General features: G+C 70.1%; 56 protein-coding genes and 2 tRNA genes (1 of these 58 cut by a window edge). 29 read left to right on the forward strand and 29 right to left on the reverse strand.

Features of this window, described 5'->3' with window-relative positions:
* Nucleotides 1-268 precede the first annotated feature (268 nt).
* The 5 genes from BI335_RS00005 (at nt 269) to BI335_RS00025 (ending at nt 5,095) form a co-directional block, all read left to right on the forward strand.
* Entirely contained in the window at nt 269-1,045 is a 777-nt protein-coding gene (locus BI335_RS00005) for an IclR family transcriptional regulator (RefSeq protein WP_094429329.1), read from the forward strand.
* A gap of 76 nt (nt 1,046-1,121) precedes the next feature.
* The gene (locus BI335_RS00010; RefSeq protein WP_094429330.1) at nt 1,122-1,928 is read left to right on the forward strand and encodes a 2-keto-4-pentenoate hydratase; all 807 of its coding nucleotides are present in this window, start codon (nt 1,122-1,124) and stop codon (nt 1,926-1,928) included.
* A complete protein-coding gene (locus tag BI335_RS00015) occupies nt 1,928-2,176 on the forward strand; it encodes a tautomerase family protein (RefSeq protein ID WP_094429331.1) in 249 nt (82 codons plus the stop codon). Before BI335_RS00010 ends, BI335_RS00015 begins: the two co-directional genes overlap by 1 nt.
* A gap of 1 nt (nt 2,177) precedes the next feature.
* Nucleotides 2,178-3,650: a 2-hydroxymuconic semialdehyde dehydrogenase gene (locus BI335_RS00020; RefSeq protein ID WP_094429332.1), complete on the forward strand. Its 1,473-nt coding sequence runs from the start codon at nt 2,178-2,180 to the stop codon at nt 3,648-3,650.
* 95 nt (nt 3,651-3,745) lie between these two features.
* The gene (locus BI335_RS00025) at nt 3,746-5,095 is read left to right on the forward strand and encodes a phosphatidylserine decarboxylase (protein WP_094429333.1); all 1,350 of its coding nucleotides are present in this window, start codon (nt 3,746-3,748) and stop codon (nt 5,093-5,095) included.
* Nucleotides 5,096-5,334: 239 nt separating this feature from the next.
* Here BI335_RS00025 and BI335_RS00030 read toward each other — a convergent pair whose 3' ends face one another.
* The 4 genes from BI335_RS00030 to BI335_RS00045 form a co-directional block, all read right to left on the reverse strand.
* The gene (locus BI335_RS00030) at nt 5,335-6,654 is read right to left on the reverse strand and encodes a PQQ-binding-like beta-propeller repeat protein (RefSeq protein ID WP_094429334.1); all 1,320 of its coding nucleotides are present in this window, start codon (nt 6,652-6,654) and stop codon (nt 5,335-5,337) included.
* Between the two features lie 25 nt (nt 6,655-6,679).
* Nucleotides 6,680-8,038, reverse strand: a complete 1,359-nt coding sequence (locus tag BI335_RS00035; protein ID WP_094429335.1) for a hypothetical protein — start codon at nt 8,036-8,038, stop codon at nt 6,680-6,682.
* Nucleotides 8,039-8,055: 17 nt separating this feature from the next.
* Nucleotides 8,056-8,415 carry a DUF2809 domain-containing protein gene (locus BI335_RS00040; RefSeq protein ID WP_094407250.1) on the reverse strand — a complete coding sequence of 120 codons (360 nt, stop codon included), beginning with the start codon at nt 8,413-8,415 and terminating at the stop codon, nt 8,056-8,058.
* 181 nt (nt 8,416-8,596) lie between these two features.
* On the reverse strand, nt 8,597-9,409 hold the full coding sequence (locus tag BI335_RS00045) for a CDP-alcohol phosphatidyltransferase family protein (protein ID WP_094429336.1): 813 nt from the start codon (nt 9,407-9,409) through the stop codon (nt 8,597-8,599).
* Between the two features lie 216 nt (nt 9,410-9,625).
* On the opposite strand from BI335_RS00045, the gene BI335_RS00050 reads away from it, so the two are divergent.
* Both BI335_RS00050 and BI335_RS00055 read left to right on the forward strand, forming a co-directional pair.
* Nucleotides 9,626-10,762, forward strand: a complete 1,137-nt coding sequence (locus tag BI335_RS00050; RefSeq protein ID WP_094429337.1) for an HD domain-containing protein — start codon at nt 9,626-9,628, stop codon at nt 10,760-10,762.
* The gene (locus BI335_RS00055) at nt 10,755-12,887 is read left to right on the forward strand and encodes an alpha-galactosidase (RefSeq protein ID WP_094429338.1); all 2,133 of its coding nucleotides are present in this window, start codon (nt 10,755-10,757) and stop codon (nt 12,885-12,887) included. Before BI335_RS00050 ends, BI335_RS00055 begins: the two co-directional genes overlap by 8 nt.
* A 17-nt stretch (nt 12,888-12,904) precedes the next feature.
* Here the strand turns inward: BI335_RS00055 and BI335_RS00060 are convergent, their stop codons facing one another.
* From BI335_RS00060 to BI335_RS00070, 3 genes are all read right to left on the reverse strand, one after another.
* Nucleotides 12,905-13,627, reverse strand: a complete 723-nt coding sequence (locus BI335_RS00060) for an ABC transporter permease (RefSeq protein WP_094360676.1) — start codon at nt 13,625-13,627, stop codon at nt 12,905-12,907.
* A 100-nt stretch (nt 13,628-13,727) separates the two neighbouring features.
* Nucleotides 13,728-14,840 (reverse strand): peptidoglycan recognition protein family protein, encoded by a 1,113-nt coding sequence (locus tag BI335_RS00065; protein WP_229118929.1) that lies wholly within the window; start codon nt 14,838-14,840, stop codon nt 13,728-13,730.
* Between the two features lie 120 nt (nt 14,841-14,960).
* Complete coding sequence (locus BI335_RS00070) at nt 14,961-15,662, reverse strand: peptidoglycan recognition protein family protein (RefSeq protein ID WP_094429339.1); 702 nt, start codon at nt 15,660-15,662, stop codon at nt 14,961-14,963.
* A 222-nt stretch (nt 15,663-15,884) separates the two neighbouring features.
* Here BI335_RS00070 and BI335_RS00075 point away from each other — a divergent pair, with 222 nt between their 5' ends.
* From BI335_RS00075 to BI335_RS00100, 6 genes are all read left to right on the forward strand, one after another.
* Nucleotides 15,885-16,385, forward strand: coding sequence for a GNAT family N-acetyltransferase (locus BI335_RS00075; RefSeq protein ID WP_094429340.1), 501 nt, complete (start codon nt 15,885-15,887; stop codon nt 16,383-16,385).
* A 60-nt stretch (nt 16,386-16,445) separates the two neighbouring features.
* Nucleotides 16,446-18,311, forward strand: coding sequence for a DNA primase (dnaG, locus tag BI335_RS00080; protein WP_094429341.1), 1,866 nt, complete (start codon nt 16,446-16,448; stop codon nt 18,309-18,311).
* Nucleotides 18,312-18,415: 104 nt separating this feature from the next.
* Nucleotides 18,416-19,252 (forward strand): sigma factor-like helix-turn-helix DNA-binding protein, encoded by an 837-nt coding sequence (locus BI335_RS00085; protein ID WP_094429342.1) that lies wholly within the window; start codon nt 18,416-18,418, stop codon nt 19,250-19,252.
* A 74-nt stretch (nt 19,253-19,326) separates the two neighbouring features.
* Nucleotides 19,327-19,854 carry a hypothetical protein gene (locus BI335_RS00090; RefSeq protein ID WP_094429343.1) on the forward strand — a complete coding sequence of 176 codons (528 nt, stop codon included), beginning with the start codon at nt 19,327-19,329 and terminating at the stop codon, nt 19,852-19,854.
* Between the two features lie 37 nt (nt 19,855-19,891).
* A tRNA-Asn gene (locus BI335_RS00095) sits at nt 19,892-19,967 on the forward strand.
* A 61-nt stretch (nt 19,968-20,028) separates the two neighbouring features.
* Nucleotides 20,029-20,370 (forward strand): non-heme iron oxygenase ferredoxin subunit, encoded by a 342-nt coding sequence (locus tag BI335_RS00100; protein ID WP_094429344.1) that lies wholly within the window; start codon nt 20,029-20,031, stop codon nt 20,368-20,370.
* A gap of 240 nt (nt 20,371-20,610) precedes the next feature.
* On the opposite strand, the gene BI335_RS00105 is transcribed toward BI335_RS00100, so the two are convergent.
* The 5 genes from BI335_RS00105 to BI335_RS00125 form a co-directional block, all read right to left on the reverse strand.
* Complete coding sequence (locus tag BI335_RS00105; RefSeq protein WP_094424707.1) at nt 20,611-21,399, reverse strand: IclR family transcriptional regulator; 789 nt, start codon at nt 21,397-21,399, stop codon at nt 20,611-20,613.
* A 78-nt stretch (nt 21,400-21,477) separates the two neighbouring features.
* Nucleotides 21,478-22,554, reverse strand: a complete 1,077-nt coding sequence (gene dmpG, locus BI335_RS00110; RefSeq protein ID WP_094360457.1) for a 4-hydroxy-2-oxovalerate aldolase — start codon at nt 22,552-22,554, stop codon at nt 21,478-21,480.
* The gene (locus BI335_RS00115; protein WP_267489853.1) at nt 22,551-23,522 is read right to left on the reverse strand and encodes an acetaldehyde dehydrogenase (acetylating); all 972 of its coding nucleotides are present in this window, start codon (nt 23,520-23,522) and stop codon (nt 22,551-22,553) included. Before BI335_RS00115 ends, dmpG begins: the two co-directional genes overlap by 4 nt.
* A gap of 27 nt (nt 23,523-23,549) precedes the next feature.
* A complete protein-coding gene (locus BI335_RS00120) occupies nt 23,550-24,359 on the reverse strand; it encodes a 2-keto-4-pentenoate hydratase (RefSeq protein ID WP_094429345.1) in 810 nt (269 codons plus the stop codon).
* Between the two features lie 131 nt (nt 24,360-24,490).
* Nucleotides 24,491-25,909, reverse strand: a complete 1,419-nt coding sequence (locus BI335_RS00125) for an alpha,alpha-trehalose-phosphate synthase (UDP-forming) (RefSeq protein ID WP_094429346.1) — start codon at nt 25,907-25,909, stop codon at nt 24,491-24,493.
* A gap of 94 nt (nt 25,910-26,003) precedes the next feature.
* Here BI335_RS00125 and otsB point away from each other — a divergent pair, with 94 nt between their 5' ends.
* The 3 genes from otsB (at nt 26,004) to BI335_RS00140 (ending at nt 29,539) form a co-directional block, all read left to right on the forward strand.
* On the forward strand, nt 26,004-26,846 hold the full coding sequence (gene otsB / locus BI335_RS00130; protein ID WP_094429347.1) for a trehalose-phosphatase: 843 nt from the start codon (nt 26,004-26,006) through the stop codon (nt 26,844-26,846).
* Nucleotides 26,847-26,937: 91 nt separating this feature from the next.
* A complete protein-coding gene (locus BI335_RS00135) occupies nt 26,938-28,455 on the forward strand; it encodes a polysaccharide deacetylase family protein (protein WP_172421656.1) in 1,518 nt (505 codons plus the stop codon).
* A gap of 1 nt (nt 28,456) precedes the next feature.
* Nucleotides 28,457-29,539 carry a hypothetical protein gene (locus tag BI335_RS00140; RefSeq protein WP_094429349.1) on the forward strand — a complete coding sequence of 361 codons (1,083 nt, stop codon included), beginning with the start codon at nt 28,457-28,459 and terminating at the stop codon, nt 29,537-29,539.
* 18 nt (nt 29,540-29,557) lie between these two features.
* Here the strand turns inward: BI335_RS00140 and BI335_RS00145 are convergent.
* The 5 genes from BI335_RS00145 to BI335_RS00165 form a co-directional block, all read right to left on the reverse strand.
* A tRNA-Ile gene (locus BI335_RS00145) sits at nt 29,558-29,634 on the reverse strand.
* Between the two features lie 109 nt (nt 29,635-29,743).
* Nucleotides 29,744-31,066, reverse strand: a complete 1,323-nt coding sequence (locus BI335_RS00150) for a glycosyltransferase family 87 protein (RefSeq protein WP_172421657.1) — start codon at nt 31,064-31,066, stop codon at nt 29,744-29,746.
* 114 nt (nt 31,067-31,180) lie between these two features.
* The gene (locus tag BI335_RS00155; protein WP_172421658.1) at nt 31,181-32,587 is read right to left on the reverse strand and encodes a glycosyltransferase family 87 protein; all 1,407 of its coding nucleotides are present in this window, start codon (nt 32,585-32,587) and stop codon (nt 31,181-31,183) included.
* Nucleotides 32,578-33,393, reverse strand: coding sequence for an HAD family hydrolase (locus BI335_RS00160; protein WP_094360473.1), 816 nt, complete (start codon nt 33,391-33,393; stop codon nt 32,578-32,580). The genes BI335_RS00155 and BI335_RS00160 overlap by 10 nt, the downstream gene beginning before the upstream one ends.
* Entirely contained in the window at nt 33,390-34,373 is a 984-nt protein-coding gene (locus tag BI335_RS00165; RefSeq protein WP_094360475.1) for a hypothetical protein, read from the reverse strand. The genes BI335_RS00160 and BI335_RS00165 overlap by 4 nt, the downstream gene beginning before the upstream one ends.
* A gap of 192 nt (nt 34,374-34,565) precedes the next feature.
* Between BI335_RS00165 and BI335_RS00170 the strand changes: the two genes are divergently transcribed.
* The 6 genes from BI335_RS00170 (at nt 34,566) to BI335_RS00195 (ending at nt 40,086) form a co-directional block, all read left to right on the forward strand.
* Nucleotides 34,566-35,675 carry an AAA family ATPase gene (locus BI335_RS00170; RefSeq protein WP_094360477.1) on the forward strand — a complete coding sequence of 370 codons (1,110 nt, stop codon included), beginning with the start codon at nt 34,566-34,568 and terminating at the stop codon, nt 35,673-35,675.
* Nucleotides 35,676-35,698: 23 nt separating this feature from the next.
* Nucleotides 35,699-36,739, forward strand: a complete 1,041-nt coding sequence (locus tag BI335_RS00175; RefSeq protein WP_094360479.1) for a DUF58 domain-containing protein — start codon at nt 35,699-35,701, stop codon at nt 36,737-36,739.
* On the forward strand, nt 36,736-37,713 hold the full coding sequence (locus BI335_RS00180) for a VWA domain-containing protein (RefSeq protein ID WP_094360481.1): 978 nt from the start codon (nt 36,736-36,738) through the stop codon (nt 37,711-37,713). Before BI335_RS00175 ends, BI335_RS00180 begins: the two co-directional genes overlap by 4 nt.
* Complete coding sequence (locus BI335_RS00185; RefSeq protein ID WP_229118172.1) at nt 37,713-38,672, forward strand: VWA domain-containing protein; 960 nt, start codon at nt 37,713-37,715, stop codon at nt 38,670-38,672. Before BI335_RS00180 ends, BI335_RS00185 begins: the two co-directional genes overlap by 1 nt.
* 24 nt (nt 38,673-38,696) lie before the next feature.
* Nucleotides 38,697-39,416 (forward strand): YggS family pyridoxal phosphate-dependent enzyme, encoded by a 720-nt coding sequence (locus BI335_RS00190; RefSeq protein ID WP_094429352.1) that lies wholly within the window; start codon nt 38,697-38,699, stop codon nt 39,414-39,416.
* Nucleotides 39,417-39,588: 172 nt separating this feature from the next.
* Nucleotides 39,589-40,086: a DUF3145 domain-containing protein gene (locus tag BI335_RS00195; RefSeq protein WP_094360486.1), complete on the forward strand. Its 498-nt coding sequence runs from the start codon at nt 39,589-39,591 to the stop codon at nt 40,084-40,086.
* Between the two features lie 295 nt (nt 40,087-40,381).
* Here the strand turns inward: BI335_RS00195 and BI335_RS00200 are convergent, their stop codons facing one another.
* From BI335_RS00200 to BI335_RS00220, 5 genes are all read right to left on the reverse strand, one after another.
* Nucleotides 40,382-41,101 carry an aminoglycoside 3'-phosphotransferase gene (locus BI335_RS00200; protein ID WP_094429353.1) on the reverse strand — a complete coding sequence of 240 codons (720 nt, stop codon included), beginning with the start codon at nt 41,099-41,101 and terminating at the stop codon, nt 40,382-40,384.
* A gap of 9 nt (nt 41,102-41,110) precedes the next feature.
* A complete protein-coding gene (locus BI335_RS00205) occupies nt 41,111-42,370 on the reverse strand; it encodes a beta-ketoacyl-[acyl-carrier-protein] synthase family protein (protein ID WP_094429354.1) in 1,260 nt (419 codons plus the stop codon).
* A gap of 100 nt (nt 42,371-42,470) precedes the next feature.
* Entirely contained in the window at nt 42,471-42,716 is a 246-nt protein-coding gene (locus BI335_RS00210; protein ID WP_094360492.1) for an acyl carrier protein, read from the reverse strand.
* Between the two features lie 55 nt (nt 42,717-42,771).
* Nucleotides 42,772-43,782, reverse strand: coding sequence for a beta-ketoacyl-ACP synthase III (locus BI335_RS00215; RefSeq protein ID WP_094360494.1), 1,011 nt, complete (start codon nt 43,780-43,782; stop codon nt 42,772-42,774).
* A complete protein-coding gene (locus tag BI335_RS00220) occupies nt 43,783-44,727 on the reverse strand; it encodes an ACP S-malonyltransferase (protein WP_094429697.1) in 945 nt (314 codons plus the stop codon).
* Between the two features lie 236 nt (nt 44,728-44,963).
* Between BI335_RS00220 and BI335_RS00225 the strand changes: the two genes are divergently transcribed.
* Entirely contained in the window at nt 44,964-45,530 is a 567-nt protein-coding gene (locus tag BI335_RS00225) for a hypothetical protein (RefSeq protein WP_094429355.1), read from the forward strand.
* Here the strand turns inward: BI335_RS00225 and BI335_RS00230 are convergent.
* Genes BI335_RS00230 through BI335_RS00260 form a run of 7 tightly spaced genes read right to left on the reverse strand, consistent with a single transcriptional unit; the run spans nt 45,520 to nt 51,091 of the window.
* Nucleotides 45,520-46,041, reverse strand: coding sequence for a hypothetical protein (locus tag BI335_RS00230; protein WP_094429356.1), 522 nt, complete (start codon nt 46,039-46,041; stop codon nt 45,520-45,522). The two genes, BI335_RS00225 and BI335_RS00230, sit on opposite strands and share 11 nt — an antisense overlap.
* Nucleotides 46,038-46,616: a hypothetical protein gene (locus tag BI335_RS00235; protein ID WP_094429357.1), complete on the reverse strand. Its 579-nt coding sequence runs from the start codon at nt 46,614-46,616 to the stop codon at nt 46,038-46,040. Before BI335_RS00235 ends, BI335_RS00230 begins: the two co-directional genes overlap by 4 nt.
* Nucleotides 46,613-47,932 (reverse strand): hypothetical protein, encoded by a 1,320-nt coding sequence (locus BI335_RS00240; protein ID WP_144009045.1) that lies wholly within the window; start codon nt 47,930-47,932, stop codon nt 46,613-46,615. The genes BI335_RS00235 and BI335_RS00240 overlap by 4 nt, the downstream gene beginning before the upstream one ends.
* A gap of 25 nt (nt 47,933-47,957) precedes the next feature.
* Entirely contained in the window at nt 47,958-48,497 is a 540-nt protein-coding gene (locus BI335_RS00245) for a hypothetical protein (protein ID WP_094429359.1), read from the reverse strand.
* A 17-nt stretch (nt 48,498-48,514) separates the two neighbouring features.
* Complete coding sequence (locus tag BI335_RS00250) at nt 48,515-48,988, reverse strand: GNAT family N-acetyltransferase (protein ID WP_094429360.1); 474 nt, start codon at nt 48,986-48,988, stop codon at nt 48,515-48,517.
* Nucleotides 48,985-50,211 carry a PucR family transcriptional regulator gene (locus tag BI335_RS00255; protein ID WP_094429361.1) on the reverse strand — a complete coding sequence of 409 codons (1,227 nt, stop codon included), beginning with the start codon at nt 50,209-50,211 and terminating at the stop codon, nt 48,985-48,987. Before BI335_RS00255 ends, BI335_RS00250 begins: the two co-directional genes overlap by 4 nt.
* A gap of 10 nt (nt 50,212-50,221) precedes the next feature.
* Nucleotides 50,222-51,091 (reverse strand): DMT family transporter, encoded by an 870-nt coding sequence (locus tag BI335_RS00260; protein WP_094429362.1) that lies wholly within the window; start codon nt 51,089-51,091, stop codon nt 50,222-50,224.
* Between the two features lie 64 nt (nt 51,092-51,155).
* Between BI335_RS00260 and BI335_RS00265 the strand changes: the two genes are divergently transcribed.
* From BI335_RS00265 to ssuE, 6 genes are all read left to right on the forward strand, one after another.
* The gene (locus tag BI335_RS00265; protein WP_229118171.1) at nt 51,156-51,731 is read left to right on the forward strand and encodes a TetR/AcrR family transcriptional regulator; all 576 of its coding nucleotides are present in this window, start codon (nt 51,156-51,158) and stop codon (nt 51,729-51,731) included.
* A 23-nt stretch (nt 51,732-51,754) separates the two neighbouring features.
* Nucleotides 51,755-52,780: a PHP domain-containing protein gene (locus tag BI335_RS00270; protein WP_094429363.1), complete on the forward strand. Its 1,026-nt coding sequence runs from the start codon at nt 51,755-51,757 to the stop codon at nt 52,778-52,780.
* 400 nt (nt 52,781-53,180) lie between these two features.
* Entirely contained in the window at nt 53,181-54,197 is a 1,017-nt protein-coding gene (locus BI335_RS00275; RefSeq protein ID WP_094360514.1) for an amino acid ABC transporter permease, read from the forward strand.
* Nucleotides 54,194-54,952 carry an amino acid ABC transporter ATP-binding protein gene (locus BI335_RS00280; RefSeq protein WP_094429364.1) on the forward strand — a complete coding sequence of 253 codons (759 nt, stop codon included), beginning with the start codon at nt 54,194-54,196 and terminating at the stop codon, nt 54,950-54,952. The genes BI335_RS00275 and BI335_RS00280 overlap by 4 nt, the downstream gene beginning before the upstream one ends.
* Nucleotides 54,953-55,011: 59 nt before the next feature.
* On the forward strand, nt 55,012-56,034 hold the full coding sequence (locus BI335_RS00285) for an ABC transporter substrate-binding protein (protein ID WP_094404141.1): 1,023 nt from the start codon (nt 55,012-55,014) through the stop codon (nt 56,032-56,034).
* Between the two features lie 38 nt (nt 56,035-56,072).
* Nucleotides 56,073-56,251: the 5' portion of an NADPH-dependent FMN reductase gene (gene ssuE, locus BI335_RS00290; RefSeq protein ID WP_094429365.1), read on the forward strand. It continues 2,314 nt past the right edge of the window; 179 of the gene's 2,493 nt are visible here — the first part of the coding sequence; the start codon lies at nt 56,073-56,075; the stop codon falls past the right edge of the window.

Consider the following 56,251-nt stretch of genomic DNA (forward strand, 5'->3'; position numbering starts at 1 on the left):
TGGTCATCATCGGCCGGCTGCGCCGCGACCCCGACACCCAGGCCTACTTCCACCGACGCACCAGCGAACACAAGACCCGCGCCGAAACCATCCGATGCCTCAAACGCCACCTCGCCCGCACCATCTACCGAAACCTCAAAACCGACCTCATGACCACTTGACGATCTATAGGACCGTCGCAACCCATTGCTCCGCTTCGCTCCGCATGGCTCGCTACTCGATGAGCGTGGGGGTGGCTAGCGTGGGGGTGCGTGGGAGAATCGGCGGCATGACGACCAAGCCAGCCGCCGAGTCCGAGGGACTGCGCTCGGTGGCCTCGGCACTGGACCTGCTGGAGTGCTTCGCGGTCGACGGGGAGCTCGGGGTGTCCGATCTGGCGCGCCGGATGGGGGTCGCCAAGTCCACCGCGCACCGGCTGCTGTCCACCCTGCGCACCCGCGGTTTCGTCGAGCAGAACCCGCAGACCGGCCGCTACCGACTCGGGCTGCACCTGTTCGAACTCGGCCATCTGGCCCAGGTGCGCTCCACCCTGCGGCAGGTGGCGCTGCCGATCTGCCAGGACCTGGTCCGGCGTACCGGGCTGACGGTCAACCTGTCGGTACCCGACGGAGCCGACGTGGTCTTCGTCGAACGGATCGACGTGGGTCGCAGCGGGGTGGAGCTGAACGAGTCCGGGCGCCGGCTGCCGGCGCACGTCTCCAGCTCCGGCAAGGCGCTCGCCGCCTGGCACCAGCGCCTGGCCGACGCCCGCACCGAGGCCGGTTTCCCGCCGCGGGCCAGCAACACCGTGCGCACCGCGACCGACTGGGAGCAGGCGCTCGCCGAGGTCCGCCAGCGCGGGTACGCCACCAGCCGCGACGAGTCCTACGACGGGGTCAGCACGATCGCCGTCCCGGTGCTCGACCTGCGCCGCGAGGCGATCGCCGCGGTCTCCTTCTTCGGGCGTACCGACGACCTCGACCGCCGCCAGGCCACCCTGGTCCGCCTGCTCCAGCACGCCGCCGCCCGGATCGCCGCCGACCTCACCGCCGCCCGGCGTTCCTGAGCACGGAACGACCCACCCGCAAGCCGTCCTGCCGTCCTAGGGTTGAACTCGCAATACAGCGAATCGAGGAGGATCCATGGCCCAGTGGGACGAGCAGAGCGTCGGCGAGGAATTGTTGGCGTGTGAGGCCGAGCGACGTGACCGGGAACCGTTCACCGACGAATGGCCCGAACTGGACGTGGACACCGGTTATCGGATCCAGGACGCCACCCTGGCCAAGCGGCTGGCCCGCGGGGAGAAGCTGATCGGGGTCAAGCTCGGCCTGACCAGCGAGGCCAAGCAGAAGCGGATGGGGGTGTACGCCCCCTTCGTGGCCTGGCTGACCGATGCGATGGTCCTCGAACCCGGCCAGCCGGTGCCCCAGGACAAGCTGATCCACCCGCGGATCGAGCCGGAGATCGTCTTCACCATGAAAGATCGGCTGTCCGGCCCCGGTGTCACCCGGGACAGCGCGATGGCCGCGGTCGGCAGCATCTCCCGCGGCGCGGAGATCATCGACTCCCGCTACAAGGACTTCCGGTTCAAGGCCGGTGACGTGATCGCCGACAACGCCTCCTCCGGTGCCTTCGTCGTCGGCGCCGACGAGGTCAGCCCCGACGACATCGACCTGGTGAACGAGAAGGTCGAGGTCTACACCGACGGTGAACTCGTCTACACCGGTACCGGTGCCGACGTGCAGGGTCACCCCGGTGAGGCGCTGGCGCTCGCCGCCAACGACCTGGCCCGCCGCGGCCTGGCGATCGAACCGGGCTGGATCGTGCTCACCGGCGGCATCACCGACGCCGTCTTCGCCCCGCCCGGTGGCCGGACCGAGGCGAAGTTCTCCACCCTGGGCGAGATCACCATCGACGGGGGAGAGCCGGCCGAGAAGGCGGCCGGCTGATGCCGATCGTCGAGGTCACCCTGGCCGAGGGGCGTACCCCGGAGAAGCTCCGGAACCTGATCACCGCACTCACCGACGCGGTGGTCGACACCGGGGTCGGCCCCCGGGAATCGGTGCGGGTGATCCTGCGTGAGGTCCCCGCCACCCACTTCGCCGCGGCCGACGAAACCCTCGCCGAACGTGCCGAACGGCGTACCCGCGAAGCCGCGGAATCCCAAGCAGAGCAGCAGAAACAGAAGGGTCAATGAGATGAGCAAGCGCAAGGAGATCACCGTTCGGCAGTTGCCGAACTTCATCAACGGCGAGTATGTCGAGACCGGCGACACCTTCGACGTGCTCTACCCGATCACCGGTGAGGTCACCGCGAAGGCGCACCGGGCCGGTCAGCAGCAGGTCGACGACGCCGTTGCCGCCGCCCGGGCCGCGCTGAGCGGACCCTGGGGTCAGCTGTCGGTGTTCGAGCGTTCGGCGATGGTGAAGGCGATCGCCGAGGGTGTCCGCAAGCGCTTCGACGACTTCCTCGAGGCCGAGGTGCTGGACACCGGCAAGCCGTACGCCACCGCCAGCCACGTCGACATCCCGCGCGGCGGCGCCAACTTCGAGGCCTTCGCCGACGTGCTCAAGGAGCACGCCACCGAGGCCTTCCCGATGCCGACCCCCGACGGCCGCGGCGCGCTCAACTACGGCGTGCGCCGCCCGCGCGGAGTGATCGGAGTGATCTCGCCGTGGAACCTGCCGCTGCTGCTGATGACCTTCAAGGTCGGCCCGGCCCTCGCCTGCGGCAACACCGTCGTGGTGAAGCCGTCGGAGGTCACCCCCTCCACCGCCACCCTGCTCGGTGAGGTGATGAACGAGGTTGGCGTGCCCGAGGGCGTCTACAACGTCATCCACGGCTTCGGCGACACCGGCGAGATGCTCACCTCCCACCCCGGGGTGGACGGCATCACCTTCACCGGCGAGACGGTCACCGGCACCCACATCCTGAAGGCGGTCGCGCCGACGCTCAAGGCGTCCTCGATGGAGATGGGCGGCAAGAACCCCGGCATTGTCTTCGAGGACGCGGATCTGGACGTGGCGGTCAACGAACTCGGCCGGGCCTCGTTCCTGAACACCGGCCAGGTCTGCCTGGGCACCGAGCGGATCTATGTGCACGAGTCGGTCTTCGACGAGTTCGCCGAGAAGCTGACCGAGTACGCCAAGAAGCTGCGCTACGGCTACCCCGACGAGAAGGAGACCACCTTCGGACCGGTCGTCTCCGACGAGCACCGGGACAAGGTGATCAGCTACTACAAGCTGGCCCAGGACGAGGGTGCGGAGGTGCTGCACGGCGGCGGCGCGCCCAGCTTCGGCGACGAGCGGGACGGCGGCTCCTGGGTCGAGCCGACGATCTGGAAGGGCCTGGCGCACGATTCCCGGACGATGACCGAGGAGATCTTCGGCCCCTGCACCGGGCTGATCCCGTTCTCCGACGAGGACGAGGTGATCAAGCTCGCCAACGACACCAAGTACGGGCTGGCGGCCACCTTCTTCAGCTCCGATGTGTCCCGGGTGCACCGGGTCGCGCCGCAGCTGGAGGCCGGGATCATCTGGGTCAACAGCTGGTTCCTGCGCGATCTGCGGACCGCGTTCGGTGGCATGAAGCAGTCCGGCATCGGCCGCGAGGGCGGTGTGCACGGGCTGGAGTTCTACACCGAGACCTCCAACGTCTGCGTGAAGCTCTGATCCGACGCGGAGTCGCCGCGGGGATCGCCGCGGGGGTCGTGGTTCCGGTCATCCCCTAGGGTTGGCCCGGAACCACGACCCGACGGAGGCGATCGATGGGGCACACCCGCCTGTTCCTGCAGCACAGCCTGGCCAATTACAAGACGGTCGGGGCGGTCCACCCGACCTCGGCCCGGGCGGCCCGGGCGATGGCCGCCGAGCTGATCCGCCGCGACGGGGCGCCCACGCGGGTGCTGGAGATCGGCCCCGGGGTCGGCCCGATCACCGCACAGATCGTCAAGGCGATGGGGCCCGAGGACACCCTGACCTGTGTCGAGCTGATGCCCGAGTACGCGGAGGTGCTGCGCCGCCGGTTCGCCGACGAGCCCGACTTCCGGCGCGTCGCCGGGCGCAGCGAGGTGATCACCGGTGATGTCCGCGAACTCGCCGAGGACGCCGAGTTCGATGTGGTGATCGCCTCGGTACCGTTCAACACCCTCGGTGAGGAGACCACCCGCGGCATCTTCGAGGTGATCCGGCGGGTGCTGCGGCCCGGCGGGACCTGCACCTACATCGAGTACGCCTGGCTGCGCGGTTTCCGGCAGGCCTTCGACCGGTTCACCGGTCGCGGTGGTGGGCACTCGGACTTCCTCGATGATCTGCTGGACCGGCACCGGTTCCGGACCGACCTGGTGTTCGGCAACATCCCGCCCGCCTGGGCGCACCATCTGCGCTTCACCGACGCCCCCGATGCGGAGGCCGAGGAGGTGGGCCCGGCGCGGGTGCCGACCAGCGTTCCGCTGACCCGCCGGATGCACATCGACCGGGACGGCGTGGGGATCGCCGCCGGTGCGGCGGTGGCCACCGGGCTGGTCGGGTTGGCCGGCCGCGGGACACAGTCACGCCTGGCTAGGGGAGCATGGTTGCTGCCGGCCGGGCTGGGACTGGCCGGGGCGGCGTTCTTCCGGGACCCGGTACGCGAGGTGCCGGCCGACCCGGAGGCGATCGTCTCCTCGGTGGACGGCAAGGTCCTCAGCGTGGAACGGCTGGACTCCGACGAGCATCTCGGCCCGGGTCCGTGGCTGCGGATCGCGACCTTCCTGTCGATCTTCTCGGTGCACATCAACCGCTCCCCGGTCGCCGGGCGGGTGGTCGAGGTGATCGACCGCAACGAGGGCGGGTACGCCGCGGCGATGAAACCGGCCGCCGAACACAACGTGGCCAAGACCGTGGTGCTGCAGACCACCCGCGGCCGGGTCGGGGTCACCCAGCGCACCGGCATGGTGGCCCGCCGGATCGTGGTCCGGCACGGTGCCGGCTCGGTGCTCGCCAAGGGCGAGCGGTACGGGCTGATCCGCTTCGGCTCGCGGACCGATGTCTACCTCCCCGCCGACCGGGCCGAGGCCGTGGTCAGCAAGGGGGCCGTTGTGCATGGTGGCGAGACGATCATCGCCCGCTGGCGCTGACCGACGTTCGTCGAGTAGCGGGCCCGGCGCAGCGAAGCGGAGCGTGTCCGTGCCTGCGGTCGATGCCCGGGAGCAGCCCAGTGAGCAAACGCTCCTTCTTGCGTGACCACCCAGTCGGTGCAGGCCCTCGCCTCGCTGCTCCCACCGGAATCTGCGGCTCGATTCCCGACCGGCGCCCGGATCGGCGGATTTCTCGATCGAGCCGCAAATTCTGGCCGGTCAGCGGGGACCACAACGGGTCAGGCCGGCCGGTGGCGCCAGATCCGCACGGCGCCGGTGCCGTCGGTGACGACGATGTCATTGTCGATGTAGCGGGGAAACCCGGGTAAGGCATCGGAGCGCTCGGTTCCGGACCGGTCCAGCGCGGTGACCCGAGTCTCGCGCGAACCTGCACCCACCCAGAGATAGCCGTTCGTCACGCCATGGACGAAACGCAGGTCGTCGAGTTGCCCAGGGCCATGCAATGGCTGGGGATCGCTCAGCCGCTGACTCCACAGCGCGTAGGTCGACCCTGTCGGGGCGTTGCTGACCCAACTGGCGAAGGGGATACCGTCGAGGTCGGTGCCAAGGCCGACGAACGAGCGCTGGCCCAGTTCTGGGCCGAGTTCGCCGCCGGGCAGTGCGACGAGGCGAGGCTGCAATGGGTTGGTCAGGTTTCGATCTGCCCGGTCAAGCAGTGCGATACCGGCAGTGGCGTCCTGCCACCGTCCGGGTTCGGACAGTCGCCATCGTTCCCGGCCGGTCCGGGCATCGAGGGCCAGCGGCGTCGGAAGGGTTCCGCCGTCATCGGGAGTGGCTACTCCGAGGGCCAGACCGTCGACCAACTTCTGGGTGAGGACGCCGGGGATCTCCCACAGTTTCTCGCCGGTCGCCGGATCGAAACCCATCGTCACACGGGGCGTGCCATCGGTTGGTCCGTACCCTGTCCCATGGGGCGGGTCGCCGCCGATGTTCACCACGACCACGTCACGGGAAGCGCCGACGATACTCGGGAAGATGTTGTTGCGGCCCCTGGCGCCGACGGAGTCTCTCGGCACCGGTGGCAGCACCGGGGCACTCCAGAGCAGTCGTCGATCCACCGCCGAGAACGCCAGCAATCCCTTGCCCTCGGTCAGCGTGGCCCGGTCGGCGGTGCACCCGGCGTCGCCCGGACACGGATCTTGGTAGTACTGCTCGACCAGCAGACCCCCGCGATCATCCGCCGTGGCCCAGCCGTCCATGGTGAACAGGCTGACCCGGCCGATCTCGGGCAGGGTGAAGGTTTCGGGCAGATCGCGGCCGTTCCACTGCTCTGCGCCGGTCCGTAGATCGATGACGCTGAAAGCGCCGCCCGCACCGAGGACCAACGTGTTCTCGTTGAGCCTGGTCACCGGGCGGTCCACACTCCGTACCGCCAGGTTGGGATCGACCGGTATCTCCTCGGTGATCAATCGGGGCAGCTCGGGGCCCCGGTAGACCGGTGGACCGGTCGGCGTGGGTGCGGGCTCGGTGCCGCTCCCGGTACACCCCGTGACCACCAGCATCAGGCAGCTCGCGGCGGCGACCAGGGTGCGGAGCATCCGATGAGGTTAATCCGCGCGCGGGTCAGCCCGGCCGATGACGCCAGATCCGCGGGGGCCCACCTGGGCCCCCGGTCACCAGGAGCTCGTCGTCGACGTAACGGGGGAACCCGGGGAGTGGATCGGAGCGGACGGACCCGGTCCGGTCGATCGCCGTGACCCCGTTCTCCGGAGCGCCGAGAGTCCGCCAGGCGTACCCTCGGGCGACCCCGAGCACCGAACCGTGCCCACCGAGCCGCGTCGGCCCCGTCCGTGGCTGCGCGTCACGAAATCCCTGACTCAGCAACGCGTATTCGCGGCTGCCCGGGACGGACTCGATCCAGGTCGCGTACGGGATCCCGTCGCTGCCGCTCCCCAGGCCGACGAAGTTCTCGTCCTGCGGCAGTTCCGGCCCGACCTCGCCCCCGGGCAGGGAAACCAGCCGGGGTGTGGTCGCCCGGTTGGTCGAGAAGTCTCGCCGGCGCAGCAACCCCAGACCCGGGGTCACCTCCACCCAGTCACCCGCCTCCGCCGCGGGCAGGCGCCAGCGCTCGGTCCCGGTGCCGAGATCGAGCGCCACCGGCACCGGCGGGTTCGCGCTGTCGGTCGGCGCGGCGATGCCCAGCGCCAGATCATCGACGACCTGCTGGGTGAGGACGCCCTGGACCTCCCACAGGCGTCGCCCGGACACCGGATCGAGCGCGAGTGTCATCGGCGGCGGTCTGCCCGGTAGGTACCGGGTCCCGTCACCGGGGTCGGCGCCGATGTTGACCACGACGGCCTTCGCGGTCGCGGCGACGACCTTGGGGAAGCGCCAGCGGTTCTCCTCGGCCACCGGGGTGTTGCCCGGCACCGGTGGCAGCAACGGCGCACTCCAGAGCAACCGCCGATCCGCGACCGAGAACGCCAGCAAGCCCTTGCCCTCGGTCATCCCGGGTCGGTTGTCGGGGCACGGCTGAGCCTTGTCCGGGCAGGGATTCTGATAGTAGGACGCGACCAGGATGCCCCCACCGCCATCATCGGCGGCGCGTACCTCGGATGAGGAGGCGACGACCCGACCGATCCCGGGCACCTCGACCCGTTCCGGCAGATCGGCCGAGCTCCACAACTGCCGCCCGGTACGCAGATCCAGCACGCTGAAGCCCGCGCCACCCTCGGCACCACCACCACGGACGACCACGGTCTCGGTGCCGGTCCTGACCACCGGACCGTACGCCTCCCGCACCCAGACGCGCGGGTCGACCGGCACCTCCTCGGTGACCAACCGAGGCAACTCGGGGCCCTGATAGATCGGTGGCCCCGTCGGGGTAGGCGTGGGGGCGGGCCGGGGTTGGTCGACTGCGGCCGTGCAGCCGGTGACCGCGAGCACCAGGCAGGCGGCGACGGCGGTGAGGGTGCGGAACACCCAGTGAGAGTACGCAGTCAGCGGGCCAGTACGAGCGTGGCGAGCAGGCCGCCCGCGACCAGCCACAGCAGGTCCAGCGGGTCGAAGGCGCCGCCGAGCACGAAACCCGCACCGGGGATCACGGCCGCGATCCGTTGCGGCAGCTCGGACAGCTGCCACAGTTCCACCCCGCAGGCCAGGACGGTCCCGATCAGCCCGGGCAGCAGCGCACCCCGGTGCGGCAGCAGCAGTGCCCAGACGCCGACGGCCGCTGCGGCGTACATCGCCGAACCGACCGCATCGGTACCGGGCAACTCACGAAACGGCTGGACCGCGAACCCGACCACCAGGGCGACGATGAGGACCAGGACTGCCCGCTTGCGGGTCGGCGTACGCACTCGACAATCCCAGCGGATCGCGGGCGGTCCGGGCATCGCCCGTCGGTCCGGGCATGGTGTGCGATGCCCCGACCGAAGTCCGATGCCCCGACCGAGCGGGTCGGCCCGGGGAGGCGCTCATCTCGACACGCTGACCCGGCTCGGCTTCGCTGCGCCGGGTCAGCCACTCGATGAGCGTTCGCTACTCGGGGAGGGCGTCGGCGTCGTCGGGGGCGAGCCGGTAGCGCAGGGCGAGCAGCGGGCCGCTGAGCAGGAAGGTGCCGATCACCGCCACGAAGACGGTCGGCATGCTGATGATCGCGCCGATCCCGACCAGGCTGAGCAGCCAGGTCCGGATCCGCAGCATCTGGTTGAGCTTGGGATAGGGCAACGAGGAGACCATGGCGGCGGTGCAGGCGAGGATCAGGATCATCGCCGGTACGAACCCCAGCCGCGGCACCGCCAGACTGCTGCCGATCAGGATCAGTGCGGCGATCGTCGTCGGCAGTCCCTGGAACCAGGTGCTGTTGTAGGGGGTGACGTTGAAGCGGGCCAGCCGGATCGCGGCGGCCAGTGCCATCGCGATGCAGGCCCCGGCGACCAGCCACGCGGGCCCCCGATCGGCCAGCCAGTAATAGGTGACCAGCGGGGTCGCGATCCCGAACGAGGCCATGTCGGCCAGCGAATCCATCTGGGCGCCGAACGGGGTCGACACCCCGAACTTCCGCGCCAGGCTGCCGTCCAGGCCGTCCAGTGCGATGCACCCGAGCAGACAGCCCCGGGCCTCGGTCAGCCCGCCGTTGGCGGCGAACAGGATGGCCGCCAGGCCGAGCAGGATGCTGCCCAGGGTGCAGGCCTGCACCAGGGCGAAGCCGATCATCCGTTTCGCGCTCCGGTCCCCGCAGACCAGTTGCTCCCGGCAGCTCGGCTGCGGGGTGTTGTTCGGGTGCTGCCGGTCCGGACGCAGCGCGAGCCCGCTGAGCCGCTGGTGCGGCCGCATCGGTTGTTGGCTCATCTCCGTCCTCCTCGGGCGCGTTGCTCAGTCACGATAACGGTCCGCAGGGGATTTCACCGGAATTCCCCCGATCATTCGAACCGGAACCTGCCGCGGTGTGGAACGATTCGGCACCCGGAAACGTTGAGTTCCCGCACCCGTCCCGCCCCGGGAGCACTGTTCGCCCGCGGTGCAGTAGGGTCGGGCACCGATCCTGCGATCGCCTCTAGGAGAACGATGTCCCAGCCGCTGCCGCGGGCTGTGCAATGGGCCGCCACGATGGCCGGCCACCAGGTTTCCGACGACGGTACGCCGAGTGCGCTGGTCCGGGCGCACCGCGATTCGGCCGCCGGCATCGACCTCGGCCGACGCAACGGCCGCGAGGAGCGTGAGGCCCGCGAGGCGGCGCTGTTCAGCCCCGGTGCCGCCCTGGCCCACGGCGCCGGCAACCGCGCCGTCGAGGAGGAACCCGACCCCGAACGCACCTGTTTCGAACGGGACCGCGACCGGATCGTGCACTCCACCGCCTTCCGCCGGCTGGCCGGCAAGACCCAGGTCGTCGTGCACCCCGCCGATCACGAACGCACCCGGCTCACCCACGCCCTCGAGGTCGCCCAGGTGGCCACCTCGATCGCCCGCGGCGTTGGGGTCAACGTGGCGCTCGCCGATGCCATCGCGCTCGGTCACGACTGCGGCCACGGGCCCGGTGGGCACGCCTCCGAGGACGCCTTCGACCACTACATCCCCGAGGGCTACGACCACGGTCCGTGGGGCGCCGACGTCGTGCTCACCCCACTCAACCTGTGCGCCGAGACCCTCGATGGCATCCGCAACCACTCCTGGTCGCGGCCCGCGCCCGGCACCGTCGAGGGTGAGATCGTGTCCTGGGCGGACCGGATCGCCTACTGCGCCCACGACCTGGAGGACGCGGTGCACGCCGGCATCGTCGCCGAACGCGACATCCCCGCCGAGATCGCCGACATCTGCGGTCGGACCCGGCGCGAACAGCTCGGCACCTTCGTGCATGCGGTGATCGACGGCGTGCTCGAATCCGGCCAGGTCGGCATGGCGCCCGAACCGGCGGCCGCGCTGGCCGGGTTGCGCGCCTTCAACTACGAACGCATCTACACCCGGCCGACCTCGCTGGCCCAGGCGAGTGCGGTGGTCCGGTTGCTGTGTGCGCTCACCGAGCACTACGCCGAGCACCCCCGCGATCTGCCCGGACAGCCCGCCGTCGACCCCGGCAGCCCCGAGGCGCTGCGGGCCGCGGTCACCTGGATCGGCGGGATGACCGACCGGTACGCCTTCGACACCGCGGTCCGTGTCCTGGACTGGCCCACCGACCAGCTACCTCAAGGAATCGACCGTGCCTGACCCGGCCAGACCGACGCCCCCGATCCACCTGCGGGGCGAGGGCACCAGTGTGATCTTCGAGCTCGACGACGAGCAGGCACCGGCGGTCGTGCACTGGGGCGCCGACCTCGGCGAGCTGAGCGCCGAGGACCTCCTCGAGCTCGCCCGAGGCACCGCCGAGAGCACCCGGACCAACGGGGCCGATGTGCCGATGCGGCTCGGCATCCTGCCCGAGCAGCGCACCGGCTGGGCCGGTCGGGCCGGGGTGCTCGGCTCCCGATCCGGGCGCGACTGGTCCCCGGCCTGGCGGCGCACCGGTGTCGACCAGCAGGAGCGCTCGGTGCGCTTCGACCTGGTCGATGAGGCGGCCCGGTTGACCGCCACCCTCACCGTCGAGCTGCTCACCGGCGGTGCGCTGCGGTTGCGCGCAGAGCTGACCAACACCGGTGCCGAGGACTACCAGCTCGACCGGCTGAGTCTGGCGCTGCCGGTCCCGGAACGGGCCACCGAGATCCTCGATCTGGCCGGCAGCGGCGTACACGAACGCGTCCCGCAACGACACCGACTGCAACAGGGCCGCTGGGAGCGGGAGTCCTGGCGGGGGCGTACCGGTGCCCAGGCCGCCACCATGGTGCATCTCGGTACGCCCGGTTTCGACTTCGCCGACGGCGAGATCTGGGCGGTGCACACCGGCTGGAGCGGCAACCACAGCCACCATGCCGAACGGACCTGGTCGGGGCAGCAGGCGATCGGCGGCGGGGAGGCGCTGTTCCCCGGCGAGGTACGCCTGGCCGCTGGCGAGTCCTACACCAGTCCCTGGTTGTACGCCAGCCACGGCCGCGGCCTCGACGAGGTCGCCGACCGGTTGCACACCTGGCTGCGGTCCCGGCCGAACCACCCGACCCGGCCGCGTCCGGTCACCCTCAATGTCTGGGAGGCCGTCTATTTCGACCACTCCCTCGAACGGCTGCTGCCGATCGTGGAGCGGGCCGCCGAGGTCGGTGTGGAACGGTTCGTGCTCGACGACGGCTGGTTCGGCGCGCGCCGCGACCAGCGGGCCGGCCTGGGGGACTGGGTGGTCTCGCCCGAACCCTGGCCCGACGGGCTCGGGCCGCTGATCGATCGGGTGCACCAGCTCGGGATGGAGTTCGGGTTGTGGATCGAACCGGAGATGGTCAACCTCGACTCCGACATCGCCCGCGCCCACCCCGACTGGGTGATGGCCACCGGCGACCGACTGCCGCCGGCGCAGCGCGACCAGCAGGTGCTGAACCTGGGCATCGCCGAGTGCTACGACCATGTCCGCGACCAGCTGGTGGCGCTGCTGGATGAATACGACATCGGTTACTTCAAGTGGGACCACAACCGGGATCTGATCGATGCCGGTACCGCGCCGGATGGCCGGCCCGGGGTGCACGCCCAGACGCTCGCCTGCTATCGGTTGATGCGCGAACTCAAGGAACACCAACCCGGGTTGGAGATCGAGTCCTGCGCCTCCGGCGGTGGCCGCGTCGATCTCGGGGTGATGGACATCTGCGACCGGATCTGGGTCTCGGACAACATCGACCCGCACGAACGGCATCGGCTGCACCGCTGGAGCAACCAACTGCTCGGCTGGGAGCTGCTCGGCAGCCACATCCCCTCACCGCGGAACAAGGTCACCGCCCGGGTCAGCGACCTCGGTTTCCGCGGCGCCACCGCGCTGTTCGGGCATCTGGGCATCGAATGGGATCTGTCCGAGGTGAGCGATGCGGAACGGGCCGAGGTGGCCCAGTGGGTGGCGCTGCACAAACAGGTCCGTGACTGGGTGCACCGCGGCCGGATCCATCGCAGCGACCCCGCGACCGCGCTGCAGCTCGACGGGGTGGTCGCCGAGGATGGCTCACAGGCGCTCTACAGCCTGGCGCAGCTGGACATGCTCGATACCGGCCGGGCCGGCACGGTCCGCCTGCCCGGCCTCGATCCCGACCGTCGCTACCGGCTGCATCGGGTCGCACCGACCGGTCCCCGGCTGGCGAACCGGGGCGCCCCGACCTGGTGGGGCAGCGAACCGGTGCTGTCCGGCCGGGTCTGGGGCAGTGTCGGTGTCCAGGCACCCGAGCTGACCCCGGACCAGGCCGATATCTGGCATCTCGTCGCCGAATGATCGACGCCGCGGACTGATCAGGGCCGCAGTTGGCCCCGCAGATCGGCGGGCAGCAGCTTCGCCGCGGCCACCAGCCGGGCGGCGACGGTGACGGTGATCGTCTGGGCGGCCATGATCCCGACCAGCACCAGGATCTGTGCGGCACCGGCCTGCAACGGGCTGCCACCGCCGAGCAGCACGCCGATGAACGCGCCCGGCAGGGTGACCAGGCCGACGGTGCGGGTCTGGTCGATGTTGGGCACCAGCGCCTCGGTGCGCGCCGGGTCGACCAGCTCGGTGAGCACCTGGTGCCGCTCCAGCCCGATCGACAGCCCCGCCTCGTACTGCGGCTGCTCGCCGCGCAGCTGCGCGAAGGCGCGGCGCGCGAACAGGGTGTGGCCGGTCATCGTGTTGCCGCCGATGATGCCGGCGATCGGGATCAGCGAGGCGCCGTTCAACGGGGCCGCGCCGGTGGCGAAGACCACGACCAGCACCGGCAGCAGACCGCAGCCCATGGCAAGAGCCACCCACCACCAGCGATCGCGTACGCCACAGCGGCTCGCCGAGGTGCCCACCGCGACCGCGAACATCAGCAGCACCAGCGGCGCCGCCAACCACAGGTGTCGGATGGCGACGACGATGATCAGGGAGATCGCGGCGAGCTGCAGCACCGCGCGGACCGCGGCGACCGACAGCTCCCGCGCCAGCCCGAGCCGGGACAGCACCGAGAACAACACGGCCAGCCCGACGAGCAGCACGATGGCGGCCAGCAACGACCAGCCCAGCTGTCCCTCCACCCGGCAAACTCTAGGCCGGTGGACCGACAACCGGGCCGGTGGGCCGCGGCCGCGGACCGGAACCTCAGCCGGCGAGCAGCGAACGCCAGGTCAGCGGACCGACGATGCCGTCCACTTCCAGCTTCTCCCGGGTCTGGTACGCCTTCACCGCGGCGAGTGTCTTCGGGCCGAAAGAGCCGTCGACCGCGATCCGGGCGCCGGCGGTGTTCAGCGCGAACTGCACCGCCCGGGCCAGATCGCCGGTCGCCCCACGCCGGGCGACCACGGCCAGCTTCGGCCAGGTCTTCGGGCCGATCACCCCGTCGGCGCTGAGCCGCTGGGCGCGCTGGAAGGTGGTCACCGCGGTCTGGGTCGCCGGCCCGAAGGACCCGTCGACCTGCAGATCACCGGCCGCCCGGTGGTGCCGCAGCAGGTGCTGGGCGGTGCGGACCGCGTCACCGGTGCTGCCCCTCTTGAGCACCGGCCAGGAGTCGGCGGGCGGCGGCGGGGGAGGTGGCGTGGGCGTGCCGCCACCGCCGAGCACCTTGGCGACCTCGCTGCGGAACCGCGCCAGGTCCTTGTGGAAGGTGTCACCGGGGCAGACCGTCGACGAACCGATGCTGTCGCGGTGCCCGATGATCTGGGACACCGGGATCTTGTACTGCTGGCACAGCCAGGCGACCAGCTGCACCAGCGCCCGGCGCTGGGCCGCCGGCGGCAGCTGGGCGGTGTAGGTGCCCTCGTTCTCGATGCCGATACCGGTCCGGTTGCTGCCGGGGGCGTGGATGCCCTCGATGAAGTTCTTCCCGCCGATCGCCGCGGCCAGGCTGCCGTGCCGGGCCTCCATCACCACGCCGCCACGGGAGACGGTGAAGTGCTGACCGGAGTCACCCCAGCCCTTGTCCATGTGCCAGTTCTGGATCTGCCGGGACAACCGGAACGCCTGGGCCTGCGAGGTGTCGCTGACGTTCTGGGTGGCGGTGTGGTGGATGACCACGTAGGTGGGCCGGTAGCCGAGGGTGTTCAGCCGCCGGTCGGGATTGCGGGCACCCCACTGGGCGGTGGTGTAGATCCGGGGGCGGGCGACGGCGGCGTACGCGGCGCCACCGATGCCGAGGGCGGCCACGGTGCCGACGGCGGCCGCGCCACCGATGAGGGCTCGGCGGCTGAGCCGCGGCTGGGTGATCGGGGTGTTCATGGGGCGTCCTCCTAGGTCTGCGATGAACCTAGGGCTCACCCGGTGCCCGGGAAACCTCGGTGACTGCGGAACTTTCCCTTGCCTGGAAGGGGAAACTTCCGCTTGCTGCGGGTCGCGAAATCAGCTGTTGGCGCGTTGGAAGGCGGTCACCTCGGTGCGCAGCCGGGGCAGGTCGGCATGGAACCGGGCCCCCGGGCAGTCGGTGTTCGAACCCTGGCTGTCCCGGTGGCCGATGATCCGGGAGACCGGGATCCGGTACTGCCCGCAGAGCCAGGCGAGCAGTTGGACCAGGGCCTGCCGCTGGGCCGTGGGCGGGAGCTGGGAGACGTAGTCACCCTCGGTCTCGATGCCGATCCCGGTGCGGTTGCTGCCAGGAGCATGGACGCCCTGCACGAACCGTCGACCGCCCTGGGCCGCGGCCAGGCTGCCGTGCCGGCCCTCCAGCACCACGCCGCCGCGGGAGACGGTGAAGTGCTGGCCCGAATCACCCCAGCCCTGCTGCATGTGCCAGTTCTGGATGGAGCGGGCGAGGGAGTACGCCTGGCTGCGCGAGGTGTCGCGGGTGTTCGCGGTGTCGGTGTGGTGCACCACCAGATAGGTGGGTCGATAGCTCAGCGTCCGCAGGCTCCGATCGGGGCTGCGGGCACCCCAGTCATCGGTGCCGGCGACCCGGGGAGCGCCGACCAGCGGCTGCGGCGTACCGTCGTCGCGGAACAGCGCATAGCCACCCAGACCGAGGGCCGCCGCACCGGCGGCCGCGCCACCGCCGAGCAGGGCGCGCCGGCTGACCCGTCGCTGCCCGGTGCTCGGGTAGGGGTCCATCGGTCCTCCTGGCCTGCGGCGAGAATCCCTGTGTCAGCAGAGGAAGACTGCCGGCAGGTGAAGGCGGTCCTGAATCGAGGGTAGCGCCGGAACCAAGCCCGGGACGTGGACTCAGGGTCGTTTCAGGGCCCCACGGTCATCGAGTAGGCCGCCATGCGGAGCGAAGCGGAGCAATGGCGGCCGTGTCGAGATGACCTCACCCAGTCGGCGTAGGTTGACACCATGGACACCATGGCGGAGGAGGGCGACGTCGTCGAGGTCGCGGGACAGCGATTCCGCTTCGACCGCGCCACTCGGGAGGACGTGCCGGCGATCGTGGCGATGCTGGCCGACGACCCGCTCGGTTCCGGACGGGAGAGCGGGGTGGAGGAGGCCGGTTATCGGGCGGCCTTCGACGCCATCGACGTCGACCCGGCCCACCTGCTGGTCGTCGTCCGGGATCGGGCGGGTGAACCGGCCGGCACCATGCAGTTGACCCTGTTGCCCGGACTGTCCCGTGGCGGCACCACCCGGCTGCAGATCGAGGCGGTCCGGATCGCTGCGGCGTACCGCGGCCACGGACTGGGCACCGCGATGATCGAGTGGGCCCACGAGCACGGCCGCCGCAACGGTGCCCGGCTGGTCCAGCTCACCACCGACAACTCGCGCACCGACGCGCACCGGTTCTATGAACGGCTCGGCTACCGGGCCAGCCACGTCGGGATGAAGCGGCCACTGGACTGAGCCGGACCGCACCCGGACGGGCGGGCTGCGGGCTTCGAACCGGCGCGTACACTGCACCCCGTGGCGGGCAGGATCTCGGATGAGGACGTGGCGGAGGTACGCAACCGTGCCCGCATCGAGGAGGTCGTGGGGCAGGTCGTCGCACTGCGCAACGCCGGCGGCGGATCGCTGAAGGGCCTGTGTCCGTTCCACGACGAGAAGACCCCCAGCTTCCAGGTCACCCCCAGCAAGGGCTTCTACTACTGCTTCGGCTGCGGTGAGGGCGGCGACGTGCTCAGCTTCTTGATGAAGCACGACAACCTGTCCTTCACCGAGGCCGTGGAGAACCTGGCCGATCGGGTCGGGGTGCAACTGCGCTACCTGGACGGCCCCGGGGCACCGCGCACCGAACCGGGCCTGCGGACCCGGATCCTGGAGGCGAACGCCGCCGCCGCCGAGTTCTTCTCCGGGCAACTGGCCGGTTCGGACGCGCTCGCCGGCCGACAATTCCTTGCCCAGCGAGGATTCGACCGCGCCGCCGCCGAGCACTTCGGCATCGGCTGGGCTCCCCGCGGTGGCAAGGAACTGCAGCGTTTCCTGCAGAACAAGGGATTCTCCCGTGCCGACCTGGTCAAGGCCGGGCTCGCCCGGGAGTCCGGGTGGGACTTCTTCCAGGGCCGGTTGCTGTGGCCGATCCGCGACTCCTCCAAACAGGTCGTCGGCTTCGGTGCCCGGCGGATCTTCGACGACGACCGGATGCCCGCCAAATACCTGAACACCCCGGAAACCCCGGTGTACAAGAAATCCCACGTGCTCTATGGCCTCGATCTGGCCCGCAAGCAGATCGGGCAGAAGTCCCAGGCGGTCGTCGTCGAGGGCTACACCGACGTGATGGCCGCGCACCTGGCCGGGGTGGACACCGCGGTCGCCTCCTGCGGCACCGCCTTCGGTGAGGACCATGCGCGCACCCTGCAGCGGCTGATGGGCGGTGACGCCTTCGCCGGCGAGATCATCTTCACCTTCGACGGTGACGCGGCCGGTCAGGCCGCCGCGCTGAAGGTGTTCAACTTCGACCAGAAGTTCATCTCCCAGACCTATGTGGCGATCGAGCCGACCGGGCTGGATCCGTGCGACCTGCGGCTCGACCACGGCGAGGCCGCGGTCCGGGAGCTGGTCGCCCGCCGGGTGCCGCTGTATCGCTTCGTGATGAGCAATGTGTTGTCCCGGTTCGACCTGGACCGCGCCGATGGTCGGCTCGGGGCGCTGCGGGCCGCGGCACCGCTGGTGTCCTCGATCCGCGACACCTCGCTGGTGTCGGGGTATGCGCGGGAGCTGGCCGGGATGATCGGCATGGACGTCGACGAGGTACGCCGCGAGCTCGCCCGGGCGGCCCGCCGCGGCGGCGTCCCCGAGGAGGAGGCGGCCCCGCAGCCGCAACCGGCCCGGGAGCGGTCCGGCGGGATGCCGTGGCCCGATCCCCGGGATCGGCGCCTGGTGGTGGAACGTGACATCGCCAAGCTGCTGCTGCAGCAACCCGAGCTGTTCGGCGCCGACTGGCAGCAGATCACCAGCGACGACTTCACCCATCCGGCGTACGCGGCGGTGCTGACCGCCTGCCGGTCGGTGGCCGAGGCGGGTCCGCGGGGCGGGGACGACTGGGCGCAGCGGGTGCAGGCCGCCAGCGGCGACACCGAGCTCGGCCAGCTGGTGGTCGCGCTCTCGGTGGAGCAGCTGCTGCACACCGCCGACGAGGCCTATGTGGCGGCGTACGTCGCGAAGCTGCGGCTGCTGACGGTGAATCGCCGGATCGCGGACCTGAAGTCGCGGCTGCAGCGCACCAATCCGGTCGAACAGCAGCCGAGCTACAACCAGATGTTCGCCGAGCTGTTGTCCCTGGAGGCCGACCGCAAGACCCTGCAGGTGCGGACCCTGGGGGCCACCGACTGAGGGTGGATGTCAGCGGGCCGGAGGAATCCGTGTCGTCCGGTTGTTGACTCCACAGGAAGGCCGATCGGCCGCTCGATCCGGCCGGCGGTGACCATGGTGTGGGCATGGAGTACTGCACGGTGGAAGCGGCCGAGGTGTTGAGCGCGGCCGAGGAGATCGAGCTCGCGCGGCGGATCGAGGTCGGGCTGTACGCCGACCGGTTGCATCAGGCTGGTGGGCATCCGGCCGCGACGATGGCGCAGCTGGACCGGTTGGTCGCCGAGGGGGAGTCGGCGGCCGAACGGTTCCTGATGGCCAATGTGCGGCTGGTGTCGATGGTGTCGCGGCCGATGGCCCGGGCCACCGGTGCCTGCGAACCCGATCTGTTCCAGGAGGGGTTCGCGGCGCTGGTGACCGCGCTGTACCGCTTCGACCACCGGCACGGCACCCGGTTCGCGACCTATGCCCTGCCCTGGATCCGTTCGGGGGTGGCCGAAGCGATCGGGCGACAACAGGTGTCACCGGCGCCGATCGACCGGGTCCGCATCCGGCAGCAGTGGTGGCGGCTCGCCCAGAGCCTGCGCCGGGAACCGAGTGCCGTCGAGGTGGCCGAACTGCTGGGCGTACCGGCCGCTCGGGTGGAGCGGGCGATGCACGCCGAGGCGGCGGTGCTGCTGTTCGACGGGGCCAACCACCACGAACCGGCCGACCCGACCGCCCAGCAGCGGCTGAGCCGGGTCGTCGACGCGCCGGCACCGGTGCATGACTGGCTGGCCGCCCTGCCCAAGCTGGAAGCCCGGGTGCTCTGGTTGCGGTTCGGTTTCGCCGGCGAGGTGACCTCGTACGCCGAGGCCGCCCGGATCCTGCACCTCGACGCCTCCCGGGTGCGCCGACTGGAGCACCGCGGTCTCGACCGGTTGCGCGAGGTCTGCCACACCGACGACCTGCCCGCCGCCGGCTGAGCGAGACGCACCGTTGGTTGAGCGAGCGTCAGCGAGTCGAAACCACCGCCGGTTGAGGACCCTAGGATGGCGCCATGCCCCTGTTCCGCCGCCAGCAACCGAAGCTCGACAAGACGACCGCCGACGGACTCGCCGAGGCGTACACCCAACGGTTCGATCGCCGGATCACCCGCCCGATCGTGGCGACCGAGAACGACGGGTTGTGGACCGTGCTGCTGCCCGATGCGCTGGCGGTGCAGCGCGGCGATGGCTGGCTTTTCGTCGGTTGGCACGAGATCGACCGCGGCGGCTGGAACTCGCAGAACTCCGAGTTGCGCTGGGAGCTCGTCGACGGCCGGCGGGGGAGCGTGCTGCTGGACAACCCGGGTCGGGTGCCCGAGGTCTTCGCCGAGCGGGTCGCGGCCAGCATCGTGGTGCAGCAGCATCTGGACATCGAGGGCACCCGGGAGGGTGCGGTGGTCAGTGCCCGGCGCGACCTGGGGGACCGCTCCGCACCGTTGCTGTGGCGCACCCGACGGGGCCGCGGTACGCCCGATTCGGCCGAGGTGCGGGAGCTGCTGGGGGCCGAGACCAGGCGGCTGCAATCCGATTACGACATTTGAGGCGATCCTGCTAGAGTTTCCAACCGCGCCACGGCGATCCCCCGTAGCTCAATTGGCAGAGCATTCGACTGTTAATCGAAGGGTTACTGGTTCGAGTCCAGTCGGGGGAGCCAGATCGAACAGGCTCCTGACCACAGCGGTCAGGGGCCTTCTTCTTTCGCTAGGCTCACTGCCGTGAGTGAAGCTGTCAGGGTTGCCGATGTCAACGAGCTGGAACCGGGTCAGGCGATGAAGATCGACGCCGAGATCGCCGGTACCGAGGACGACGTCTGCCTGGCCCGCTCCGCCGACGGCACCTTCTATGCCGTCGACAACACCTGCAGCCACCAACTCGCCTGGCTCGATGAGGGCTGGGTCGAGGGGGACACCATCGAGTGCCCGGTGCACTCCTCGGAGTTCTGCCTGAAGACCGGTGTACCGCTCACCCTGCCCGCCACCGAACCGGTCGCCACGCACCGGGTCGAGGTACGCGACGAGGGCGTCTGGCTGCTGCCCGACGAGGTCACCGAGGACTGAGCCGCGGAGACTGCGGAGCCGGACCGGTGGCCCGGCTGGCGCGAACGGTGGCGGGTCGGCGGATCTGGTCGGCATCGCACCCAATCGGTCCACTTCGCACCCAACCCATGGGCGTGCAACGGGTGCGAAGTGGACCGGACGGGTGCGAAGTCGAGGGCTGGGTTCGGGTGCGTTCATCTCGACACGCGCCGCCGGCTCCGCTCCGCTGCGCCGGCGGCGCTACTCGATGAACGTGGGGGGTCAGGAGGGGAGGCGGCTGCGGCGCAGCATCCGGTGCCGGGCGGCGTACGCCTGGGAGGCCTTCACGCAGACCTCGCGCAGGGCGTCGGCCTGGCTGCGCGGGTCGAAGTGCTGGGTCGGGCCGGAGACCGACAGCGCGGCCACCGGCGTACCGGTCGCCGACAACACCGGCGCGGCGACGCAGTTGAGCCCCATCCGGATCTCCTCGCGGTCGAAGGCGATCCCGCTCCGCCGGATGTGCGCCAGCTCGCTGCGTACCTGGCCCGGATCGGTCACGGTGTTCGGGGTCCACTGCGGCAGCTCACCGCCCAGCACCTGCTCGATCAGTTCCGGGTCGTGGCTGAGCAGCACCTTGCCGACCGCGGTGCAGTAGGCGGGGATGCGCCCACCGATCCGGGAGGGGGAGGGCACCTGGTGCAGGCCGTGCAGCTTGTTCAGATAGACCACATCGGTGCCGTCGAGCATCGCCAGATGCACCGTCTGCCGGGTGCGTTCATAGAGGTGCGCCAGGAACGGGGTGAGGACGTCGCGGACCTCCTCGACCTCGGGCAGCAGCACCGGGGCGGTGAGTTCGGTGAGCAGCGGGCCGAGCCGATAGTTGCTGCCCGCCCGTTCCACCGCGCCATTGCGTTCCAGCATGCCGAGCACCCGGAACGCGGTGGATTTGGACAGATCGGTGCGCCGGGCGAGTTCGCTCACCCCGACCCCGGACTCGGCCTCCTTGCCGAAGGCCCCGAGCAGGGCCAGCGCCTTGTCCACCGCCGTCCGGCTGTCCCTGTTCCCGGTCAATGTCGCCTCACTCCGTCGTCCGCGGCGCCAGTCTAGCCAGTGCGGCGCCGCGGACGTACGGGTGAAATCACCCGTATTTCAGCTCGCGCTGGGCTCCTTGGCCTTGTTCGCCATCGCCACCGCGACGTCGATGATCATGTCCTCCTGGCCGCCGACGTAGCGGCGCCGGCCGACCTCTTCGAGGATCTCGTACGCCGGCACGCCGTAGCGCTCCGCGGCCCGCTCGGCGTGGAACAGGAAGGAGTTGTAGACCCCGGCCTTGCCCTGCACGATCGAGGAGCGTTCCATGATCGGCAACCGCGGGATGATCGGGCGCATCACGTCGTCGGAGGCGCTGAGGATCTTCTTCGGGTCGATGCCGGTCTCGATGCCGACCCGGTCGAAGGCGGCGACCAGCACCTCGGTCGGCGAGTTGCCGGCACCGGCACCCATCGCACACAGCGAACCGTCGATCTGGTCGGCGCCGGCGCGGACCGCGAGCACCGAGTTGGCGACACCGAAGCTCAGGTTCTGGTGACCGTGGTAGCCGACCTGGGCCTCGTCGCCGAGCTCCTGCTTCAGTGCGGTGACCCGGTCGGAGACGTCCTCCAGGATCAGCGCACCGGCGGAGTCGACCACATAGACGCACTGGCAGCCGGCGTCCACCATGATCCGACCCTGCTTGGCCAGATCCTCCGGGGTGGTCATGTGCGACAGCATCAGGAACCCGACGGTCTCCAGGCCCATCTTGCGGGCCTCGGTGAAGTGCTGGATGGAGACGTCGGCCTCGGTGCAGTGGGTGGCCAACCGGATGATGTCGATACCGCGCTCGCGGGCCTCCTTCATCTCGTGCACGGTGCCCAGCCCGGGCAGCATCAGCGCCGCGATCTTGGCATTCTTGACCACGTCCTTGGCCGCCGAGATCAGGTCCATCTCGTTGGTGCCGGAGAAGCCGTAGTTGAACGAGGAGCCGGCCAGCCCGTCACCGTGGGTGACCTCGATGACCGGTACGCCGGCCTCGTCGAGGGCGCGGGCGACGTCGGTGACGTTCTCCTTGGTGTACTGGTGCCGGATCGCGTGCGAGCCGTCGCGCAGCGTGGTGTCGGTGATCCGCACCTTGTACTTCGGCTTCTCGGCCCCGGCCGTCTGCTCGGTGGTGCGCTGGTCGTCGCTCATGCCTGGGCCCCTTCCTGGGCGGCGTGCTCGGCCATCCGCTGGACCAGCATGTCGCCGGTCCGCGCGGCGGCCGAGGTGATGATGTCGAGGTTGCCGGCGTACTCCGGCAGGTAGTCGGCCGCACCGCGGACCTGCACCAGGCAGGTGACCCGGCCCCAGTCGTTCCACTCCGGGCGGGCGTGGTCGAACTGCGGTTCGGCGGTCAGCCCGTAGCCGGGCACGTAGTCCTGGACGGTCTTCACCATCTCCTCGATCGACTCGCGGATCCGGTCCTGCACCTCACCCGGCTCGGCGGCCTCGGCGGGCAGCGAGCAGTAGACGGTGTTGCGCATCATCAGCGGCGGTTCGGCCGGGTTCAGGATGATGATCGCCTTGCCGCGGTCGGCGCCGCCGACGACCTCGAGGGCCTTGGAGGTGGTCTCGGTGAACTCGTCGATATTGGCGCGGGTGCCGGGGCCGGCCGACTTGGACGCGATCGAGGCGACGATCTCGGCGTACTCCACCGGGACGATCCTGCTCACCGCGGCCACCATCGGGGTAGTCGCCTGGCCGCCGCAGGTGATCATGTTGACGTTGTCGATGTCGGTCAGCGAATCCAGGTTGACCGGCGGGCAGAGGTAGGGGCCGACCGCCGCGGGGGTCAGGTCGATCGCCTTGATCCCGGCCTCCTTGTAACGCGGCGCATTCGCGGCATGCGCCTTCGCGCTGGTGCACTCGAAGACGAAGTCGGGCAGCTTTTCCTGCTGCAGCAGCCAATCCACGCCCTCGGCGGAGACCTCCAGGCCGAGCCGCTTGGCGCGCGCCAGGCCGTCGGACTTCGGATCGACACCGATCATGTAGGTCGGCTGGATCTGGGTGGAGCGGTGGAACAGCTTGAACATCAGGTCGGAACCGATGTTGCCCGGACCGACGATCGCTGCGGTGTAGGGACGCCCGCTGGCATCGGGCAGTTCGGTGGTTTCGGACACGGTGTGGTCCTTTCGTTCGTCGGTTGGTCAGTCGAAGTTGATGGTGAAGGAGCCGAGCTGGCCGTAGTCGGCGGTGACGCTGTTGCCGGCCTGCACCGCGACCGCGGCGCAGAAGCTGCCGGGCAGGATGACCTGGCCGGCGCTCAACCCGACGCCGTGCTCGCCGAGGGTGTTCGCGAGCCACTGCAGCGGTGCCGCGGGGTGACCCATCACATCGGCCCCGGTGCCGGAGCCCTTGGCTTCACCGTCGACGCTGATCGTGCACTGCACGATCGGCAGGTCGTCCTTGTCGAGCCGCAGCGCTTCCTCCGACCAGGCGATCGCGCCGTAGGAGGCGTTGTCGGCGACGGTGTCGACGAGCTTGATGTTCCAGTCGGCGACCCGGGAGTCGATGATCTCGATCGCCATGTGCACGGTGTCGATGGCATCGACGGCATCGGCCAGGGTCACCCCCGGCCCCTGGAGATCCTTGCGCAGCACGAACGCGAACTCGGGTTCGACCTTGGGCTGGATGAAGTTCTTCGAGTCGAAGTGGGCGTTCTCGTGGCCGATGAACCGGTCGTCGTCGAACATGAAGCCGAAGTCGGGGGAGTCCACCCCGAGCGCCTGCTGCATGGCCAGCGAGGTGAGGCCGATCTTGCGGCCGATCAGCCGGCCACCGGCGTCGGCGAGCTGCTTCTCCTGGATCTGCTGGATCGCGTACGCATCCTCGACGGTCATCCCGGGGAGCTGTTCGCGGAGCGGCGGGATCGGCTGCTTGGTCTGGTACGCCTGCAGCAGATCCGCTGCGAGCTGCTGGTACTGCTCGGTGCGCTGCTGCGTCGATTGATCGGTCATCGGGCCTCCTTGCTCCTCGTCTGAAACGATCGTAGGAGCAAGCACGCCACCCGGCGGCGCCCTGTACCGCCCTCCGGAACAGGCGTGTGGTCACTCCTTGCTGGTGCTCGCTCAGCCGACGTACCCGCGGATCACTCCTCGGTGAGATCCTTCATGAAGCGGTTGGCCCAGTGGTCGATGTCGTGCTCGAAGACCTGCTTGCGCATCGCCTTCATCCGGCGCCGCAGATCGGCCGGTGGGGCCGAGGCCGCCTCGGTCATCGCGCTCTTCAACCCGTTGATGTCATAGGGGTTCACCAGGAACGCCTGCTTCAGCTCCTTGGCCGCGCCGGCGAACTCGCTGAGCACCAGCGCACCCTCCCCGTCGCGGCGGCAGGCGACGAACTCCTTGGCGACCAGATTCATCCCGTCCCGCAGCGGGGTCACCACCATGATGTCGGCCGCCGAATAGAGCGCCGCCATCTCGGTCCGCGGATAGGAGGTGTGCAGATAGGTGATCGCCGGCATCCCGATCCGGCCCAGGTTGCCGTTGATCTTGCCGACCAGCCGATCGATCTCGTCGCGCAGCAGCTTGTATTCCTCGACCCGCTCCCGGGACGGGGTGGCGACCTGGACGAACACCACCTCCTCGGGATCGAGCGTCCCCTCCGCGACCAGCTCGCCGAAGGCCCGGATCCGCTGCTTGATCCCCTTGGTGTAGTCGAGCCGGTCCACCCCCAGGAACATGGTGCGCGGCTGGCCGAGATCGTCACGGATCTGCTTGGCCCGCGCCTCCACCTCCGGTTCGGCGGCCAGCGCTTCGAAGGCCCTGGCGTCGATCGAGATCGGGTACGCCTTGGCGCGCGCGACCCGGCCGTCGGGCAACCGGATCGCATCGCCCTTGGTCTCCAGCCGCAGCAGGTGGCGTACCAACCGCAGGAAGTTCTGCGCCCCACCGGGGAGCTGGAAGCCGATCAGGTCCGCACCGAGCAGACCGGCGACGATCTGGCGGCGCCACGGCAGCTGCAGGAACAGTTCGGTGGGCGGGAACGGAATGTGCAGGAAGAAGCCGATCCGCAGGTCCGGGCGCAACTCGCGCAGCATCTGCGGCACCAGCTGCAGCTGGTAGTCCTGCACCCAGACGGTCGCATCCTGGTCGGCGACGGCGGCGGCCCGCTCGGCGAAGCGCCGGTTCACCGCGACATAGGCGTCCCACCACTCGCGGTGGTATTCGGGGAAGGCGACCACGTCGTGGTAGAGCGGCCACAGGGTGCCGTTGGAGAAGCCCTCGTAGTATTCCTGCACCTCGGTCGCGGACAGCTCGACCGGGACCAGGTGCAGGCCGCCGTCGGTGAAGGGTTCCAGGGTCTCATCGGGCGCCCCGTGCCAGCCGACCCAGGCACCGTCGTGGGCCCGCATCACCGGCTCCAGGGCGGTCACCAGGCCGCCGGGGGAGGTGCGCCAGTCCACCGAGCCGTCGTCGTGGACCACCCGATCCACCGGCAACCGGTTCGCCACCACCACGAAGCTCGCGGTATCGGTCTGCTCGGTCTCTTTTCGGTTGCGCGCCATCGGCTGTGTGCCTCCTCGGGTACGGGGGTCATTCTAGATACCCCCGATCCGGGCCCGGCAGACGGGTGCCGGCTCGATCTGGAAGGCTGGCCCCATGCCAGACACCGCACGGATCAACGAACTGGGTGGCACGTCCGAGGGGGCCCGGGCCGTCGCGGCCATGGTCGCCGATCCCTCGCACTGCCTGTTGGCGCTCGACTTCGATGGGGTGCTGGCCCCGATCGTCCCGGACCCGGAGCAGGCGTACGCCCTGCCCGCGGCGATCGCCGCGCTGTCGCGGCTGGGCGGGGTGCTGCCGCTGGCGGTGGTCACCGGCCGTCCGGCGCGCACCGCGGTCCGGCTCGGTGGGTTGGATCGGGTCGAGGGCCTGGAACGGCTGGTGCTGCTCGGCCAGTACGGGGTGGAGCGCTGGGATGCCGAGACCGGGGAGTTCAGCGAACCGCCGGATCCCGAGGAAGTCCGCCAGCTCGCCGCGGAACTGCCGGAAATGCTGTCCGGGTTGGGATTGCCGGATGTGTTCATCGAGGACAAGGGCCGTGCGGTCGCCGTGCACACCCGCCGCGCCGCCGACCCCGCGGCCGCCCTGGCGATGATCGCCGAGCCGCTGACCCGGCGGGCCACCGAGCTCGGCCTCCATCTCGAACCGGGCCGGAACGTGCTCGAGGTGCGCAGCCCGGGTCAGGACAAGGGGATGGCGCTGCGCGCGCTGGTCGCGGAGAAACACGCCCGCGCGGTCGGGTACGCCGGTGACGACCTGGGTGACATCCCGGCGTTCGAGGCCGTGGAATCCCTGCGCAGGGAGGGAATCGCGGGGGTCACCGTCGCCTCCACCTCCGATGAGCAGCAGGCGCTGGCCGAACGCGCCGACGTGGTCCGGCGCGGCCCCGAGGGGGTCGCCGACTGGCTGGCCGGCCTGGCCGAACTGCTGGGCCGCTGACCCGGGCCGCAGGGCGCGGCGGGTGCGAATCGGTGGTGCGCTGGCCCCGGTACGGATAGCCTGCTTGCGACCGAGAACCCCGGGGGAGCCCATGCGCCGACCATCCACCCTCGCCGCCCGCCTGCTGGTGACGCTGGCCCTGATCGCAGGCCTGCTGCTGCCGTTCGCGCCGCGGGCAAGCGCCGCGCCGCCGGTGATCGGTGCCATCGCCCAGAAATGGAACCAGGTCCGCAGCATCGTCGGTGAACCGCTCGAACCGGAGTTCTGCGGTCTGCGCGAGGGAGGCTGCGCGCAGCGATTCCAGCGCGGCATGATCTATTGGTCACCGGCCAGCGGCGCCGCGTTCGTGCGCGGCTCGATCCAGCAGCGCTGGGGGACCTTCGGCTGGGAGACCGGATTCTACGGCTATCCGACCACCGATGAGTTCTGCGGGTTGCGCGACGGTGGCTGCGGGCAGCACTACCAGCGCGGCTCGATCTACTGGTCGCCGGCGACTGGGGCGTACGACGTGCGCGGTGCGATCCGCGACATCTGGAGCTTCCACGGTTGGGAAGGCGGGATGTCGGGCTATCCGACCAGCGGCGAGTTCTGCGGGTTGCGCGACGGCGGCTGCGGGCAGCGCTACCAGAACGGCGCCATCTACTACTCCCCGGCCGCGGGCACCCATCGGATCTTCGGCGCCATCTGGCAGGGCTATTCGGCGATCGGCTGGGAGACCTCATCGCTGGGGTACGCCACCGAGGACGAGTTCTGCGGGTTGCGCGACGGCGGCTGCGCGCAGCGCTTCACCGGCGGCTCGATCTACTGGTCGCCGGCCTCCGGGGCGTACGCCGTGAAGGGCGCGATCGCCGGCTTCTGGGCCGAGAACGGCTGGGAGAACGGACGCTTCGGATACCCACGCAGCAACGAATCCTGCCGCACCGACAACGGTGTCCGGATCTGCGACCAGGACTTCACCGGCGGCCGGATCACCTGGCGCAGCGACCGCGGGTTCATCACCGGTGTCGACTGCCGGGTGCAGAAATGCATCGCGCTCACCTTCGACGACGGACCCAGCCCCTACACCGACCGGCTGCTGGACACGCTGTCCCGGGAGGGTGTGAAGGCGACCTTCTTCACCGTCGGCTACAACGTCAGCGCCCGGCCAGCGACGATGCGCCGGATGCGTGACCTGGGCATGGAGATCGGCAGCCACACCGTGAACCATCCGGATCTGCGGACGAAATCCGAGAGTGAGATTCGCTACGAGATCGGTGACAACCAGCGCCGCATCGAGTCGGTCACCGGGGTCCGGCCCGGATATCTGCGGCCGCCCTACGGTGCCCACAATCCAACCGTGGAACGGATTGCGGCCGAGAACCGGATGGCGATCGTCAACTGGAGCTACGACACCTGGGACTGGCGCGATCGTGATCCGAACCTGATCGCGAACCGGGTGATCAACGAGGCCGGACCGAACTCGGTGGTGCTGATGCACGACCTGCACTCGACCACCGTCGATGCCGCACCGGCGATGGTGCGCGGCCTGAAGGAGCGTGGCTACACCCTGGTCACCGTCAGCGAACTGCTCGGGCCCGCGCAGCCGGGGCAGGTGCACTTCCCGAGGTGACATGGACCGCGTTCGGGCACCGATTCCCGCGATCATCGCGGCGCTGGTGCTCGCCGGCTGCGGTGCCGGTGGCGGTGGGGACGACCAGGGCTGGGACCGGATCCGGTTGGAGTTCGAACCGGATTCGGTGACCGCGGCACCGGCCGGCGCCCTGCTGATCGGCGGGCACACCGGCACCGGTGAGGACACGAAACCGGCCTATGCGGTGCGGATCGAGGGCCGGGTGGCACCGCGGACGGTGGTGCCGTCGACGCCCTACGGACAGCTGGCGTCGCTGGTCGCGGTCGGGGCGGCCGACCGGGCCTACGCGCTGGGTGTCGCACGCGGCGGTGCACATGGCAATCCGCGCTGGACGGTCTGGGTCGCCAACGGGCGAGGGGATCCGTTGATCGAGCACGAGCAGGTGTTCTGGGTCTTCGGTGGGCACGAGTCGGGCACCATGGTCGCCCAGGTCGCCACCCCCCGCGGGCCGGTGGTGGTCGGCAGCTGGGCCGGGGCGGTCGGGATGGATGTGGCGCTGTGGCAGGGCGACCCGGACGGGGCCCGGTACGCGCGCCGGGAGTCGGCCGGTACCGAGTTGGCCTCGACCTCGACCCGGCAGTACGAGGCGCACGGTGCCACCGCCGCGGGGGACCTGACGGTGATCGCGGGTGAGCAGTTGGCGTTGGATCGTGAGTTGCTGCGCCAGCCGGTGGCCTGGTTGTGGGAGGGTGCGGACCGGCCGGTACGCCGGGTCGAGCTGCCCGCCCCCGAGGGCCGGGCCGATTCGGCGGCCTGCGGTGCCGGACGCTGCTGGGTCGCCGGGGTCGCCGAGGGCCGGGCGGCGCTGTGGCAGGTCTGGCCCGGGCCGGCGCAGCGGGTCGAGCTGGCCGAGCTGCCGGTGGACCGGGAGGCGACGGCGTACGTGCTGGTCCGGGGGAGCGAGCCGATGGTGCTGACCACCGCCGGCGGCCGGGCCCGCCGGGTCGGGGTGAGCGGTGACGGGCCACCCGGCCGGGTGATCGGTGCCGCCGGTGCCGCCGACGGGGAACAGTTCGTGATCGTCACCGGGGATTCCGGACGGGAGCTGTGGCGGGTGGGGTGAGTCCGCCAGCGGTTTCGGTGGTGCGCCGAGTGGGGCTTGAACCCACGACCCAGGGATTATGAGTCCCTTGCTCTGACCGGCTGAGCTATCGGCGCCTGCGGCGGTCATCCTAGCCCGCGTGGCTTCGACTCGCTGGCGCTCGGTCAGCCGACGCTGGCGCGGGCGCTCAGCCGACGCGGGCGCTCGCCGAACGGCGGTGGGCGGTCACTTCTCGTCGTGGTGGGGTTCGGCGGAATCCCGTACCGGGCTGCCGACGGCGGTCGCACCACCGGAACCGGTCCCGGCCCCGACCCCGACGGCCGCCGGGGCGCCGATCTCGCGTTCACGCAGGGTGAGCGGCAGCCAGGGCAGGCCGTTGCGGCGGCGTACCCAGATCGCCATCCCGATGGCCAGCAGGAAGAAGCCGATGCCGAAGATCATCGAACCGGCGTCGATCAGCTTCTGGCCGAGGGTGTACTTGAACTCGTCCTCGCCGTCCTTGAACTGCATGAACGGGGCGTACATCACCCAGATCGCATAACCCAGGCCGTAGAACCGCAGGAACTCCGGCAGCCCCTTGTCCACCAGCAGCACGATCGTCAGCGGCAGCACCCAGACGAAATGGTGGCTCCAGGAGATCGGGGAGGCGAGCAGCGCGGTGTAACCGGTGATGCAGACCGCCAGCCCGGCGTACCCGTTGCGATGCCAGAGCACCGCCGCGGACACCCCGATCACGCAGACCAGCGCCGCCAGCACCAGGCCGCCGAACGGGATCTTGTCCGGGTTCACCTCGGTGAAGCGGACGTAGTTCCCGATGATCGACTGGTTCGTGTAGTACTTCATCCCGGTGTTCAGCCCGGAGTCGCCGTTGATCAGCCGGCCCCAGAAGACCATCGACTGGCCCGGCAGCACGACGAACCCGATCACGGTCGCGGCGACGAAGGACAGGAACGTCACGATCGCCGCGCGGACCTTGCCGGAGAGGAACAGATAGACCGCGAAGATCGCCGGGGTGAGCTTGATCGCGGTGGCGATCCCGGTCAGCCAGCCCTCGGGCAGGAAGCGGCGGCGCAGCACCCGAGGCCCGGGCATCAGGTCGTAGACGACCAGCGCCATCAGCAGGATGTTCACCTGCCCGAAGCCGAGGGTGACCCGCAGCGGCGACATCAGCCACATCGACGCGGTCGCCACCAGCGACAACTGCCAGCCGGAGAACCGCAGCCGATAGCAGATCGCCATCACCATGAGCACGTTCAGGATCAGCCAGACGATCTGACCGCCGGCCTTGTCCAGCAGCGCGAACGGTACGCCGAGCAGGGCCGCGAACGGCGGATAGATGAACGGCAGCCAGTCACCGGAGATGCTGTAGAAGTCCTGACCGGCGAGCACCCGGCCGGCGGTCCGCACGTAGACGTCCCAGTCGATCATGTTCGGCCGCCACGGGGTGAACGAACCGTCCGCGATCTCGGTCGCGCCGGCGTAGAGCCCGGCGAACAGCGGGGGGAGCGCGTAGATGATCCACAGCGCCGCCTGCTTGACCGTCTTCATGCAGTGCCCTTCATGCGGCGCCCCTCGCAGGGCACCGGTCGTCGTCCATCGTCCATCACTGGTACGCCGAGTCCTGGCCCAGCCAGCCCTCATCCGTGCCGCACAGCGGCAGCATCACGACAATATCCGTTTCGGCCGCGATCGTCGGCCTCGCCACGGGCCTTGGCCGAGATCGCGTCGCGCGCCGTCGCCGGCGGTCACCGGGACTCGCGTGGATCCGCTCGGCTCCTCCTCGACCGCCTCCGTGGCCGGTGCTGCGTCCGGGGTCGGTTCGGTGTCCTCGTCGGGGGCGTCGTCCCCGGGGCGCCGCCGCTGCGGCGTACGCCCGCCCGGTACGAACAGCAGCGCCACCGCCAGCAGTGCGGCCGCGACATCGGGTCCGGCGGCGAACCACTTCTGGGCGATCGAGTATTCGAAGATCTCCCGACGCGCCCACGGCGCCCCGCCGAGCAGCTGCTGCGGATTGATCAGGCACCACAGCACCACCACCAGGGTCAGCACCCGCTGCCACTGCGGCAGCGGCCGGCGTACCCGACCGGTGGCGCGCCAGGCGGCGTACCCGAGCGGCAGCACCCAGGTCAGGTGGTGGCTCCAGGCGATCGGGTTGGCCAGGCTGGACGCCAGCCCGAGCACCCCCAGGGCGAGCACCGGACGCCCGGTCCGGTGGCAGCGCCAGGCGGCCGCCAGCGCCAGCAGCACCAGTGCGCCGCCCAGCAGCAGCCCGATCCGGCCGCCCTGCTCGACGCCGAGGAAGCGCTGGGTCGCCGAGGTCACCGAGATGTTGCCGATCCAGCCGAACGCGTCCGGGTTGGCGCCGGAGTCACCACCAGCGAGCCGCGCCCAGTAGCCCAGCGCCGGCCGCGGGGCGACCGCGATGCCGAGCAGCACGGTGCCGAGGAAGGTGCCGGCGGCGACCAGGCCGTCGCGACGGCGCCCGATCAGGAAGAGATGGACGATGAACACCCCGGGGGTGAGCTTCAACCCGGCGGCCAACCCGATCAGGACACCACCGGGCAGGATCCGTCGCCGCCCGCCGGTCGGGCCGAGCAGATCGAGGACCACCATCGCCATCAGCAGGATGCCGAGCTGGCCCAGCCGCAGCGTCGCCATGAACGGCTCGGTGAGCAGCAGCACCGCCGCCGCGGCCACGCTCGCCGACCAGCCCGGCATCCCGAGCCGGCGCAGCACAGCCAGGGTGAGCACCCCGTTCAGCGCGGTCCAGACGAACTGCGCGACGCTCCACGGCAGCAGGGTGAGCGGGATCGCCAGGAGGGCGGCGATCGGTGGATAGAGATAGGGGAAGGTGACGACGTGGGTGTAGAAGTCGACTCCGGTGAGCAGATCGTTCGCGGCGAACAGATAGACCTGCAGATCCTGGGTCCAGGGTCGCCACGGCCACAGCGACGGCGGGGCCACCCCGGGCGGGGCGGGCGGCGCCAGGTTGACCGCGGAGTAGCAGGCCCCGAGCACCGGGAGCACGGCGAGCGCGAGCCAGCGCAGCAGGCGTCGGGTTACAGCCACGTGCGGATAGTACGCCCGACGGCGGACTCCGCGTTGCTTCCGATGACCGTGGCGCCGAGGTCGCGCAGGGATTCGTGCCCATTCGCCATCACATGGGGCTGGCCGGCCCATTCGAGCATCGCGCGATCGTTCGGCATGTCACCGAAGGCGGCGACGTCGGCGGCCTCGATACCGAGCGAGGCGGCGTACTCGGCCAGCGTGTGTGCCTTGGTGACCCCGGGCGCGCTCACCTCGATCAACCCGGGCAGCTCGGCGAAACTGCTCCAGGTCAGCGTCACGCTCTCACCGACCACGGTGGCGGCGCGCGCCGCCAGTGCCTCGGAGCCCAGGCTCGGGTGCTGGACCAGCAGTTTCACCGGCGGCTGATCGAGCAGTTGCTCGATCGGGCCGATGAAGAACCGGGGGTCCTCGGCCAGTTCGGAGGCCGGCTGCCAGCCGATCCGGTATCCGGGCTCGCTGCCGAACTGCAACCCGCGCTCCACCCCGAAACTCGCCTCGGGCAGTTCGGCGCGCAGGTCGGCGATCACCCGGCAGGCGACGTCCACCTCGATGGCATGGGTACGCAGGGCCCGGTTGTCACCGAGATCCCACAGCAGCGCACCATTGCTGGCCACCACGATCGGATGCCCCACCGGCAGATCGGCGATCACCTGCAACCAGCGCGGCGGCCGGCCGGTGGCGAAGACCACCAGCAAGCCGGCCTCGAGCGCGTCCGCCACCGCCGCGGCGTTCTCCGCGCTCACCGTGCCGTCGGGGGAGAGGAAGGTGCCGTCGAGGTCGGTGGCCACCAGGCGCGGCCGGCTCACAGCCGCGACGGGGGAGTCGGGGTACCGCCCGGGCTGGCGGTACCGGTGGTCGTCGGGCCCTCCGGGCCCGGGGTGGCGCTGCCGCTCTGGGTCGGCGACTGGCTCGGGGACTGGGAGCCGTTGCCCGGCGCATCGGTCGGCGAGGGCGTCGGGGTCGCGCTCCCCGGCGGCGGGGTCGGCGGCGGCGAGCCGGGGGAGCCGGTACCGGACTGGGGGCTCTGCGGCTGGCCGGTGCCGGACTGGCCGGTCTGCGACTGCGGGGACTGCGGGGCGGAATCGTGGAACAGCCAGATCGCGATCAGCACCGCGATCGTCGCCAGCACCATCATCAGCGCCCAGGACGCCAGGATGCTCAGAAAACCGGCCCGGGTGAACCGGCCCGGCCAGGGCAGCGGCCAGACCCGGTTGTGGCCGGGGGCGAACCGGTCCACCCACGGCAGCCGGTAGTCCGGTCCGCTGGGGCGGCCCATCGGGGCCAGATCGATCAGATCCACCTCGGCCAGGATGCCGCGCGCGACCTCGGAGATCCGGCGGTCGTTGGCCGGGTCGCCGGTGAGCGCCAGCGCGGCCCAGGGGGCGATCGGATGGCTGTCGTCGGGGTCGACCGGGTCGTCGTCCTCGGAGCGGAAGCGCCGGCCCAGCCGACCCTCGTCCTGCTCGTGGCCGCCGCGGGCCAGCACGTCATCGATGTGCAGCGCGTTGACCATCCCGGAGAACCGGTCCCGGGCGTTCTTGTCCCCGGCCGCGCCGGCGTGCAGCTGGATCAGCACCGCCGCCTGGTCGGCATCGGTCACCGTGCCCCGGGTCAGGTGCTGGACACCGTCCCCGTGCGCCAACCAGGCCGTGCCCGAGGGTCGCCAGTGCAGCCGCCCGTCCAGCCAGAAGTCGCCGACCTTGGCCGGATCCTCCGGCAGCACCGGAGTGACCTCCAGCCCGGACCAGCCGGCTCCGGGCTGGGACTCGTGGTCGGTGTTCGGCATCCATCCTGCTTCGGCTCGGGATCGATTCGCGACACCCTGGCCGCGACGGTCTCGGCACCGGGGGCCGGCACCGCCCCCATTGTGCCAGTGCCCTGGTGCGGTACCGGATTTCACTGGGTGTGCCGGGGGTGTGGGTACGCTGGGGCGAGCCCGCGAGAGCGACGCCAATCCGGTGAGTACAGGAGAGATTGAGTGACCAGTCCGACCAGCCAGCCCTCGGCCAGTGGTCAGCCCGCCAACAATCAGCCCGCCGGCCAGCAGTCGGTGAACACCCAGGACGCCGCACGGCTGCTCGGCGACGCGATCCGGCAGGTGCAGCGGATCATCGTCGGGCAGGAACACATGGTCGAGCAGCTGATGGTCGGCCTGCTGGCCAAGGGCCACGTGCTCCTCGAGGGCGTACCCGGGGTGGCCAAGACCCTGGCGGTGCGCTCCTTCGCCACGGTCGTCGGCGGCGACTTCGCCCGCATCCAGTTCACCCCCGACCTGGTGCCCTCCGACATCGTCGGTACCCGGATCTACCTGGCCACCCAGGAGAAGTTCGAGGTCGAGCTGGGCCCGGTCTTCGTGAACTTCGTGCTCGCCGACGAGATCAACCGGGCGCCCGCCAAGGTGCAGTCGGCGATGCTGGAGCTGATGGCGGAGAAGCAGGTCTCGATCGCCGGCCACACCTATGACGCGCCCAAGCCGTTCATCGTGATCGCCACCCAGAACCCGGTCGAGTCCGAGGGCGTCTATCCGCTGCCCGAGGCGCAGCGCGACCGCTTCCTGCTCAAGGTCGACGTGCCCTATCCGCGCGGCAACGAGGAGTTCGAGATCCTGCGGCGGATGAGCGTCAGCCCGCCCGAGGCGCGCCCGGTGCTCGACCCGAGCCTGGTGCTGCGACTGCAGCAGCAGGCCTCCGAGGTGTTCGTGCACAACCTGGTCGCCGAATACATCGTCCGGCTGGTGCTGGCGACCCGGTCGCCGGCCGAGTTCAACATGCCGGATCTGACCTCGGTGATCCAGATCGGCTGCTCCCCGCGTGCCACCCTCGGCCTGGTCGCCGCCTCCCGGGCGCTGGCGCTGATCCACGGCCGTGACTACGTGCTGCCGACCGATGTGCAGGCGGTCGCGAAGGATGTGATGTCGCACCGGCTGGTGCTCGGCTTCGATGCCGTCGCCGACAACATCCAGCCGACCCAGGTGATCGACCGGATCCTGGCGATGGTCCCGCCGCCCACCCCGGTGTGGAACCAGCAGGGCGGCCAGCCGAACCGCGACCAGCAACAGCAGCAGCAGCCCGACTTCAACCAGCACTGAGCGGGACGGACCGAGGGAACGACGTGAGCCAGCACCCGATCGATTTCACCGCCCCGGCCGCCGCGGCCTCGGTGCTCGGTGAGCCGACCCGGGCCACCCTCCCGCTGAACAAGCTGGCCCCGGAGGCGGCGCTGCGGCGCCTCGAGCTGGCGATCGTACGCCGCCTCGAGGGTTTCCTGCACGGGGACCATCTGGGCCTGTTGCCCGGGCCCGGTTCGGACACCAACGACGCCCGCGAATATGTGCCCGGCCAGGACGATGTGCGCAAGATGGACTGGGCGGTGACCGCCCGGACCACGGTGCCGCACGTCCGGGACACGATGGCCGACCGCGAGCTCGAGGTCTGGGCACTGCTGGATGTCACCCCGTCGATGAACTGGGGCACCGCCGGCATCACCAAACGCGACCTGGGCATCGCCGCGGTCGCCACCATCGGCTTCCTGAGCCAGAAGATGGGCGACCGCTTCGGCGGGATGATCATGAAGCCCGACGGGATCCGCCGGCTGCCCGCCAACTCCGGGCGTACCGCCCTCTATGGTCTGCTCGGCAAGATGCTCGAGGAACCGATCGTCCCCGACCACGCGACCGGCCCCTACGACCTGCCCGAGGGCATCGAGCAGCTGGCCCGCACCCAGCGGCGCCGCGGGTTGCGGGTGGTCGTCTCGGACTTCCTCACCCCCGGCGATCACGAACTCGATCCCAACGTCGAACCGCCCTGGGAGCGGGCGCTGCGCCGGCTCGCGGTCCGCAACCAGGTGCTCTGCGTCGAGGTCGTCGACCGGTTCGAGCTGCAGTTCCCCAATGTCGGCGAGATCCTGATCCGCGATCCGGAGACCGATTTTGAGCGGTATGTGAATACTGGAGATGCCGCCGCCCGACAGCGGATGGACGCCGCCAGCGCCGCACAGCGTGAACGGATCCGGATCGCACTGCGTCGGGCCGGGGTGGGCCACATCCAGTTGCGTACCGACCGGGACTGGGTCGCCGACATCGCCCGTTTCGTGCTGGCCTATCGGCGGGTCGCCAGCATGTTGCACGCACCACCGCAGGGGGTGAGCCGATGATTCCACTGGACGGGTGGCTGCCCAACTTCTCGGCGCCCGGGCGGTTGATCTGGCTGATCGCGATCCCGCTGCTGGTGGCCGCGTACCTGTGGGCCTCGCGCCGCAAGAACCGGCGCGGGATGCGCTTCACCAACACCTCGATGCTCGGCGCGGTGGTGCCCAAGCAGTCCCAGTGGCGCCGGCATCTGGCGGTCGCGTTCTCGCTCCTGTCCCTGGTCAGCCTGACCGGCGCCTGGGCCAAACCGGTCGCCCAGGTCGACGTGCCCCGGGAGCGGGCCACCATCGTGGTGGTGCTGGACGTGTCCCAGTCGATGGCCGCCAACGACATCAAACCCGACCGGTTGACCGTCGCCAAGAACGGCGCCAAGGATTTCGTGCAATCGCTGCCGGAGAAATACAACGTGGCGCTGGTCGCGATGTCGGGCAACCCGTCGCTGGTGATCCCACCGACCCTCGATCGGGCCGCGATGATCCGCGGCATCGACTCGCTCCAGCTGCGCGACTCGACCGCGATCGGGGAGTCGATCGTCGTCGGGCTGCGGGCGCTGGACATGGCACCCAAGGACAAGGCCGACGGTGACAAGCCGCCGCCCGGTGCGATCGTGATGCTCTCCGACGGCACCAACACCCTCGGCCGGCCGGCCGAGCAGGGCGCCCAGGAGGCGATCCAGGCCAAGGTCAAGGTCTACACGATCGGCTACGGCACCGAGAATGGTTATGTGGACCTGGACGGCAAGCGGGAAGCGGTGCCGGTGAACCAGGCCCAGATGGAACGGGTCGCACAGATGACCGGCGGCTCCTACTTCCGGGCGGCTACCCCCGACCAGCTCAAGAAGGTGTACGAGAACATCGGATCCTCGGTCGGTGTGGAGAAGGCCGAACGCGAGACGACCGCCGCCTGGGCCGGCTGGGGTCTCGGTTTCGCCGCCCTCGCCGCGCTGGCCGCGATCTCCCTGGCTGCGAGGTGGCCATGATGCTGATTCCGCTCGACCTGCCGAACTTCGCCCACGCCGGGCGGCTCTGGGCGCTGCTCGCGATCCCGGCCCTGGCGGGTCTCTATCTGCTGCTGCTCTGGTATCGGCGCGACACCGGCCGGCGGACGCTGCTGATCAACCCGGATCGGAAGTGGGTACGCCACCTGGCGGTGGTCCTGGCGATCCTCAGCCTCGGCATGCTGACCGTCGCCTGGGCGACACCGCGGCAGACGGTCGATGTGCCCCGGGAGCGGGCCACGGTGGTGGTCACCCTGGACGTGTCGCTGTCGATGGAGGCCGCCGATGTGCCGCCGAACCGGCTGGCGGCCGCCAAGACCACCGCGAAGGAGTTCGTGAACTCACTGCCGCCGGCGTTCAACGTCGCGGTCGTCGAGTTCGCCGGGAACGCCTCGATCGTCGTCCCACCGACCACCGACCGCGGGGTGGTGAACGCCGGTATCGACAATCTGCAGCTGCGGGAGTCGACCGCGATCGGTGAAGGCATCTACACCGCCCTGGATGCGCTGCTGATGGTGCCGCCGGATCCGCGGGATGCCGACGGCCAGGTCCCGGCGACGATGGTGGTGCTCTCCGACGGTGAGTCCCAGCGTGGCCGCAGCGCCTTCGCCGCCGCCACCGAGGCCAAGAAACGCGGCGTACCGGTGAACACCATCGCCTTCGGCACCGAGAGCGGCTACATCGTCGACAAGCGCACCGGGCGTCGGGAACCCGTCTCGGTGAACAAGGAGCAGCTCGCCGAGATCGCCGCCACCGGCGGCGGCAAGGGCTACTACGCGCCGACGGTGGAGAAGCTGCGCGAGGTGTACGCCGACATCCGCCGTTCCGCCGGCACCGAGAAGGCCTATCAGGAGGTCACCTCCCGCTACGTCGGCGGTGGCCTGGTGCTCGGCCTGCTGGCCGCGGTCGGCATCGTCTCCCTCGGCGCCCGCTGGCCGTAACCGCCCCCCCACTAGGTTGGGCCCATGACCTCCGACATCGCCGCCAACCTCGCCACCATCCACCAGCGGATCGACCGGGCCGCGGCGGCCGCCGGGCGCAGCAGCGAGGAGATCCGGTTGCTGCCGGTGTCGAAGACCAAACCGCCGGAAGCGGTGCTGGAGGCGTACGCCGCAGGGGAGCCGATCTTCGGGGAGAACAAGGTCCAGGAGGCCCAGGCCAAGGCCGAGGCGCTCGCCGACACCGACATCAAGTGGGCGGTGATCGGGCACCTGCAGACCAACAAGGCGAAGTATCTGGCGCGGTTCGCGCACGAGTTCCATGCCCTCGATTCGCTCAAGGTGGCGACCGAGCTGGAGAAGCGGCTGCAGAACGAGGGCCGGGGGCTGGACGTGTTCATCCAGGTCAACTCGTCGGGGGAGGCGCAGAAGTTCGGGCTGCCGCCGGAGGAGGTGGCGGACTTCGCCCGCGAGCTGCGGGCCTTCGATGCGTTGAACGTGCGCGGGCTGATGACGCTCGCGGTGTTCGCCGACGACCCGGAGGTGGTGCGGCCCTGTTTCGAGCGGATGCAGCAGCTGCAGCAGCGGCTCCGCGACGACGACCGGGCGGCCGGGGGGTACGAGGAGCTGTCGATGGGGATGAGCGGGGACTTCGAGCTGGCGATCGCGCACGGGGCGACGACGGTACGCGTCGGGCAGGCGATCTTCGGGGACCGGTTGGACCCGAACGACTACTGGCCGGGGTGACACCTCGACTCGCTCCGCTCGCTCGGTGGGCGTGGAGCGTGATCGCTCGCTCGGTGGGCGTCGTCAACCCGCCGCGCTGGTGCAGAAGTGACTTGTGATGCACAATGGGCGCATCGTTCGTCCACGTTTTGAGGATGTCGGGGAAGGCAACCCTCAAGCCTTGGGAGGAACGATGAGCACGACCCGTGGAGTTCTTTTTGTCCACTCCTCGCCGTCAGCGCTGTGCCCGCACATCGAATGGGCCGCCGGCGGCGTACTCGGCATGCCCACCTCCCTCGACTGGACCGGGCAGCCCGCCGAGCGCTCGGCGTACCGCGCCGAATACTCCTGGCAGGGGCCCTCCGGCACTGCTGCGCGGCTGGCGAGCGCGCTCAAGGGCTGGCAGAAGCTCCGCTTCGAGGTGACCGAGGACCCCAGCCCCGGTGTCGAGGGTTCTCGGTACGCCTACACGCCGACTCTGGGCGTCTTCCACGCCACCACCGGCATCCACGGCGACATCATGATCCCCGAGGACCGACTGAAGGCCGCCGTCGTCACCGAGGCGCTCGGCGGGAAGTCGCTGCACGACGCCGTCGACGAACTCCTCGGCCGCCCCTGGGACGACGAACTCGAACCCTTCCGGTACGCCGGCGAGGGCGCTCCCGTGCGCTGGTTGCACAAGGTCGTCTGAGGCCGCCGCCGATTCCGCTGCACCGACCAGATCCTCCGACCCCGCGCGGGTATCTGCCGAGATCCGGGTGGCCGCTCCCTTGTTGCGACCCCCCTCAAACCGATGCACGTTTGATCCCAAGCTGGCATCAAGGAAATCGCTGATGCACGGGAGGGATCAAAGAAATGTCTGATGCTCACCACGCATCAAACCGATCCTTGATGCCGTCTGGGCATCAAGAAAATCTTTGATGCTGTCTGGGTATCAAGGCCGTATCGGTTGGCGGCACCATCCCAAGGGTCACATTCCCCACAGGTCAGCCGAGTTCCCAGACGCGGCGGTGGAAGGCGCGGCGTACCGGATCGTCGGGAATGCCATAGCTGGCGAGGAAACGCGGCCACCAGCCGGGGCCGAAGTTGTGCTCCAGGCTCCAGTGCGCCGCGCCGAGATCGGACCAGCGGTCCCCGACGCCGAGTTCGCCCAGGTCGACCAGCCCGACGAAACCGCCCGCGTCGCCGACGATGGTGTTCGGCGCACACGGGTCCCCGTGGCAGACGACCAGCCGATCGACCGGTGGCGGCGCACCGAGCTCGGCCAGCGCGGCAGGGGAGAGCCGGGTGAGCGGCTCCCGGCGCCACGGGCAGGCGGTCACCGGTGCCGTCTCGTGCAGGCGCCGCAGACCGATACCGAGGGCGTCGATGACCGGTCCGGGATCGGCGGAGAAGAGCGGATCGATGGTGTTGCGGCCGGCCAGCGCGCGGGTGTGCAGCCAGCCCACTCCGTCGGCGACGCCGGCGCCGAGCACCTCCGGTACCGCGATGAACTCCCGCGCCCAGCCCAGCTTCGCCGCTTCCAGCTCGGGATCGAACTCCGGATGCGGCGGTCCGACCTTGACGAACTCGGCGTCGCGTTCACCGGCACCGATCCGCCAGGTCGTCCCGCCGATCTCGTTCGCCCAGACCGCGCGGAGCGGTCGTCCACCGGCGATCCGGGCGACCACTGCGGGCACCGCGGGATCGACGGCGGGGACGCTCACCGGCTCGGTTCAGTCCTCGGTGACGTTGGCGTTGGTGAAGGCGATGGCGACGTTCGGACCGCCGAAACCGAAGGAGTTGTTCAACGCGGCCAGCTCGCCGGCGGGCAGCTCCCGGGCGGTGTTGGCGGCGATGTCGATGCCCAGGTCCGGTTCGGGATTGGCCAGGTTGATCGTCGGCGGCACCTGCCGGTTCTTCAATGCCAGCACGGTTGCCAGCGACTCGAGCGCACCGGCGGCGCCGAGCAGGTGGCCGGTCATCGACTTGGTGCCGGTGACGATCGCCCTGCTGTCCTCACCGAGCGCCTGCCGGATCGATCCGGCCTCGGTGATGTCACCCTGCGGGGTGGAGGTCGCGTGCGCGTTGACGTGGGCGATGTCGGCGGCGGCGAGGTCGGCGTCCGCCATCGCCCGCTTCATCGCCGAAGCCTGTCCCTGACCGGTCGGGTCGGGCTGCACGATGTCGTGTGAATCGGCCGACATCCCTGCCCCGGCGAGGGTTCCGTAGATCTTCGCACCGCGGGCCCGGGCGTGCTCGAGGGTCTCCAGCACCAGCGCCACCGCACCCTCGCCGAGCACGAAACCGTCACGATCCACATCCCAGGGGCGGGAAGCCCCCTCGGGGTCGTCGTTGCGCCGGGACAGCGCCTGCATCTGACCGAACGCGGCGATCGGCAGCGGGTGGATGACACCCTCGGTGCCACCGACCACACACACGTCGGCGCGGCCGGAGCGGATGATCTGCAGGCCCTGGGCGATGGCCTCGTTGGAGGAGGCGCAGGCCGAGACCGGGGTGTGCACACCGGCCCGCGCGCCGATCCGCAGCCCCACCTGGGAGGCCGGCGCATTCGCCATCAGCATGGGAATCGTGAACGGCGAAACGCGGCGGACGCCGCGCTCCTTCATCACATCCCAGTTCTCCAGAATCGAATGCAGGCCGCCGATCCCGGTACCCACCGACACAGCCAGCCGGTCGCGGTCCAGGTCGTTCTCCTCGCCCAGCTTGAAGCCGGCATCGGCCCATGCCTCGAGCCCGGCCACCACCGCCAACTGGCTGGCCCGGTCCATCCGGCGGGCCTCGACCCGCGGCACCACCTCGGTGGGTTCGGTGGCGACCCTGGCGGCGAACCGGGTCGGCAATTGCTCGGCCCACTCCTCGGTGATGGCGTGCACGCCGGTACGCCCGGAGACCAGGCCCTCCCAGGTGCTGGCGACATCGCCACCGAGCGGGGTGGTGGCGCCCAGACCGGTGATCACAACGGTGCGGCTCATATCGACTCTCGTTCGGTTCGGTTCGGCTCGGATGGGGTGCTGGCGGGGAGTGCGGAACCGGCGGGATCCCTGTCGATACAGGGAACCCGCCGGTCTCGACTCAGGACTGGGCGCGCTCGATGTAGGCGACCGCGTCGCCCACGGTCTTCAGGTTCTTGGCCTCCTCGTCGGGGATGGACACCCCGAACTTGTCCTCGGCGGCGTAGATGATCTCGCTCATCGCCAACGAGTCGGCGTCCAGGTCGTCGATGAAGGACTTGTCCATCTGCACGTCCTCGACCGGCACATTGACGACCTCGTGCACGATCTCGGCGAGCTGGCTGCGGATCTCTTCGGTGGTGGCCATCTGCTTTTTCTCCTTTTTCTTTCCTGGTTGGAAAATCTTGGTGGGTGGTTCTCGGTCAGGGCAGCACGATGACCTGGCCGGCGTACACCAGCCCGGCGCCGAAGCCGACGATCAGCGCGATCTGGCCGCTGTGGCCCTGGCCCTCGGCGTACAGGGTCTCGATCGCCAGCGGGATGGAGGCCGCCGACGTGTTTCCCTGCTGCTTGATGTCGCGGGCGACGGTCACGTGCTCGGGCAGCTTCAGGGTGCGGATCATCGCGTCGGTGATCCGGTTGTTCGCCTGGTGCGGGATGAACACCTCGAGGTCGTCCACGCTGATGCCCGCACGGTGCAGCATGTCGAGCGTCTTGCGGGCCACCGTGGTCGACGCCCACTTGAACACCGGCCGGCCGTCCATGTGCAGCTTCGGCATCCCCTCACCCTCGTAGTCGGGGATCATCGGGGTGTGGATCACCTCGGCGGCCTCGCCCTCGGAGCCCCAGACGACCGGCCCGATACCGGGGGTGTCGCTGGGCCCGACGATCGCCGCACCGGCGCCGTCGGCGAACAGGAACGCCGTGCCCCGGTCGGTCAGGTCGGTGATCTCGCTGAGCTTCTCCACCCCGACCACCAGCACGTTGGTGGAGGCCCCGCTGCGGACCAGCGCATCGGCCTGGGCGATGCCATAGCAGAAGCCGGCGCAGGCCGCGGAGACGTCGTATGCCGCAGCGGTCCCGGCGCCCAGCTCCTGAGCCAGTTGCGGGGCCAGGCCGGGGGTGGTCTGGTGGTGCGAGACGGTCGCGACGATGACGGTGTCCACCTGGTCCGGGGTGAGGCCGGCGCGTTCCATCGCCTGCTCACCGGCCCGCTTGGACATCAGCATCACGGTCTCGTCGGCATTCGCCCAGCGACGCTCGGTGATGCCGGTGCGCTGCTCGATCCACTCGGGGGTGGACTCGATCATCGTGCACATCTCCTCGTTGCTGACCACCCGCGAGGGGCGGTAGCTGCCGAAGCCGAGGATCCGGGAGTAGGGGGAGCCGGCGGGCGCCTGGATCTGCCGGCGGCCGGTGCTTGTCTCGGTCATCTACGAATTCTCCGTCCCCGCGCCGTGCCGGCGTACGAAATCCTGCGCCTCGGTGAGCTGGTCGGGGCTGTTCAGTGTGAACAGTTCGACGCCCTTGAGATTGCGCTTGGCGATGCCGGTCAGCGTACCGGCCGGTGTCAGCTCCAGCAGCCCGGTGACACCCAGCTCGAGCATCGTCTCCATGCAGAGGTCCCAGCGCACCGGATTGGCCACCTGGCCGACGATCCGCTGCAGCACCTCGGCACCGTCGGTGACGACCTGGCCATCGGCATTGGACAGCAGCCGGATCCGCGGATCCTGGGTGGTCACCGCCGCGGCCAGTTGCTCCAGGTGGGCGACGGCCGGCGCCATGTGCCTGGTGTGGAAGGCGCCGGCGACGCTGAGCGGTACCAGTCGGCAGCGGCGCGGGGCGTCCTCGGCGAGGGCGGCCAGCTGCTCGGTGGTACCGGCGGCGACGATCTGCCCGCTGCCGTTGTTGTTGGCGGCGGTCAGGCCATGCTTCTCGATCGCGGCGAGCACCTCGTCGCGATCCCCGCCGACCATCGCGGTCATCGAGGTCGGGGCCACCGCGGATGCCTCGGCCATCGCCTTGCCGCGTTCGCGGACCAGCACCATCGCCTGCTCGGGGGACAGCACGCCGGCGAAGGCGGCGGCGGTCAGCTCGCCGACCGAGTGGCCGGCGCTCACCCCGGTCAGCCGGTCGGCCTCGTCCGGTTCGTCGAAGAGGGCGGCCGCGGTCAGCAGCCCGGCCGCGACCAGCAGCGGCTGCGCGATCGCGGTGTCGCGGATCGTGTCGGCGTCGGCCGTGGTGCCGTAGTGCACCAGATCCAGGTCGGCGACCGCCGAGAGCCAGCGCAGCCGGCTGGCGGATTTCGGATCTGCGACCCACGGTTCCAGGAAACCGGGGGTCTGGGCACCCTGACCGGGCGCGACGATTGCAAGCACGGTCCAACTCTGTCGGTTCCCGGCCCGGCGCGCGTGCACCGACGCCACGAAAAGGGCAAAACGATTTTGTCGGATTCCCACAATCGGGGTCCGGGTCCGGGGTGGGCTGCGCGCTGGGACATGCAGTAACCGGAATCGACCGGTCGGTAATCGCAGTCCCACTGGGTTTGATCATGGATTCTTCGGGCTAGTGCATGTCCCAGCGCTGAGGACCCGCGCCGTTCTACACTGCCGCGGTGGCCAAGCATCGGATTGTGCAGACCTGGCTCGGGGCCGTGCTCGCGGCAGCGGCCGTGCTGCTGGTCGGGGTGAGCGTGCTGCCCGCGGCGTTCGCGGCCCGTACCGACCGGGTCAGCACAGCGGCGCCCGGTGAACTCATCGACGCCGGGGCCTACCAGCTGCGGGTCGACCGGTTGCGCAGCTTCCGCGATGCCGAGGGGATCGCCAGGCTGGTGGCCGAGGTCCGGGTCACCAACCCGCACAAGGAATCGGTATCCCTGGAGCTGGTCCCGATCAGCATCGACCTCGGGGATCGGCCACCGATGGAGATGGAAGCCCAACTCGGCGACGGCGTGGAACCCAGCTCTGATGTGCAGGTGCGCAAACTGTCCCCGGGACTGGTGGACCGGACGGCCGTGGTCGTTCCCACCGACGACGATCTGGCCCGGAATCCGCTGCCGCCGGAGGTGACCGTGGTGGTGGCGCGTACCGCCAGGGGGGACCGCTCGGTGACCGGGATCGTGCCGACCTGGCAGCCGGACGGCCGCACCGTCCGGGTGCGGCTCCCGGTCCTCACCGGGTGACCAGCCAAACCTTTCCGTCCGCAGCGATCTGTGCGCCGCGGATCCCGTCGGCATATCCCTCCTGCACCCGGAACAGAGTGGTGTAGGTCCCGGTCTCCCCGCGATTCAGCGTGCAGCCGTAGAAGCCGTTGAAGGTGGCTTCCGGGTCCAGCGAGCGGAGGCGGGTGTCGCGCCAGGTGAGCAGGTCGGTCGAGCCGACCAGCTTGATGTCCGCACAGTAGTCGCTGGCGTTGAGGGTGGTGGTGAGCGTCACCGCGACCAGCATCTCGCCCGGGCGGGCGCGGGCCGGCTCCACCGGGAATCCGGGGGCGGCATCCGGGGGATACAACTCGGTGCCGCTATCGATGCGCTCCATCCGATAGCTGTCCGCGCCCACCTGTGCCACCTTGCCCACCGACTGCCACGGCTGCTGGTCGCTGCGCGGATCGCCTTCGCCGGCCCGCCACCACAATCCGGTGAGCACCAGGGCGGTGAGCAGCAGCAGCGCGAGTGTCCGGAAGAGCCCACTCATCGGAGCACATCCTCGGGCCGGTCGTCCTCGAGATACACCACCGCGTCCGCAGGTGGATTCCCCACGGCCGCGAGATCGATCCGGATCCTGGCCCGCCATTCCAGGCCGCGAACCTGATCGAAGCTGCCGCCCTGGTCGAGGATCACCTCGGCACCCGATCCGAGCCGGTCCAGGTCGCGGCGGCTGATCTCATAGACCGCGACGCCATATCCCCGGTACCCGGGTTCGGAACCGCCGAGCGGGTTGTTGATCGCGGTATAGGAACGGCCCAGGAACTCCAGCGTCGCGCCCTCCACCGCGCAGTAACGAGTCAGCGAGTCCACCGCGAAGCCGACCGATACCAGCAGGCCGTCGGTGCGATAGGGCTGCTGGCCGTCCGCCTGATCCTCCGGGCTCTCGTACACCTGCCGCGCGGCCCTGACCTCGGTCACCCGGACCCGGCACCCGTCGAAGGTGTACGCCTCCGAGGCCGGGCCCCGGGCCCCGACCAGCAGCTCACCCGGTTTCGGGATGGCGGTCGCGATCGCCCCGGTCAGTAGCAGCACGGTCAGCGCGCCGCGCAGGATGCGGTTCATCGGTTCACCGCCAGGGGCTCTGGCTCCCCGGGCTCCGCCGCGGCGGCCTCCGGCGCGCTCCGGCGGCGGTCCCAGGCCAGGCAGACCTGGAAGGCGACGGTCAGCAACGCCAGCCGCAGCGCCTCCAGCGGCAGCATCAGCACATCGCTGGTCGCCTGGGCCGCGAAGGCGTACACCGCGGGCCGCTCACCGATCAACCAGACGTACGCCCCAGTGGCGGCGAAGTCGGTGAGCAACCGGAGCAGGCCGTAGCCGAACAGGAACCCGGCCAGGAACAGCAATCCCGGGCGTACCACCAGCCGCAGCGCCTGGAAGGTCGGCACGTAACGGTCGTCGATGTCGCCGAGGAAGGCCTCCTGGAACTCCAGCCAGCCGCGCCGGACCGTCCCGGACTCCCGCAGCCGCCGCAGCCGGCGCCGCTCGACGGCCGGGGCGTCGCTGCGGTGCCGCCACAGCTCGGCCACCGACAGCCCGCCGGTCCCGAACACCAGCGCCGCGACGGCCAACCAGAGCAACGGCTCGAACACCGCGACGCCGAGCGTCGGCCACGCCGTCTCGGACCAGAACCGCCAGAGCCGAGCGAAGAAGTCGGGGTGGCCGAACAGTTGCGCGATCCCACGCAGGAATCCTTCGACCCAGGCGGTGACCTGCCGACCAGCGAGCCAGTTGCGGACCAGTTCGAGCACCCGGCCGCCGACCAGGATCAGGGTGAGCAGGAAGAACGCCTCGAAGAATGCGCCGACCAGGCCGAGCAGGGTGCGTCCCGATCGCTCGCCCAGCAACTCCAGCGAGCGCCGCAGCAGATAGGCGCCGACGATCACCGCGACCGCGATGCCCAGTCGGCTGCCGTTCCTGGTGGGGTCGAGCAGGTCGGAGAGGTGGTCGTCCAGGGTCGGATTGGTGAGCCAGATGTCGACCAGTTCCAGTTCGGCGGCCCGCTGCCGGACCTTGTCGAAGGCCGCGTAGATCCCCAGCAGCGGCAGCAGGGTGACCGCGACCAGATCGGTGAGCCGATTCGAAGGAGCGGCCGGCGTACCCGCGGCGGTGGGCTCGGGCGCGGGTCGTCCGGTTCGGGCGAGCCATTCCCGGCCGAGGATGTGCAGCGCCGCCACGGTGGCGACCACGGTGGCGACCAGGCCGAGGCTGAACACCACCAGGGCCAGCCAGGAGTTCTGCCGGATCAACATCGCCGCACCCCAGAGCGCGACCTCGGCCAGCAGCCAGGCGGCCAGCAACCAGCTCAGCGTGGCGGGCAGGGTACGCCACCAGATCTGCGCGGTGGTGGCCGCGAGCCGGGCCGGATGGGCAGCATGCACCGGCTCATCGTAGAAGCCGGAAGGGCTACCCGAGCGGCCCGCCGACGTGTCCTTCGGGGAGGGTTCGCCCACCGGCCCAGGGTCGCTCGTGGGTGACCACGATCCACAATCCGGCGACCAGGCAACCGGCCATCGCCGCCTGCCACAGGTACCAGCCGGGCTGGCGCACGAACAGGTCGCCGAGGGTTCGTTCGGGAACGTACAGCTCGATGCCCACCCGGGCAAGGATCAGCAGGGCGAGGGCGATGCCGGCGACCGCGAGACCGGGCCAGATGGGCGCGGGACGCCGGGCGGCCAGGTGCAGCAGGACCAGGATCGCCACCGTGCCGAGCGGCAGGGCGAGAGCGGTCAGCATGCCGGCGGCTGCCTTGTCGTCGAAGATCTCGCTCGCCAGCCAGAAGCCGTACGCCTGATCGGGCAGCCGGCGCGGGGGCAGTGACGGCTGCCACTTCGCCACCCATGGCATCGTCAGCGACAGCACCGCGATCCAGCCGAGGATCAACCCGGTGATCCGTGGCAACTGGGCCCGCGACAGCGTCGCCGGGCCCTGGGTGTCGGTGCTCATGTTCTGGTGCTCCCTTCTCAGCGGCGTACCATCTCCAGCTGGATCCGGCCCGGGATGCCGCGCATCGGTTCGGTCCGGCCGGTCGGCTCGAAGCCGTGCCGGGCGTACAGCTTGCGTGCCGCGATGCTCTCGGTCTCCACCCACAGCCGCAGGCTGTCCGAGCCGCGGCCGGCGGCCATCGCGACCGCGGCCTCGACGAGCAGGTCGGCGACCCCGCTGCCGCGGTGGGCGGGGATGACCCACATCCAGACCATCAGCTGGTTCCCGTCCTCATCGGGGCGTACGCCGACCGTGCCGACCGGTTCGCCGTCGTCGGCCGCCCAGAGGCTGTGCCCGGAGCCCGCGCGGGCCTGCCAGTAGCTCTCGGTATAGCTCCGCTCCTCATCGAAGGAGGACCCGAAGGCCCGCGGGGCGTCGCTGAGGGTGGCCAGCCGCAGCGCACGCATCAGCTCCCAGTCCTCGGCGGTGAAACGATGGATGGTGATCGTCACCGGTTGTCTCCAGAGGTCGACTGCGGGCCGACGAGCCGGCCCAGGGTGAGTGCCATCCGCAGCACATAGGCATCCCGCGGATCGCTGGGATTGAAACCGGTCACCTCGGCGATCCGGCGCAACCGGTAACGCACCGTGTTGGCATGGACGAACAACCCGCGCGCGGCACCCTCGATCGAGGTGCCGGCGTCCAGGAAGGCGATCAGGGTCTCCAGCAGGCCACCACCGGCCTCGGCGAGCGGGCCGAAGACGTCGTACGCCAGGGCGCGCCGGGCGTGCCCGTCACCGGCCAGGGCACGTTCGGGCAACAGATCGGCCGAGCTGACCGGGCGGGGTGCCTCGGGCCACGCGACCGCGGCGCGCAGCCCCGACAGCGCCGAGCGGGCCGAGGACGAGGCGTCGACCAGATGGTCCACCGCCGGTCCGAGCACCACCGGGCCCGGCCCGAAGAAATCCAGCAGCTGCCCGACCAGCGCCAACCCGCTGTCGGTCTCGCCGAGCGCGTCCCCGCCGAGCACCAGCACCAGCCGGTCACCCTGGGTCGCGGAGAGCACGTCGACGTGCTGGCGACCGGCCGTCCGGCGCAGCAGCTCACCGAGCCGGGGGTCGTCACCGTTGGGCGAGGCGCCGACCGCGACCGCGACGGCGCTGGTCGCGGTCCAACCCATCGTCGAGGCCCGGGAGAGCACCGACTCGTCGGTCTCACCGCGGACCACCGCATCCACCACCAGGGCCTCCAGTCGGGCATCCCAGGCGCCGCGGGTCTCGGCCGCGCGGGCGTACACCTCGGCGGCGGCGAAGGCGATTTCCCTGCTGTAGTTGATGATCGCGACCTGGGCGACCGGGCGATCACCGCGTGGCAGCAGCTCCTGCAGCTTGGTCTCCACCACCTCGATGGTGGTGCGGACCAGCTCGACGGTCTGGTGCAGGCTGATGTGTCGGGCCAGGGCGCGCGGTGCGGTGGAGAACACCTCCAGCCCCGAGGAGGCCGCCTCCGGGTCGGCGAACCAGGTGATGAAGCCGTCGATCCCGGCGCGGGCCACCACGCCGACCCAGGAGCGGTGTTCGGCGTCCAGGTTGGTGAACCACTCGTGCCGTTGCTCCATCTCCGCGGTCGCTGCGGTGGCCATGGTGGCGGCGATCCCGGAGAGCCGCTTGGTGATCGCGGCCCGCTGGCGCGCGGACAGCTGGGGCGAGCGGGCGCCGCGGGACTCCGGGGTCATGGGGGAGAGACTAGTGGCCCACGCCCGCGCGGTCCGGTTGTCGACGCCGACCGAGCAACACGAGTGTGACGGCCGCCGTGCCGAGCAGCAGACCGACGAGCTCGTTGCCACCGGGTGACCGGCCGAACAGCGCCCAGGCCCACAGGGTCGTCACCGGCGGGGTGAGATACAGCAGGCTGCTGGTCCGTGCCGCGCCCAGCCGCCGCAGACAGACCAGGAAGGTGGCATACCCGCCGATCCCGGACAGCAGCACCAGCCAGCCGATCGCCGCGAGCAGGTCGGCGGTGACCGGCACCAGCAACCGGCCGTTGACGGCCGCGTATCCGGTGAAGACCGCGGCCGCGACGACCACCTGGATCGTCAACGCGGTGAGCACATCGGTGCCGGCCGGCCAGCGCCGCTCCGCCACGGCGGCCGCGGAGAGGGCCAGCAGGCTCAGCACCGGCAGCAGTACGCCCGGGCCGGCCGTGGTGCCGAGTCCGACGGTCACCGCGACCGCGACGAGTCCCAGGAGCAGGCCCAGCAGTACGCCGCCACCGGGCCGTTCCCGCCAGCAGACCCAGCCGATCAGGGTGACCAGCATCGGTTGGGTGGCGCAGACCAGGGCGACCGTGCCGGGCGCCACCCCGACCGCGCTGGCGCCGAAGACCCCACCGAGGAAGACGACATGCGCCAGCAGTCCGATCGCCATCTGTCGACCGATGACCGGTGCCGGGAGCTGTGGGCGACGGGGCAGGGTGATCAGCAGCAGGATCACCGCGGTGGCCAGGTAGCGCCACGCCAGCACCGCGGCCGGATCACTGGCGCTGGCCAGTTCGGCGCCGACGAAGCCGGAGCTCCAGAACACCACGAAGCCGCTCGCCCAGAGGATTAGAGTCATGGCATCGAGGTAAACATACAGGTCTGTATACTCGCAGTGCACGGTGCGGCCCGAGGGGGAGGCGATGGAGCAACTGGACGAGCTGGTGCCGATCGAGATGCCGGTCACCACACCGGTCGGGGAGCGACTGCTGGACACCGCCAGCGAGCTCTTCTACGACCGGGGCATCACCGCCGTCGGCGTCGACCTGATCTCCGAGCAGGCCCGGGCGACCAAGCGGACGCTCTATCAACGCTTCGGCTCCAAGGATGGGTTGGTGGCGGCCTACCTGACCCGTCGCGCGCACCGCTGGCAGGTCGGCCTGCTGGCGGCGGTGCGGGCCGCCGACCCGCAGGATCCGGCCGAGGCCCTGCGGGTGGTCTTCGACTACAGCCGATCCTGGGCCGCACACAACGAGCGCGGTTGCGCCTTCGTCAACGCCTGGGCCGACGTCGGCCCCAGTGACGCGGGGGCGGTGCGGATCATCCGCGAGGAGAAGCAGTGGATGGGCCTGCTCTGGTCGGCGCTGCTCGGCGACGCGATGCTGGCCGGGCAGGTGCAGCTGCTGCACGAAGGCGCCCAGGTGGCGGCCTCGGTGCTCGCCGACGAGGCGGCCTTCGACCGGGCGTACGCCGCGGCGCTGCGGCTGCTTCCCCAGTGATCCGGCTGGCATAGGCTGGCCGGGTGGATCCGGTGAATGCGCTGCGTGAGATCGCCTACCTGCTGGAGCGGGACCGGGCCGACACCCATCGCGTCAAGGCCTATCGCCGCGCCGCCGACCTGATCGCCGAGCTGGACGCGGCCGAACGCGAGCAGCACCGCAGCGCCGACGACTGGCGCGGGCTGCCCGGGATCGGCCCGAAGACCGCGACCGTGGTGTCCCAGGCGGTCGCCGGCCGGGTGCCGGACTATCTCGCCCAGCTGCGCGAGCAGCAGCAACCGCTGGTCGGCGGGGGAGATGGGATCCGGGCGGCCCTCAAGGGCGACCTGCACTGCCACTCCACCTGGTCCGACGGGGGGTCGCCGGTGGAGGAGATGATGCTGGTCGCGCAGTCCTTCGGCTACCGCTATCAGGCGATCACCGACCACTCGCCGCGGCTCAAGGTGGCCCGCGGGCTGTCCGCCGAACGGCTGCGCGAACAGCTCGAGCTGGTCGATGACCTGAACGAGGCGTTCCAGGCTCAGGATGCGGATTTCCGCGTCCTGAAAGGGATCGAGGTCGACATCCTCGACGACGGGGCGCTGGATCAGGAGCCCGGCCTGCTGCATGAGCTCGACGTGGTCGTCGCCTCGGTGCACTCCAAGCTGGCGATGGACTCCGAATCGATGACCCATCGGATGGTCGGTGCGATCGCCAACCCCGCGACCAACATCCTCGGGCACTGCACCGGTCGCCTGGTGATGGGGGCGCGGGGGACCCGGCCGCAGTCGGTCTTCGACCCGGAGGTGGTGTTCGCCGCCTGCGTGCAGTTCGGGGTCGCGGTCGAGATCAACTCCCGGCCCGAGCGCTGCGACCCACCCGATGACCTGTTGGCGCTGGCGGTGGAGATGGGCTGCTTCTTCTCGATCGACACCGACGCGCATGCTCCCGGTCAGTTGGACTGGATCGCCTACGGCTGCGAGCGGGCCGAGCGACACGGCCTCACCCCCGATCGGATCATCAACACCTTCGAACTGGAGCGCCTGCAGGAGTTCTGCCGGCGCCGCTGAGCGGTGTGACGCCCCTCACGCCCATTGGCTGAAATTATCGAGGCATTGTGATTGACAATGCCTAGTGGGTGGGCTTCAGTTGAGGTACGCCCGGGTTCGAACCGGGACCAGACGAACCGATCGAGAGGACGTCACATGTGCGGTTCCGCGCGTGAGACCGTTTCCTGTGCTCCGGTGGCGCCGTCCCTGGTGACGCGTGCCCACATCGATCTGCTCCTCGTCTGCAGCGCCTTCTGTATGCGCTGATCACCCCCTGCGTGGCCGTCGACGACGGCACCCCATAGGACCCGGTCGCCGGATCTCCCACCAGCACGGAGTTTCCGGGCGTCCGGTGACGTCCCCACCCATCGAACCGCACCGTCTCGCATCCGCGGACGAGTGCGCCCAGCCAGGAGCAACCGTGTCCATCTCCACTCGTTCCCGCCCGGTCGACGAGACCCCCGAGGCCCCGCGGGCGGCCGGGGAGCAACCCTCGGTGTCGGCCGCCCTCGATCCCGCCGCGCTGCGGATCGTGCCGCGCCGCCGCCCGCTGACCTGGGTCGCCACCGTCGTGGTGGCCCTGCTGCTGGTCGGGCTGGTGCGCGCCCTGGTGACCAACCCGGCCTGGGAGTGGGGCACCTTCGCCGACTACTTCTTGTCGGTGTCGATCCTCAAGGCGTTGCTGACCACGCTCCAGCTGACCGCCCTGGGCACCGTGATCGGTTTCGCGCTCGGGGTGGTGCTCGCGGCGATGCGATTGTCAGAAAGCCTGCTGCTGCAGGCGGTCGCGTACACCTTCGTCTGGGCCTTCCGCTCGATCCCGCTGATGGTGCAGCTGATCTTCTGGTTCAACTTCGGCTATCTCTATCGCCAGCTCAGCGTCGGCATCCCCTTCGGTCCGGAACTGTTCAGCATCGACACCAATGCGCTGCTGAGCGCGATGGCCGCGGCCGTGCTCGGCCTCGCGCTGCACCAGGCGGCCTATGCCGCGGAGATCGTGCGGGCCGGGATCCTGTCGGTCGACGCCGGCCAGGTGGAGGCGGCCGAGGCGCTGGGAATCCCACGGTGGCGTCGATTCCGGCGGATCGTGATGCCGCAGGCGATGCGCTCCATCCTGCCCAATGCGGTCAACGAGGTGATCAGCCTGTTCAAGGGCACCTCGATCGTCTCGGTGATGGCGATCCCCGAGCTCTTCTATCAGGTGCAGGTGATCTACGGCCGCAACTCCCGGGTGATCCCGCTGCTGATGGTCGCGACCGTCTGGTACATCATCTTGACCACGCTGCTCTCGATCGCGCAGTACTTCATCGAGCGGCACTTCGGCCGGGGCAGCGAACGCACCCCGCGCGCCACCCCCGTGCAGCGGCTGCGTGCCGCACTCGGACAGCAGGTGCAGCGCGGCCGGGTCACCCGCGTGACCGGGGGTGCTGACCGATGAGTGCGGTGGAGCTGCGCCAGGTACGCAAGAGTTTCGGCACCCTGGAGGTGCTGCGCGAGGTCGACCTGAGCGTGCCCGAGGGCTCGGTGACCGCGATCATCGGGCCGTCCGGTTCGGGCAAGTCGACCCTGCTGCGGATCATCAACCACCTGGAGAAGGTCGACCAGGGGCTGGTCACCGTCGGTGGCCGACTGGTCGGCTATCGCCAGCGCGGCGACCGGCTGCACGAGCTGTCGGAGGCGGAGATCCTGCGCCAGCGCAGCCGGATCGGGTTCGTCTTCCAGAACTTCAACCTGTTCGGTCACCTGACCGTGCTGGAGAACATCATCGAGGCACCGGTTTCCGCCCAGCGGCGGCCGCGCCGGGAGGTGATCGGTGAGGCCCGCGAACTGCTGAGTCGGGTCGGTCTGGCCGACAAGGCCGACGTCTATCCGCGGCAGCTCTCCGGCGGCCAGCAGCAACGGGTCGCGATCGCTCGCGCCCTGGCGCTGCGGCCCGGGCTGATCCTGTTCGACGAGCCCACCTCCGCCCTGGACCCGGAACTGGTCGGCGAGGTGCTCCAGGTGATCCGCGAACTCGCGCACGGGGGCACGACGATGCTGATCGTCACCCACGAGATCGCCTTCGCCCGCGAGGTCGCCGACACCGTCGTGTTCATGGACGGCGGCCACATCGTCGAATCCGGGCCGCCGGAGCAGGTGCTGACCAACCCGACCCAGGCCCGCACGCGGGCCTTCCTGGCCCGTACCCAGTGACACCGCCTTCCCAGAATCCTTCCCAGAATCCTTCCCAGAAACGAATCCAGGAGCATCCCATGCCCACCTTCCACACCGTCCGCCGCCGGTTGACCGCGCTCACCGCGGCTGCGCTGGTTGTCAGTCTGGCGGCCTGCGCCGACCCGTCCGAGGAGCCGCGGCAGGCCGCGGACGGCCCGGTCGCCGGCTCCCAGGTGCAGGTGATCAAATACGACACCAGCCCGGATCAGCCGCGGGTGAAGGGAAACTTCGATCCCGCGCTGGCGGCCCAACTGCCCGAGTCGGTACGCCGCAGCGGCGTGCTCCGGGTGGCGGCCAACGGCGCCGGGAACGCACCGCTGGTGTTCGTCGCCTCCGACAACCGCACCCCGATCGGGGTGGAGGTCGACATCGCCAACCTGGTCAGTGATGTCGTCGGTCTGCGCGTGGAGATCGTCAACACCAGTTGGGAGAACCTGTTCGTCGGCCTGGACGCCCAGCGCAGCGACGTCGGGATCTCCAACGTCGGGGTTTCCGAGGAACGCAAGGACAAATACGACCTGGCCACCTACCGGCTCGGACTGCACGCCTTCGAGACCGCCCAGGGAACCGGCTGGAAGGTGAACGGCCCCGCCGACATCTCCGGCAAGCGGATCGGTGTCGGATCGGGAACCCTGCAGGAACAGGTGCTGCTCAACTGGAACAAGCAGAACACCGATGCGGGCCGCCCGGCCGCCGAGGTGCTCTATTTCCAGAACGCCACCGATTCCTACCTGGCCATCCGATCCGGCCGGTTGGACGCCTACCTGGGCCCCAACCCCAGTGCCACCTACCACGTGGCGACCAGCGGACAGACCGAGATCGCCGGCACCGTCTCCTCGAGCTATCCCATCGAGGGCAAGGTCGGGATCATCTCCCGCAAGGGCAGCGGGCTCGCCGACCCGCTCTCCGCGGCCGTCAACCGGGCGATCGCCGACGGCACCTATCAGCAGGTGCTCGCCAAGTGGGGCCTGGAGTCCGAGGCGGTGCCCCGCTCCGAGGTGAACCCGCCCGGTCTGCCCCGGCCCAGCAAGAAGCCCAGCGCCCAACCCACCGCCCGCTGATCGCGTCAGAATCCCATCGCCGGAAGGAGATCCAGAGCATGGCCCGGATCGTCACCATCTCCAGCAGCCCCTCGGCCGCCTCGCGTACCGACATCCTGCTCGCCCATGTCCAGGCGATCATCGAGGCGGCGGGACACACGGTCGTCCCCGTCGTGGTGCGGGACCTACCCGCCAGGCCGCTGGTACTCGCCGAAGCCGGTGATCCGGAGATCGCCGC

Source organism: Enemella evansiae, from assembly GCF_002250705.1.
Taxonomy (GTDB): domain Bacteria; phylum Actinomycetota; class Actinomycetes; order Propionibacteriales; family Propionibacteriaceae; genus Enemella; species Enemella evansiae.

What these genes read in the sequence shown, in the direction of transcription:
- BI335_RS00005 (WP_094429329.1), top strand. Translation starts at nt 269, where the DNA reads ATGACGACCAAGCCAGCCGCCGAGTCCGAGGGACTGCGCTCGGTGGCC.
- BI335_RS00010 (WP_094429330.1), top strand. Translation starts at nt 1,122, where the DNA reads ATGGCCCAGTGGGACGAGCAGAGCGTCGGCGAGGAATTGTTGGCGTGT.
- BI335_RS00015 (WP_094429331.1), top strand. Translation starts at nt 1,928, where the DNA reads ATGCCGATCGTCGAGGTCACCCTGGCCGAGGGGCGTACCCCGGAGAAG.
- BI335_RS00020 (WP_094429332.1), top strand. Translation starts at nt 2,178, where the DNA reads ATGAGCAAGCGCAAGGAGATCACCGTTCGGCAGTTGCCGAACTTCATC.
- BI335_RS00025 (WP_094429333.1), top strand. Translation starts at nt 3,746, where the DNA reads ATGGGGCACACCCGCCTGTTCCTGCAGCACAGCCTGGCCAATTACAAG.
- BI335_RS00030 (WP_094429334.1), bottom strand. Translation starts at nt 6,654, where the DNA reads ATGCTCCGCACCCTGGTCGCCGCCGCGAGCTGCCTGATGCTGGTGGTC.
- BI335_RS00045 (WP_094429336.1), bottom strand. Translation starts at nt 9,409, where the DNA reads ATGAGCCAACAACCGATGCGGCCGCACCAGCGGCTCAGCGGGCTCGCG.
- BI335_RS00050 (WP_094429337.1), top strand. Translation starts at nt 9,626, where the DNA reads ATGTCCCAGCCGCTGCCGCGGGCTGTGCAATGGGCCGCCACGATGGCC.
- BI335_RS00065 (WP_229118929.1), bottom strand. Translation starts at nt 14,840, where the DNA reads ATGAACACCCCGATCACCCAGCCGCGGCTCAGCCGCCGAGCCCTCATC.
- BI335_RS00070 (WP_094429339.1), bottom strand. Translation starts at nt 15,662, where the DNA reads ATGGACCCCTACCCGAGCACCGGGCAGCGACGGGTCAGCCGGCGCGCC.
- BI335_RS00075 (WP_094429340.1), top strand. Translation starts at nt 15,885, where the DNA reads ATGGACACCATGGCGGAGGAGGGCGACGTCGTCGAGGTCGCGGGACAG.
- BI335_RS00085 (WP_094429342.1), top strand. Translation starts at nt 18,416, where the DNA reads ATGGAGTACTGCACGGTGGAAGCGGCCGAGGTGTTGAGCGCGGCCGAG.
- BI335_RS00090 (WP_094429343.1), top strand. Translation starts at nt 19,327, where the DNA reads ATGCCCCTGTTCCGCCGCCAGCAACCGAAGCTCGACAAGACGACCGCC.
- dmpG (WP_094360457.1), bottom strand. Translation starts at nt 22,554, where the DNA reads ATGAGCGACGACCAGCGCACCACCGAGCAGACGGCCGGGGCCGAGAAG.
- BI335_RS00120 (WP_094429345.1), bottom strand. Translation starts at nt 24,359, where the DNA reads ATGACCGATCAATCGACGCAGCAGCGCACCGAGCAGTACCAGCAGCTC.
- BI335_RS00125 (WP_094429346.1), bottom strand. Translation starts at nt 25,909, where the DNA reads ATGGCGCGCAACCGAAAAGAGACCGAGCAGACCGATACCGCGAGCTTC.
- otsB (WP_094429347.1), top strand. Translation starts at nt 26,004, where the DNA reads ATGCCAGACACCGCACGGATCAACGAACTGGGTGGCACGTCCGAGGGG.
- BI335_RS00135 (WP_172421656.1), top strand. Translation starts at nt 26,938, where the DNA reads ATGCGCCGACCATCCACCCTCGCCGCCCGCCTGCTGGTGACGCTGGCC.
- BI335_RS00140 (WP_094429349.1), top strand. Translation starts at nt 28,457, where the DNA reads ATGGACCGCGTTCGGGCACCGATTCCCGCGATCATCGCGGCGCTGGTG.
- BI335_RS00150 (WP_172421657.1), bottom strand. Translation starts at nt 31,066, where the DNA reads ATGAAGACGGTCAAGCAGGCGGCGCTGTGGATCATCTACGCGCTCCCC.
- BI335_RS00165 (WP_094360475.1), bottom strand. Translation starts at nt 34,373, where the DNA reads ATGCCGAACACCGACCACGAGTCCCAGCCCGGAGCCGGCTGGTCCGGG.
- BI335_RS00180 (WP_094360481.1), top strand. Translation starts at nt 36,736, where the DNA reads ATGATTCCACTGGACGGGTGGCTGCCCAACTTCTCGGCGCCCGGGCGG.
- BI335_RS00185 (WP_229118172.1), top strand. Translation starts at nt 37,713, where the DNA reads ATGCTGATTCCGCTCGACCTGCCGAACTTCGCCCACGCCGGGCGGCTC.
- BI335_RS00190 (WP_094429352.1), top strand. Translation starts at nt 38,697, where the DNA reads ATGACCTCCGACATCGCCGCCAACCTCGCCACCATCCACCAGCGGATC.
- BI335_RS00195 (WP_094360486.1), top strand. Translation starts at nt 39,589, where the DNA reads ATGAGCACGACCCGTGGAGTTCTTTTTGTCCACTCCTCGCCGTCAGCG.
- BI335_RS00205 (WP_094429354.1), bottom strand. Translation starts at nt 42,370, where the DNA reads ATGAGCCGCACCGTTGTGATCACCGGTCTGGGCGCCACCACCCCGCTC.
- BI335_RS00210 (WP_094360492.1), bottom strand. Translation starts at nt 42,716, where the DNA reads ATGGCCACCACCGAAGAGATCCGCAGCCAGCTCGCCGAGATCGTGCAC.
- BI335_RS00215 (WP_094360494.1), bottom strand. Translation starts at nt 43,782, where the DNA reads ATGACCGAGACAAGCACCGGCCGCCGGCAGATCCAGGCGCCCGCCGGC.
- BI335_RS00230 (WP_094429356.1), bottom strand. Translation starts at nt 46,041, where the DNA reads ATGAGTGGGCTCTTCCGGACACTCGCGCTGCTGCTGCTCACCGCCCTG.
- BI335_RS00235 (WP_094429357.1), bottom strand. Translation starts at nt 46,616, where the DNA reads ATGAACCGCATCCTGCGCGGCGCGCTGACCGTGCTGCTACTGACCGGG.
- BI335_RS00245 (WP_094429359.1), bottom strand. Translation starts at nt 48,497, where the DNA reads ATGAGCACCGACACCCAGGGCCCGGCGACGCTGTCGCGGGCCCAGTTG.
- BI335_RS00255 (WP_094429361.1), bottom strand. Translation starts at nt 50,211, where the DNA reads ATGACCCCGGAGTCCCGCGGCGCCCGCTCGCCCCAGCTGTCCGCGCGC.
- BI335_RS00260 (WP_094429362.1), bottom strand. Translation starts at nt 51,091, where the DNA reads ATGACTCTAATCCTCTGGGCGAGCGGCTTCGTGGTGTTCTGGAGCTCC.
- BI335_RS00265 (WP_229118171.1), top strand. Translation starts at nt 51,156, where the DNA reads ATGGAGCAACTGGACGAGCTGGTGCCGATCGAGATGCCGGTCACCACA.
- BI335_RS00280 (WP_094429364.1), top strand. Translation starts at nt 54,194, where the DNA reads ATGAGTGCGGTGGAGCTGCGCCAGGTACGCAAGAGTTTCGGCACCCTG.
- BI335_RS00285 (WP_094404141.1), top strand. Translation starts at nt 55,012, where the DNA reads ATGCCCACCTTCCACACCGTCCGCCGCCGGTTGACCGCGCTCACCGCG.